This window comes from Gordonia sp. (in: high G+C Gram-positive bacteria), assembly GCF_049647785.1.
Classification (GTDB): Bacteria; Actinomycetota; Actinomycetes; order Mycobacteriales; family Mycobacteriaceae; genus Gordonia.
The window spans coordinates 1-43,251 of record NZ_JBARYI010000001.1 but is presented as its reverse complement, the minus strand read 5'-3'; the positions used below and the strand labels follow the sequence as shown (position 1 = coordinate 43,251).

Below are 43,251 nucleotides of genomic sequence, written 5' to 3'. Positions count from 1 at the left end.
ACGTCTGACGTAGTGCGGGAATCGACGCATCATGCGAGAACGGGAGGAGGAACGACGACCGGGGGAAAGCAGAACGCCCGCCCCGCGGAAGCGGGGCGGGCGTTCTAGAAAAGCCGTCAGGCTAGATCATCAGGCGATGATCTTGGTGACGCGGCCGGCACCGACGGTGCGGCCACCCTCGCGGATAGCGAAGCGCAGGCCTTCGTCCATAGCGACGGGCTGGATGAGCTTGACGGTCATCTCAGTGTTGTCGCCGGGCATGACCATCTCGGTGCCCTCAGGGAGGGTAACGACGCCGGTCACGTCCGTGGTACGGAAGTAGAACTGCGGGCGGTAGTTGTTGAAGAACGGGGTGTGACGGCCACCCTCATCCTTCGACAGGATGTATGCCTGGCCCTCGAAATCGGTGTGCGGGGTGGTGGTACCCGGCTTGACGATAACCTGGCCACGCTCCACGTCCTCACGCTTGAGGCCGCGCAGCAGCAGACCGGCGTTGTCGCCAGCCTGAGCCGAGTCGAGGAGCTTGTGGAACATCTCGATACCGGTGACGGTGGTCTTGGTGCTCTTCTCGCGGATGCCGACGATCTCGACTTCCTCGTTCACGTTGACCTCGCCACGCTCCACGCGACCGGTGACGACGGTGCCACGACCGGTGATCGTGAAAACGTCCTCAACAGGCATGAGGAAGGGCTTGTCGGTCTCGCGGACCGGGTCCGGGATCGAATCGTCCACAGCCTGCATGAGCTTCTGGACCGACTCAACCCACTTGGGGTCACCCTCGAGTGCCTTGAGCGCCGAGATCGGAACGACGGGGGCATCCTCGTCGAATTCCTGAGCGGCCAGCAGTTCGCGGACCTCCATCTCGACGAGCTCCATGATTTCCTCATCATCAACCATGTCGGCCTTGTTCAGGGCGACGAGGATGTAAGGAACGCCAACCTGGCGAGCCAGGAGGACGTGCTCACGGGTCTGCGGCATCGGGCCGTCAGTAGCAGCCACGACCAGGATTGCGCCGTCCATCTGGGCAGCACCGGTGATCATGTTCTTGATGTAGTCGGCGTGACCCGGAGCATCGACGTGAGCGTAGTGACGCTTCTCCGTCTGGTACTCAACGTGGGAGATGTTGATCGTGATACCACGAGCCTTCTCCTCAGGTGCCTTATCGATCTGATCGAAAGCGAAGCTCTCGTTCAGGTCGGGGTACTGGTCGGCCAGAACCTTGGTGATGGCAGCCGTCGTCGTGGTCTTGCCGTGGTCGACGTGACCGATGGTGCCGATGTTCACGTGCGGCTTGGTCCGCTCGAACTTCGCCTTCGCCACTTGATGTCCTCCTGGACTGTCAATTCTGTCGGGAGTTTCCCGACAGTTGGTATGGGTTCTCCGCAATATGCGGAGAGGCTGGTGGAAATGGTCCCCGAACGGCGGCGGAAGCCGCCGACCGGGGTATTCGTTTGTTCACGCCGAGGCGTGGGTTCCGCCAAGGTGGCAGACGATTTTACTCGCCCGTCGCCTTCGCGATGATCTCCTTCGACACGTTCGCCGGAACTTCAGCGTACGAGTCGAACACCATGGAGTAGTTCGCTCGGCCCTGAGTCTTCGACCGAAGGTCTCCGATGTAGCCGAACATCTCCGACAGCGGCACCTGAGCCTTGACGACTCGAGCACCACTGCGCTCCTCCATGGCCTGGATCTGACCACGGCGGGAGTTCAGGTCGCCAATGACATCGCCCATGTAGTCTTCCGGAGTCGTGACCTCAACGGCCATGATCGGTTCCAGAATGACGGGCTTTGCCAACCTCGCGGCCTCCTTGAGGGCCTGCGAGCCAGCGATCTTGAAGGCCATTTCTGACGAGTCGACGTCATGGTACTGACCGTCGAGCAGAGTGACCTTCAGGTTAACCAGCGGGTAGCCGGCCAGGACGCCGTACTGCATCGCATCCTGCGCGCCGTGATCCACCGAGGGGATGTATTCACGCGGGACACGACCACCGGTAACGGCGTTCTTGAACTCGTAGGTGGCGCCGTCTTCGGCGTCGACCAACGGTTCGAGCTTAATAATGACCTTCGCGAACTGGCCCGAGCCACCCGTCTGCTTCTTGTGGGTGAACTCGTGCTTTTCGACCGTGTTGCGAATGGTCTCACGGTACGCAACCTGCGGCTTGCCAACGTTGGCCTCAACCTTGAACTCGCGACGCATACGGTCGACGAGGATGTCGAGGTGGAGTTCGCCCATGCCGCCGATGACGGTCTGGCCGGTCTCCTCGTCGAGCTGAACTGAGAACGTCGGATCCTCTTCGGCGAGCTTCTGGATAGCCGTTCCCAGCTTCTCCTGGTCCGACTTGGTCTTCGGCTCAATCGAGACGTTGATGACCGGTGCCGGGAAGCTCATCGATTCGAGAACGATGGGGGCCTGCGGATCGCAAAGGGTGTCACCGGTGGTGGTGTCCTTCAGTCCGATCATGGCGTAGATGTGGCCGGCCACCGCGTCGTCGACGGGGTTTTCCTTGTTGGCGTGCATCTGGAAGAGCTTGCCGATGCGCTCCTTCTTACCCTTGGTCGCATTGAGGACCTGGGTGCCCGGATCAACCTTGCCCGAGTAAACGCGGACGAAGGTCAGCTTGCCGAAGAAGGGGTGAGCGGCGATCTTGAACGCCAGAGCCGAGAACGGCTCATCCTTGCTCGGGTGGCGCGTGATGATCTCTTCTTCGTTACCGACAACGTGGCCCTCGATCTCGCCAATGTCGAGCGGGTTCGGAAGGTAGTCAACGACAGCGTCGAGAACCGGCTGGATGCCCTTGTTCTTGAATGCGGTACCGCACAGGATCGGGTAGATCTCGGAGTTGATCGTGAGCTTGCGGATCGCGCCCTTGATCTCCTCGATGGTGAGTTCTTCGCCACCGAAGTACTTCTCCATGAGCGCCTCGTCCGACTCTGCGACGGTTTCGAGAAGCTTTTCGCGGTACTCGGCAGCCTTCTCGACGAGGTCCGCAGGGATCTCTTCGATGGTGGCCTCGGTGCCGATTTCAGTGGTTCCACGCCAGGTCAGCGCACGCATCTCGATGAGGTCGACGACGCCGTCGAAGGCATCCTCGGAACCGATCGGAAGCTGCATGACGAGCGGCTTTGCACCAAGACGATCGATGATCGTCTGCACGGTGTAGTAGAAGTCCGCGCCCATCTTGTCCATCTTGTTGACGAAGCAGATGCGGGGGACGTCGTACTTGGTGGCCTGACGCCAAACCTGCTCCGACTGCGGCTCGACACCTTCCTTGCCGTCGAAGACTGCAACGGCGCCGTCGAGCACGCGAAGGGCGCGCTCAACCTCGACGGTGAAGTCGACGTGGCCGGGCGTATCGATGACGTTGATCTGGTTGTCGTGCCAGAAGCAAGTGACGGCGGCCGAGGTAATGGTGATACCTCGCTCCTTCTCCTGCTCCATCCAGTCGGTGGTCGAGGCACCGTCGTGCGTTTCACCGATCTTGTAGTTCACACCGGTGTAGTAAAGGATGCGCTCGGTGGTGGTGGTCTTACCCGCATCGATGTGAGCCATGATGCCGATGTTGCGGACCTTGGTGAGGTCGTTGAGCACTTCCTGTGCCATCTAATCCCTCCGGGATTCGTGTAGTTCGAAAGACTGTGTGGGGGGCGGTGCGCCGAACCGCGAAAAATTCCCGGCCCGGCACGTACCGTCTGGCGCTAAGCCACCCCCTGCGGAAGCAGCCTTGCGCGGCACTCTTACCAGCGGTAGTGAGCGAATGCGCGGTTGGCTTCGGCCATCTTGTGAGTGTCTTCGCGACGCTTCACCGATGCTCCGAGACCGTTCGACGCGTCGAGCAGCTCGTTGGCGAGACGCTCAACCATGGTCTTCTCACGACGCTGACGACTGAAGGTAACCAACCAACGCAGGGCGAGGGTGTTCGCACGACCGGGCTTGACCTCGATCGGCACCTGGTAGGTGGCACCGCCGACGCGGCGGCTCTTGACCTCGAGGGTGGGCTTGACGTTGTCAAGTGCACGCTTGAGGGTGACGACCGGGTCGGTGCCGGTCTTCTCGCGTGCCTGCTCGAGGGCTTCGTACACGATGCGCTCGGCGGTCGACTTCTTGCCGTCAAGGAGAATCTTGTTGACGAGCTGGGTGACCAGCGGCGAACCGTAAACGGGGTCGCTGATCAGCGGGCGCTTGGGAGCGGGTCCTTTACGTGGCATGACTAGCTTCCCTTCTTTGCGCCGTAACGGCTGCGAGCCTGCTTGCGGTCCTTGACACCCTGGGTGTCGAGCGAGCCGCGGATGATGCGGTAGCGAACACCCGGAAGGTCCTTCACACGACCGCCACGGACGAGCACCATCGAGTGCTCCTGAAGGTTGTGACCTTCACCGGGGATGTATGCGGTGACCTCGACGCCACTGGTGAGGCGCACACGGGCGACCTTACGAAGTGCGGAGTTCGGCTTCTTCGGGGTGGTGGTGTACACGCGGGTGCACACGCCACGACGCTGGGGGCTGCCCTTCAGGGCGGCCGTCTTCTTGGCGGACGTCTTGTCCTTGCGGCCCTTGCGGACCAGCTGGTTAATCGTTGGCACTGAGTTCTTTTCTCTTTGAGGACCGGCTCCCGCCGGGCCTTTCATTTTCGGTGTTGCAGTTGGTGCTCCGGGCAAGTCATCACGCCGCACTCTCGTGCGATATGGCAACCTCCGCAACTCGCCCCACCCGCACTAACGTGCAGGTCAGGTTTGAATCGTGCACCCGGCGTCGGGCGTGTCGCACGCCTTCACCTTGATCACGACCCTCCGCCCATCAGAACCGCTAGGGGAACCGGTAGGTGAGCAGCGCCAAGCATGGCAAGGCGCCGACGGAATACTTTACCGCCCAGATTTCCCACGGTCAAAATCTTTGCTATGTGGTGACCAACACCTACGAAACACTCAACTACCGGCGCCGATGCTCACGATTGTCCGACTTGAACAAGTAGGGCCCTGGCCGCTGCACGTGCGGCAGCTTCGTCCCCTTCGATGACGGCCTCCACCAGTCCAGTGTGCAGGTCATCGTACGAGTCCGCCACTCGGTCTTGATGGTCGGCAATCGCTTCACGCAGCGATGGCAGGAGGATGTCGTAAAACTCTAGATAGATGGCGTTGTGACTGGCCGCCACTATCGCCCGATGCAGTTCGGCATCACTGTCCACGGCAGCGGCACTGGTTGCCCCCGCTTCGCGCTGGACCACCCACAGCCGCTTTGTCTCGGCCAGCAACGCACGCAATCGGGCGATGTCGTCGTCGGTGCGTCTGCGTGCGGCCAAACCCGCCGCGGTCACCTCGAGGCCTTCGCGCAACTCGAGCAGGTCTTGGCGACGTGCCGCAGCAAAGAAGTCACCGATTGCGACAGCGGTCTCATCGGTCGCGATCACATAGGTACCCGACCCTTGGCGTCGTTCCAGGAGGCCGGCGTGCACGAGTGATTGAACCGCTTCGCGGACCGTATTGCGCGAAGTCCCGGTGAGTTCCTGGAGTTCCGGCTCAGTGGGTACACGCTCGCCAACCGCCCAACGTCCTGCGGAAATTTCGGCGCGCAATTGGGCTGTCACCTGCGCGATGAGGCTCTCCCGCTTTACCGTTTGCACCCACTCAGGATAAATCACATTGCCTCGATACAACCATTCATCCTACGATTTGCGAATGACAACGACGCCCGGGACCAGCGCATTTACCCGCCTGACAGCAACGGGACGCTGGCGCGGCCGGGCGATCGTTTTGCTGGCCATCGTCCTGTTCTCACTCAGCCTGCGCACGGCCGTCACCTCAATTACGCCGCTGCTCGCTCGGATCTCCGACGACATCGGCTTCGGCAACACGACCAGCGGCATCATCGGCATGCTGCCCACCCTGATGTTTGGCCTCGCCGGCATTAGCGCTCCCGCCCTCGGTCGCCGATTCGGCATCGAGCAAGTCACTCTCGCGGCCGTCGTGCTGACAGGCATCGGCATCGCCAGTCGGTCCCTGGCGAACGACGTCCCCACCCTGCTGATCTTGTCTTGTGCCGCCCTGTTCGGCATGGGCGTCGGCAATATCTTGATCCCGCCACTGGTGAAGCGCTACTTCAGCGACCGCATCGCACTCATCAGCACGGTTTACATCACGTTTGTCCAACTGGGCACGGCCATTCCGGCAGCACTCGCGATTCCCCTCGCGGACGCTGGCGGTTGGCGGTTGTCTCTTGGCGTGTGGGCCCTGGTGCCGCTGGCGGCCCTCCTCCCCTGGGTGTGGGTGGTGCGCGAACGTCGCGCCACGGTCCGCGCCGAGCGTGACCTACCCGCAGAAGCCCGACCGAGATCTGACGATTCAGCCAGCCTGTCCGATTCCGCCCGAACGTCGCTATGGGGGTCGACGATGGCGTGGGGCCTGACGTTGATGTTCGGGATGACGTCGCTGATGACCTATTCGCTGTTCACGTGGCTGCCGTCCATCTACCGCGACGCTGGCGGCAGCGAAGCCCTCGGCGGCGGCATGGTCGCAGTGTTTTCCGGCGTCGGTTTCGCTGGCACTCTCGTTGCACCGGTCCTGTGCGCCAGGTTCGCCAACCCTTTCCCCTTTGCACTGGCCTTCGCAGCCTGCTGGCTCGTTGGCTTCGGCGGACTCCTGTGGGCACCACTGACCGTGCCATGGCTGTGGGCCATCATGCTTGGCATCGGTCCCACTACGTTCCCGATGGCCCTCACCCTGATCAACCTGCGCACCCGGACAAGTGCGGCGTCGGCGTCGCTTTCTGGCTTCAGTCAGGGCGTTGGCTATCTGTTGGCGTGCGCCGGGCCAATTCTGTTCGGAGTCCTGCACGACGCGACCGGTTCGTGGGCCGCGCCGTTCGGCTTCCTCATCGCGGTGGTCGTGGTGATGCTTTCCGGTGCCTGGGTGATCTGCAAGCCGCGCTACCTTGAGGATCAATTAGCTTGACCTCTCGAGCGGTCACCCCAGGCGCAGTTCGGCGACAGGTGGGGCGATCATCTTTTCCGGAGTCGCCGCATCGCCGACGGTGAAGGCGACCGCCGTCGCACCCGTCATATCGGTGATGACCGCGGTGGTCGACGGCGCAACGTCGGCCGGCGACATGGTCCCGGCGAGCCTGGCACCGTCCGGACCCACCAGCCACATCTGGTAGATCGTGCCCGGGGACGGGCTCGGCACATCGTTCATCACCAGAATTCCTTCGCCTTTCGTCGGCGAATACGTGACGGACGCTTTGCCCCCGGCGACGGTTCCGGTGGTGGTTCGCACGTCGGATGCGGCGAAGATCTGTTCGGCCTGCGAGGGCTGCTGAGGTTCGGAACGATTCGCGACCGTGTACCCGATCACGCCGCCGCCAATACCCAGCACCACTGCTGCCGCTGCAGCGACCGCAGCAAAGCGCGCCCAGCGGGGCTTGCCATCGATCTGTGCGGTCGGCTCATCGACCGTCCGCTCAACGGGCTTTGCTGGCTCACTTCGCCCGACCTCGTCGAGGATTCGGCCACGCAGTTCCTCGGCTGGGGCGACCGCGGTCGCTTCGCTGATGGAAGCGAGGGTGGCACGGACGGCTTTGAGTTCGGCGTTAAAGACGCTGCGTTCAGCCTCGTCCGCACTCTCCACAACCCGCATGATCCGCGCGCGTTCCAGGTCATCGACGGCATCGAGGGCCACGACCGTCGCCAGTTCACGAAGTTCGTCGTCGTTGTAGTTGTATTCAGCCATCGCCCAAACACCCCCGCAGCCGCTTGAGGCCATCTCGTATGCGGCTCTTCACCGTTGGCAAAGCCACGGCGAGGCGGTCGGCGACCTCGCGGTAGGTGAACCCTTCGTAGTACGCCAGGCTCACTGCCTGCGCTTGGAGCGCGGTCAGCGTGGCGAGGCATTCCCTGGCTCGCCGGCCTGCATCACGGGTGAGTGCTTCTTCCTCGACCCCCGCGGTGATCTCGACGAGTTCGCGCATACCGTAGCGGGATTCCCGGTCGGATGCCGACGACTCCGACCGCACGCGGTCAACGGCCCGCCGATGGGCGATCGTCAGCACCCACGACAGCGGGCTACCCTGGTCGGCCCGAAAGCGGTCGGCGTCTCGCCACACCTGCAGGTAGACCTCTTGGGTCACTTCTTCGCTGTACCCGCGATCCTGGAGTACGCGCAGCACCATTCCGTACACGCGGTGGCTGGTCTGGTCGTAGAACTCGCCAAAGGCCGTCCGGTCTCCCTCTGCGACGAGGTCGAGGAGATCAGCCAACGGTTGCGTGCCCGCCGTCATCGACAACTCGGCTGCGGATATGAATTCGTCATCGCCCGCAAGCCTAGTCGGAGCTGGTGCAGTGTTCATGAGATCACCCGTGACTAATGCGGCTTGTCGTACCGAAGCTGGAACACGTCGAGGTAACGCGCGCGGAATCCAGCTTCGGAGTAGGCGAGGTAGAAGGTCCACATCCGCTGGAAGACCTCGTCGAAACCGAGACCGCGGACCGCCTCCGAGTTGGCAACAAACCGTTCCCGCCACAGTTGCAAGGTCTGGGCATAGTGCGCACCGAGCGGGAGCTCGTCGACGAGCCGGAGCCGACTGTGCTCGGCGGGAACCTCACGTAAGGCCTGCAACGACGGAAGTTGACCGCCCGGGAAAATGTATTTGTGCACCCAGGTGTACGTGCCTTCCGACGCCACCATGCGAGGGTGCGGCATCGTGATGACTTGCAGGGCCGCACGACCGCCGGGCACCAGGACGCGGTCGAGGGTCGCGAAGTACTCGGGCCAATACTCGCGGCCCACCGCCTCCAACATTTCGACCGAGACCACTGCGTCGTACTCCCCGTCGACCAGTCGGTAGTCGAGGAGATCCACGCTCGCCCGATCCGACAGTCCCGCCTCGGCGATCCGTTGCAACGCCAGTTCGCGTTGCTCGGTCGATAGCGTGACCGACCGCACCACCGCACCCCGTTCCGCGGCGCGCAAGCACAACTCACCCCAGCCTGTTCCGATCTCCAGAAGTCGCGTACCTTCGCGCACGCCCGCTGCGTCGAGCAGCCGATCAATCTTGGCCTTCTGCGCTGCCTCCAGGTCGGACCACGTGGCGCGAGACGCGGCCTCGTCGGACCCAAAATCGGCGCTTGAGTAACTAAGTGTCGGGTCGAGAAAAGCCGCAAATAGCTGATTCGAAAGGTCGTAGTGTCGCGAAATGTTCGACTGCGTATTGGCTACGGTGTTGGCTTCGTCGACCGGATGACGCGGCAGCACCAGCGATCGCAGTCGCTGAAGTGGCGCAGGCACCAGATCGGCGATGCGTTCGGCAAACGGGGTGAGGACGCCAACGAGGTCGTCGGCGGTCCACTCCCCGGCCATGTACGCCTCGCCGAAGCCGATGAGACCGGAAGATCCGATACGCCGAAAGAACGCTTCGGGATGGGTGATCTGCATGTGCGGCACCCCGTTCCCGGCTGGCGCACCAAGGCGACGACCATCCGGGAACTCAACGCTCACGGGCAGTCTCCGTACCGCATGTACAAAGATCCGTTCGGCGGCAAACGCCCGCACCGGTGACGAAGGAGGTTGCGCAAGGTCCGGCCAACCGTCGAAGGTGTTCGGCGCCTGGGTGACGGGGCGCGGTTGGATGCGCAGCCCGCGCGCCCACAGCCAAACACCGTGGATGCGGATACGCGACGCCACAAGCCACGGGGCCATTGGCGTGCGCAGTTGTGCGCGTACCAGGGCGGAGGTGCTTGCCGGCTGGGCCCGCCCGCTCAGGGTTGCGGTGAATGGTGCCTGACCGGGCCTTTCCAGCACCACCGCCAGGCGGACCCGGCCATCTCCGGTGGGTTCGGGCAACACGAGCCGATATTCGCCGCTGACATCGTTGAACGGTGAAACGTAGAACTCCTTGTCGACCTTGGCGCGGCCATCGGCATCAGTGTGCACCAGATAGCAGTGCCGCTGCCCGTAGGTGTTGTGGACTTCAGCAATGACGTATTGGAGTGCTCCGGTCCGGTCATGGCACCAGAACACGCTCAGCGGATTGAAAACGTATCCCGCCACCCGCGGGGACAGTAGCGCCGTGACGGTCCCGGTTGGTGCCTCCACGCCGGCCGCTGCGGCGAAGGCTTCGATCCGTTCGCGCAGCGTCCGTGCGGGCAGGTCGGTTTCAGCGAAGTGGTCGTCGGCGCGGAATCGTGCCGCCCACCGCAAGCCGCGCGGCAGGCGCGGTAGATGGTCGATGTCAATCAGCCAACTGAGGCTGCGATGGGTAAACGCATGATTGACCGGTTCCCGTCGCGTGTGGGCGATTCGGGTGTGGACGATTGCTGGTGTCGAAATCATTTGCGCACCCGCCTGTCGCTGCCAACGGGAAGCCCCGAAGTGAAGGGAACAACATCGTCGTCATCGACGACTACTGCTTCGGGCCAGGTGGATCCGAAGTGCGCCGCAGCCCTGGCACCCGACGCGGCACCATCTTCGTGGAATCCCCAGCCGTGGTAGGCCCCGGCGAAAGCAATTGCACGCGAATTGAGTTCGGGTAGCCGCTGTTGTGCCGCCACCGACGCGGTGTGGTAGATCGGATGTTCGTAGGTCATCGTCGCCAGGATGCTCGACGGTTCGACGAGGTCCGTTCGGCCCATCGTGACCAGGTAGCGCGGCTGCCCCGCGGCGCGCGGTAAGCGCATCAGCCGGGTGAGGTCGTACGTGACCGCGATATCGGAGTTGTCCGCGCTGATCTGGTAATTCCAGGCGGCACGCGCACGCGGCGCAGTCGGCAACAGTTGCTGGTCGGTGTGCAAGACTGCCGGTTTGCTCGCGTAGCCGATGGCACCGAGGACCTCTCGCTGCAGTGCGGTCCCCTCGCCGAGCATCTGTAGCGCTTGGTGAGGGTGCGTCGCAATCACCACTCCGTCGAACTGCTCCTGGAAGCCTGCCGATTCGACGACCGCGCCGTCGCCGTTCTCCACAATCGAGGTAACCGGGGTGTTGCACCTCACGACGCCGCCTCGTGCGGTCACGGCGTCGGCAACGGCCTGTACGTAGGTTGCCGAGCCACCGGTCACGGTGCGCCAGGTCGGTGACCCGAACACCGACAGCATCCCGTGGTGGTCGAGGAAGGTGAAAAGGTAGCGCGCCGGGTAGGCCGCCGCCTGCGTCGCATCACACGACCACACCGCGGCAACCAACGGCAGCAGAAAATTGTCGCGGAAATACTGCGACAGCCCTGACCGGTCAATAAAAGCGTCGAGGGTCTCGTCGTCGCTCGGGTCGTCGAGGACCCGGCGCGCAAGACGATGAAATCGGGTGATCTCGCCGAGCATCACCAGGTAGCGGCCTCGCAACACCGTGCGCCAGGTGGGGAATAGTCCGGAGAAGCCGCGTGCGCCCGCGTACTCCAGGCCGCTGAGTTCTGACCGCACCGACATTGACATTTCGGTGGGCTGGGTTGCGATGCCGAGTTCGTCGAACAGCCTCAACAGTGTCGGATAGGTGCGGTCGTTATGGACAATAAACCCGGAATCGACGGCAACTTCGGTTCCGTCTGGTGCCCGGAGATGGTGCGTGTGCGCGTGGCCACCGAGACGGTTGTCCGCTTCCAGAAGAGTCACCGTGTGCCGGGTAGAAAGTGCGTACGCGGCGGTGAGCCCGGCGACGCCGCTGCCGATCACGGCAATGCGGGCGGGCTGCGCGAGAGAATCAAAATCAGTCACACCGGTTATTCGGCACCGCTCCGCGATTGGATGGGTCGGTCACGCACACTGGAGAGATGTCTGCTCCCGCGATCCTCTGGTTCCGTCGAGACTTACGATTGGCAGATTTGCCTGCCCTGCTTACGGCCGCCGACAGCGCTAAGTCCGCGCTCGCGGTCTTCGTTCTCGACGACGCGCTGATAAGGCCTGCCGGTGCACCGCGGCTGGCATTTCTTGCGGGCTGTTTGCGTGCGCTCAACGACAGCCTCGACGGACGACTGATGGTGACCCGCGGCGATCCAGTCGAGGTAATCAGACGACTGGCAGTGGACATCGGTGCGCAGTCGGTGCACGTCACTGCGGACTTCGGTCCGTATGGGTCGGCGCGCGACGACGCCGTCGACGCCGCCCTCGGATCGGTACCTCTGGTGCGGAGCGGGTCGCCGTATGCCGTCTCACCCGGTCAGATCCACACGAAGAGCGGTGGTTCGTACCAGGTTTTTACCCCGTTCAAGCGCGCCTGGCTCGACCGCGGTTGGCATACCCCGGCCGCAACGAATGCGGACACTATCGACTGGCTCGACCCCGAAGGACTGTCCGGTCGAGTGCAGCTTGAGGCGCTTTTCCCCGACACCTTTTCGCTCGCCGGGCCCGTCGAGTTGCCGGCCGCGGGTGAGGCTGCTGCCCTGCGCCGTTGGGCTGCCTTCCGCGACGGTCCGGTCAGCGAACTGGACCGCTACGCCGATGATCGCGACCGCCCCGACCTTGACGCGACATCCCGGCTGTCGCCGTACCTCAAGTTCGGCTGCGTGCATCCGCGGACCCTCCTGCACGACCTCCGCGGTCGCAGCGACCCCGGAGCCATGGTTCTGCGCAGTGAGCTGGCCTGGCGCGACTTTTACGCTGACGTGCTGTACCGGCGTCCCGACACCGCTCGCGGCAACTACAACCCGACCTTCGATGGAATGGAATACGACGTTGGCCCGGACGCCGATGCAGCGTTCGAGGCCTGGTGCGCCGGCCGTACCGGCTTTCCGATCGTCGACGCGGGGATGAGGCAGCTCCGGGCCGAGGGCTGGATGCACAATCGGGTTCGGATGATCGTCGCCTCGTTTCTGACCAAAGATCTCCATCTACCGTGGTGGCGTGGAGCGCGTCATTTCATGACGCACTTGATCGACGGCGATCTCGCCTCCAACCAGCACGGCTGGCAATGGACGGCGGGCTGCGGCACCGATGCCGCACCGTACTTCCGGGTGTTCAATCCAATCACTCAAGGCCAGAAGTTCGACCCGACCGGAGATTACGTACGTCGATGGGTGCCCGAACTTGCTGGCATCGCAGGCAAGGCGGTACACCACCCGTGGCTACTCGATCCGGAATTGTTCGGCGACATCGGCCCCGACGTCCCGATGTATCCCGATCCGATCGTCGATCACGCTGCCGAGCGAGAAGTCGCCCTGCATCGATATCGACAGTTGTAACCCGCGGTGTACCGCCTTGCGCGGCGACTGTTAGGGCTTGGCCGGAGGCATCAGCACCTGGTCGATCAGGTACACGGTCGCGTTGGCCGTGTGGACGCCGCCGCAGATCACGCTGGCCCCGTTGACCTTCAGGTCGTCGCCGCTGCCGGTTACCTCAACGGTCTGACCTTCGACGGTGGTGTGCTTTCCCGCCACCTGGTCGGGACTCAACTGGCCGGGTACCACGTGGTAGGTCAGCAGCGAAGTCAACGCGGGCGCATCGGTCTTCAACGAGTCGATGGTGGTAGCTGGAACCTTTGCGAATGCGTCATCGACCGGGGCGAACACGGTGAACTGGCCACCGTTGAGGGTGTCGACGAGGTTGACCTGCGGATTGAGCTTGCCCGAAAGCGCTGCGGTGAGCGTGGTGAGCAACGGGTTGTTGGCCGCAGCGACGGCGACCGGTTCGGTGGACATGCCAGTCACCGAACCAGGGCCGGTCGGGACTTTCTCCGCGTAGGCCTTGCATCCGGATCCAACCAGATCCGCTGCCGGGTCCGCCGTCATGGCCGGTGAACTCATCATGGTTGTGGGTACGGCTTCGCTGGATGCCGTGGTGGTCGAGTTGTCGCTTGAGCACGCGGTCATCGTTGCGGCGATAGCGACCGCGAATCCCATCGCGACTACCTTGGCACCCATCGTTTTGCTCGTTCTCATCAGGCTGCTCTCCCTTGTCGTGGACTTCCGGCGGTCGCCGGAGGTCGTCAGCAGTGACATAGGTCATTCGGAATGCTCGCGGCTCCGGATGGGTTCGCTTGCGAGGAAAGTTTCGAGGGCGGCGCGCGCAGAGTCACGCCGACACCCATCCTGGGTTGGCCCGGCGTCGAATACCCGGCATGAATACAGTCATCGCAATCGGCTTTATCGGCGGACTGATTACCGGAATTTCGCCGTGCATCCTCCCCGTACTGCCGGTGTTGTTCCTGTCCGGCGCAGACAGTGCCCGAGATCGGGGGTCCGCCACCGACGATGCTGTTGACCAGCCACCGGGGGCCGATCCGGCACCGAAGTCGTGGCGGGCCCGACTGGCCGAGAGTTCACGCCCCTATCAGGTGATCGGCGGCCTGATTGTCAGCTTCTCCATCGTCACCCTCATCGGCTCGACGCTGCTGTCACTGGTGCACCTTCCGCAAGACAGCATCCGGTGGATCGGTTTGGTGGCACTGACCACGATCGGCCTGGGCTTGATTTTCCCGAAGTTCGAGGAGCTCCTCGAGAAGCCCTTCTCGCGACTTCCTCAACGACCCGTCGGGCAGCGGCGTTCCGGATTCGGCCTCGGATTGGCCCTGGGCGTGCTGTACGTGCCGTGCGCGGGACCGGTCCTCGCGGCCATCGTTGTCGCTGGCGCGACCGGTGACATCGGCCTCTCCACGGTCGCTTTGACGTTGTCGTTCGCCGTCGGAGCGGCCCTGCCACTGTTGATCTTTGCGTTGGCTGGCCGCCGCGTCGCCGAACGGGTCGCCGCCTTCCGGCGCAGGCAACGGCAGATTCGGGTTGTCGGCGGTCTGGTGATGATTGCCCTCGCCGTTGGCCTCGTGTTCGACGTGCCCGGCGCGTTGCAGCGGGCCATTCCCGACTACACCTCGAGCCTGCAGGAGTCGGTGGGCGGCAACGACCTCAACAACCGCCTCGACCTGGGCGGTATCGTGACCGACGAAAATCGTGAGCTCTCGAACTGCACCGACGGTGCCGCACAACTGCAGTCGTGCGGCCAAGCACCACGACTCACCGGCATCGCCGAATGGTTCAACACCCCGAACAATTCACCGCTGGCATTGTCGAACCTGCGCGGCAAGGTGGTGCTCGTCGACTTCTGGGCGTACTCCTGCATCAATTGCCAACGAGCGATCCCCCATGTCGTCGATTGGGATCGCACGTACCGCGCCAGCGGGCTGGAAGTAATCGGTGTCCACACACCGGAGTATGCCTTCGAGAAAGTGCCTGCGAATGTCACGGCGGCGGCCCGCCGACTCGGTATCACGTACCCCATCGCGCTCGATCAGAACTTCTCCACGTGGACCAACTACCGCAACAGTTATTGGCCAGCCCAGTACCTCATCGATGCGTCAGGGACGGTGCGACACATTGAGTTCGGCGAGGGTGGCTATGCCCAGTCCGAACGCTTGATTCGCGAACTCCTGACCGAAGCCCAGCCTGGGGTCGCCCTCCCGAAACCGACGGAAGAAGCCGATACCACGCCGACGGAACCCACCACGGCGGAGACGTATTTCGGGGTCGGCAAGATGGTGAATTACGACGGTGCCACGCCCTACCGCGCAGGTGCGGCCGACTTCGATTTCCCGGCCACCCAGCGACCCGATTCCTTTGCACTGCGCGGGCGTTGGACCCTCGACTACCAGGGTGCGAGCACCGACAGCGGGGGAACGATCGGTCTCAATTACCAGGCCAAGAATGTCTTCATCGTTGCGGGCGGTACCGGAACCCTGACCGTTCAGAACGGCGGTTCCACGTCAACGATCGCGATTGGCGGCCCACCGACTTTGCATCAGATCGTCGAGGCACCGAGCAACCAGCGCGGGCGCATCACAGTGACGCCCTCCCCCGGGGTCCAGGTGTTTTCGTTTACCTACGGCTAGAGCTTGCCGAACGACACCGCGCGGTACGTCCAGCCTTTGCCGTTGACGGCGGCTGCGATGGGGTCCTTCATCTCCGAGGTGCGGAAACGATAGTTGTAGACCTCGCCGTACTGGCCCTGCTCGGTGAAGGCATATGCCGAGCCAAAGGAAACTTCCTTCTTTTGCCCGCGGAAAGCTTCCCCGCTCATCGACAGTGACGGCACCCCGGCCCGCCACTCGAGCGTCCATTCGCGGTCGACGGCGCGCACCTCGGCCTTCTCCGGGTCGAGTCGCATCTGGATCTGAAACACCGACGTCAAACTGGCCTTGGCGAAGATCTCGCACCAGCGAGCGTCGACAATTCGCCATTCGGCTATGAAATCGCCATCCTCGCCGGGGTTGGCTGGCCGCACCTGGAAAGGTGCGGTTGGCCGGTTCACGGCGAGGATGGCGTTCGCGACTTCCGGCGGCGGTGCCGGGGGAATGTCACTGTCGGGTTTCTTGGTTCCGGTGAGCTTGTCGAAGAGTCCCATGATTAGACATTAGGGCGCTTTGACCTTTCGTGGGCGCGTCGTCGACCAATCGACGGACGGGCTTAGACGGGTCGTGTCGTCGACCGCGACAATCTGGCAACGAGCCTCACCACGATGATGATCGACGGGCTCCGTTCGCGGAACCTTTAAGGTTGCTTACTCGCCGGGCGAGTGCGGTTGCTTGATGGACCCCGGCTTCACCTTCGCCGGACGCGACGGCGGCGGCACGACGGGCCCGATGTCGCCGTCGGGCGCCATGTCGAGATCGACGATCACCGGTGCGTGATCACTCGGCTTTGTACCCTTGCGGGCCTGACGATCGACCCACGCGGCCTCCGCACGCGCGGCCACCGGAGCGCCAGCGAGGATGAAGTCGATCCGCATCCCGAGGTCCTTGTGGAACATCCCAGCCCGGTAATCCCAGTAGGTGTAGATCTGTTCGTTGGGCCAGCGGTCCCGAACGACGTCGTTCATCCCGAGAGCCTTCAACCCCTCAAACGCCGCCCGCTCCGGCCCGGTGACGTGCGTGTGGCCGATGAACGCCGTCGGGTCAAACGAATCGGCATCGGTCGGAATGATGTTGTAGTCGCCGCAGATCATCGTCGAATCGGCATCGGGGGCGACGGCTTCGCGCAGCTTTTCCAGCCAGGCGAGCTTGTAGTTGTAGTGGTCGGAGTCCACCTCGCGGCCATTGGGCACATAGACCGAGTAGATCCGCACCCCGTCGCAGACTGCGGAGATCGCACGACCTTCGGGTGCGCCGTCGGCTTCGGGGAACCCCGGTGCACCCGGGAAGGCGATCTGGACGTCGTCGAGTCCGACCTTGCTGAGCAGCGCAACGCCGTTCCACTGTCCCTGCCCCGCGTGGGCGAACTCGTAACCGCGAGCGGCCAACTCGGGGCCGAGGTCATCGGCGAACACTTCGTCGGAGACTTTGGTCTCTTGCAGGCACACCACGTCGGGTTGACGGTCGTCGAGCCAGGGCAGCAGACGTGCCGTCCGCTGCTTCACTGAGTTCACATTCCAGGTCGCCACACGCATACGGACACGGTATCGGTAGCCGAATTAGCCAATCACAAGGGTGTGCGACGTTCAGGCCTCGTGCCCGGGGTGAAGGTCTTGGACTTGACTGGCGGCAATCCAGGCACCCCGTTCCGCGGCGCCGTCACCAGCGCTTCCGCCCTCGAGCGGCTCGAGGACATAGCAGGAGTGATCACCGCCGACATCGAGGCGCTCAAGCACCTCGCCGACGAACCAAATACCCGCGTCGCGCAAGATCGGTTGCCCGAAGGGGCCCTCGCTCCACACACAACGCTCAAACTTGTCGATCTCATCGCCAGTCTCGCCACCGAACAGCTGGACCAGATCCAGGTGCTCTACGCCCACCACGTGTACCGCGAGATACCGAGCGGCCTCGGCAACCCGATAGGTTTCGTTGGTTCGGGAAAGTCCGACCACGAAACGCAGCGGATCGATACTCATCTGAGTGGCGAAGCCAACGAGGCATCCCGCCTTCTCCCCGTTCGCCGTCACCGTCACGAGGTAAACCGGCGACTCGACAGTGGCCATCATCTCGTCGAAGGCCGAGCAGTTCCCGTTCTCACCCATGCTCTTGACGCTACCGCTCCAACCAGCACTTCGAGTCTGGTCGAGCCGTCAAAATCGAGGGGTGAGTTGATTACGGTCGGCGCATGCCTGAGGCCTCCCGGCCGAAACCGTCCCGTGAGGAGCACCCGGCTGCCGCCGACATCCTCGTCGACTAGCCGGTGCTCAGTGCCACGGCCAACTGCTCCACCCATGCCGCCTGAACCCCGGCACGGCGACGAGAATCGTCGGTCAGGGTGTCGGCAAGGCCGAAACCGCGAGCGAGGTCCAACGTGATCTGCGCCAGACGGTAGGCCTGCGGGCGGGTGCCGTCCGGATCCAGACCCGCGACGACCAATTTGTGTGCAGCCCGCCCGAGCTTGGCCTCCAGCGGACGAATCACGTCGCCGAGGGCCTCGTCGGATGCGGCCGCTGACCACACCTGCAAGGCCGCCTTGAACGGTGTGCCCGTATAGATCGAAACCGCCTGATTCACCACCACACCCACGCGATCGGGGCCCTCCGGCAGATCTTCGATCAACTGGGCGGCCTGGGCAATCATCGTCTCGTACATTTCCTCGATGACCGCGGTGAACAGCGCTTCTCTCGTCGGGAAATGATGCTGTGCGGCACCACGTGAGACGCCAGCGTCCTCGGCGACCCTCGCGACCGTCGTCGCCGCCCACCCGCGGGCGGCGAGGAGTTCCACGGCCGCGGCCAGCAACCGCTCCCGGGTAGCTCGGGAGCGGTCTTGCTGCGGTTCACGGCCCGGTGTGCTCACGATCGAGAAGTATCCCACTCTGGCCGACGCTTACCGAGGAAGGCCGTCATTCCCTCGCGGGCCTGGTCGGAGGCGAAGAGCCTCATCGACTCCTCCGCCCGCGCCGTGGCCGCCTCATCGAAGCCGTCAAGCAGCGATGCGGTCGTGAGCTTCTTGCTCACCGATAACCCTTGCGGCGACGCCTTGCGGATCCCTTCGAGCACGCTGTCGAGTTCGGCCGCGAGGCCGTCTGCGGTGTCCGACGCCGCCGTCACCAGACCGACCTGCTGGGCAATGTCCCCACCGAATTTCTCGCCCGTCAGGAAATACCGTCCGGCCGAGCGCGCAGTCATCTTGGCCAGCAACGGAATGGAAATGATCGACGCCGCCAACCCCAGCCGCGACTCAGTCAACGCAAACGTTGCGGCTGGTCCGACGAGCGCGATGTCGGCCGCGCCGACCAGACCCAGACCTCCGGCGCGAACATGGCCGTCGGCCACGACGATCACAGGCTTGTCCAGTTCCAGAATCGTCCGGATGAGCCCGACCATCGCCTTACCGCCTTCGGCCGTCGCCTCTTCGGGACTCAAGCCCCGCGTTAACGCCTCCCCGAGGTCGGCACCGGCACAAAAGGTGCCGCCGGTGTGCGTGAGGACCACTGCGCGCACATCGTCGTCGGTCGCGGCGTCGAATGCGGTCTGCAGTTGCGCGACGAGTGCCGAACTGAGCGCGTTGCGGTTCGCAGGCGAATCCAACGTCACCGTCAGCACCGCAGCATCGACGGACGTACGGACCAGGACATCTGTCACAGGGATCTCCTCTTGGGGTGGGTTACTTGGCGGCCGTTGTTCGTCGGCTCGAATTAGTACGACTTCGGCAGACCGAGGCTGGTCTGTGCGACAAAGTTGAGAATCATTTCGCGGCTGACAGGCGCGATACGGGTCAGTCGCGACAGCGGCAGCATGGCGGCCATGCCGTATTCGACGGTCAGACCGTTGCCGCCGAGCGTCTGGACCGCGGCATCGACGATGCGCGCGGTTGCTTCACCGGCCGCGTACTTCGCCATGTTTGCCGGAACGGCAGCACCCCAGTCATCGCCGTCGTCGTACAGGGTGGCGGCCTTCTGCATCATCAGCTTGGCCATGTCGAGCTCGATCTTTCCCTGCGCGAGGGGGTGCGCGATGGCCTGGTGCGCGCCGATGGGCGTTTTCCAGACGGTGCGGTCGTTGGCGTATTCGACGGCGCGGTCGAGCGCGTAGCGGCCCATGCCGATGGCCGAGGCGGAGGCCATGATGCGCTCCGGGTTGAGGCCGGCAAAGAGCTGGCTGAGTGCCGCATCTTCCGAGCCGACGAGTGCATCTGCTGGCAGGCGCACGTCGTCGAGGAACAGGGTGAACTGCTTTTCTGGGTTCACCATTTCCATCTCAATGACCTGGGCTTCAAAGCCCTTCGCATCGGTCGGCACGATGAACAGTGCAGGCTTAAGGCGTCCGGTCTTCGAGTCTTCGGTGCGCGCGACAATCAGAACCGCCTCGGCTTGATCGACGCCCGAGATGAAGACCTTGCGGCCATTGAGGACCCACTCGTCACCGTCGCGTGCCGCGGTGGTCGTGATCTGATGCGAGTTGGAACCCGCATCGGGTTCGGTGATGCCGAATGCCATGGTGATGGAGCCATCGGCCAGGCCCGGGATCCACCGCTGCTTCTGATCGTCGGTGCCGAAACGGGCGATGATGTTGCCGCAGATGGCGGGCGAGACGACCAACATGAGCAGGCCGGTGCCCGCGGCTGCGAGTTCTTCCATCACGATCGCCAGTTCGTACATGCCTGCGCCGCCACCGCCGTATTCCTCCGGCAGGTTGACGCCGATGAAGCCGAGTTCGCCGGCTTCCTTCCACAGTTCGTCGGTCTTGCGGCCTTGCCGGGCGCAGTCGGTGAAGTACTTGTGGCCGTACTTGTTGACAAGTCCGGCTACCGACTCGCGAAGTGCGACGCGTTCGGGTGATTCAACAAAACTCATGTGCGATTCCCTCTGATTTCCGAAACGGGTGTGTGCGTGCGTGATCTACCGTAAACGAGTTTCCTACGCATGTGAATAATTACTCTGCGGTGGCTTCGTCCTCGTCGGCGATCACGGCCAGGACCTCGCCCACCGAGAGTTGCTGACCGGCTTCGACCCCCAGCACCGACACGATGCCGTCGGCTGGTGCCGAAACGGTGTGCTCCATCTTCATGGCCTCCAGCCACAGCAGTGGCTGGCCAGCCACCACGCGATCACCTTCGGCTACGGCCACGCGAATCACCGAACCCGGCATCGGCGCCAGCAGCGAGCCTGGACGCTGCACAGCCGCCGGGTCAATGAAGCGGGGGGCACGAGTCAGGGACACGGAGGCTCCGGGCCAGTCGACGAATACCTGGTCGCCAGCGATGCTGGCCTCGTAACGGCGGGAGACGCCGTCGCGGGTGAGGACCACGGTGTCACCGGACACCGATTCGACGCTCACGCCTTCCAGATCCGGCAGTTCCACGCTGCCGTCACGCCCAAAGCGGTATCGCGCGACGATCTCGGTGCCGTCGGCCGCGAGGTACGTTTTGCGCTGGTAGTCGGAGGGGATGTTGCGCCACCCCGACGGTGCTCCCGGTACGGCCGTCGCGGCCGCACGGTTACGAACCGATGCCGCGAGGGCTGCGACGGTCGCGGCCAGGAGGTCGGCACCGTCGCCCGCAAGGGGCTTGGAAAGTGCGGCGATGCGCTCTTCGCTGAGGTAGCTGGTGTCGGTGGCACCGGCGAGGAAGTCCTTCTCCCGCAAGGTGTTCACCAGCATGTCGCGGTTGGTGACGACGCCGTGGATCTTTGCGTCGGCCAGGGCGCGCGCCAAGATCGCGGCGGCCTGGGTGCGGTCCGGTGCCCACGAGATCACCTTGGCGAGCATCGGGTCGTAGAACGTCGAGATCTCGCTGCCGTCGGCGATACCGGAGTCGACGCGGATACCCGGACGCTCCAGCAGGCCGAAGCGGACCGTGGCCGGAACGTCGATCCGGACAACGGTTCCCGACTGCGGCTGCCAGTCGTTAGCGGGATCCTCCGCATACAACCGCACCTCGATCGCGTGCCCCGTGCTAATCCCCCGTCGCTGCGCTCGCCCAGGACCACCCGCCTCGGCAGCCACGGGTGCCTCACCCAGCGGCTCACCCATCGCCACGCGCAACTGCCACTCGACGAGGTCGACGCCGGTCGTGAGCTCCGTGACCGGATGCTCCACCTGCAGGCGCGTGTTGGTTTCGAGGAAGAAGAACTTCCCGTTCTCGTCCGCCAGGAATTCCACGGTGCCCGCACCGCGGTAGCCAATCGATTCGACAGCCGTGCGTGCCGCGGCGAACAGTCGGTCGCGCATGTCGCCGCCGACGCGTTCCACCAGCGGGGCGGGTGCTTCTTCAACGACCTTCTGGTGGCGACGCTGAATGGAGCACTCGCGCTCGCCGACGGTCCAGACCTGGCCGTGGTCGTCGGCCATCACCTGCACCTCGATGTGGTGCCCGCGTTCCACGTACGGTTCGCAGAACACAGTCGCATCACCGAAGGCCGACTCGGCTTCACGACGGGCACCGGCGACGGCGTCGGCGAGTTCGCCGAGTTCCCGCACAATGCGCATGCCGCGTCCGCCACCACCGGCCGAGGCCTTGATGAGCAGCGGCAAGTCCGCTTCGGTGACCGATTCGGGGTCGATGTCCTTGAGGACCGGAACCCCGGCGGAATCCATCAGCGCCTTGGCATTGACCTTTGAGCCCATCGCGGTAATCGCGGCGGGCGGCGGGCCAATCCACACCAGGCCGGCGTCGATCACGGCCTGCGCGAACTCGGCGTTCTCCGAGAGGAAGCCGTAGCCGGGGTGAATGGCGTCGGCACCGGCGGCCTTGGCTGCAGCGATGATCTTGTCGCCCCGCAGGTAGGTTTCGGCCGACGTCGAACCCGGCAGTCGGACCGCAGAATCGGCGGCGCGCACATGCGGCGCATCGGCGTCCGGGTCGGAGTAGACGGCGACCGTACTCAAGCCCATCGACACGCAGGTGGCGAACACGCGGCTGGCGATCTCGCCGCGGTTGGCGACGAGCACACTGGTAATTGCAGAAGTCATGTGATGGTTCCTCACATCCGGAAGACGCCGAAGTTACTGGTGCCCTCCACCGGGGCAGTCGCGACCGCCGATAGGGCTTGACCGAGAATCGCCCGCGTATCGCGCGGGTCAATCACGCCGTCGTCGTAGAGCATCCCGGACAAGAACATCGGGACCGACTCGGCTTCAATCTGCGCTTCGATCATGGCGCGCATACCGGCATCGGCTTCCTCGTCGACGGTGCCGCCACGGGCTTCGGTGGCCGCACGGTTAACGATCGAGATGACGCCGGCCAACTGGGCGGCCCCCATGACGGCCGACTTGGCACTCGGCCAGGCGAACAGGAAGCGCGGGTTGTACGCCCGGCCACACATGCCGTAGTGACCAGCGCCGTAGCTGGCACCGATGAGTAGCGAGATGTGCGGGACCGTCGAGTTGGCGACCGCGTTAATCATCATCGAACCGTGCTTGATAATGCCGCCCTGCTCGTACTCCTTACCGACCATGTAGCCGGTGGTGTTGTGCAGGAACAGCAGTGGCGTATTGCTGCGGTTGGCGAGCTGAATGAACTGCGTGGCCTTCTGCGATTCCGCGGAGAACAGAACACCCTGCGCGTTCGCGAGGATGCCGACCGGGCGGCCGTGAATACGCGCCCAACCGGTGCACAGCGAGCTGCCGTACTCGGGCTTGAACTCGTCGAAATCCGAATCGTCGACAACGCGGGCAATCACCTCGCGCGGGTCGAACGGGATCTTCAGATCCGGCGGCACAATGCCGAGAAGTTCCTCCTGGCTGTACCGCGGTTCGATAATCTCCGCGACCGGTCCGGGGCCCTGCTTTTGCCAGTTGAGGCGGGAAACGATACCGCGACCAAGGCGGATTGCGTCCTGCTCATCGGCAGCCAGGTAATCGGCGAGACCGGAGACGCGGGCATGCATCTTGGCACCGCCGAGCTCTTCGTCGTCGCTCTCCTCGCCCGTGGCCATCTTGACCAGCGGCGGACCACCGAGGAACACCTTGGAGCGGTCCTCAATCATCACCACGTGATCGCTCATGCCCGGCACGTACGCGCCGCCGGCGGTCGAGTTGCCGAAGACGAGCGCGATCGTCGGAATGCCTGCCGCCGACAGTTGCGTGAGGTCGCGGAACATCGCTCCGCCCGGCACAAAAACTTCCTTCTGCGTCGGCAGGTCCGCGCCGCCCGACTCCACCAGCGACACCACCGGCAGACGGTTCTGACGGGCAATGTCGTTGCTACGCAAAATCTTCCGCAGAGTCCACGGGTTCGACGTGCCGCCCTTGACGGTCGGATCGTTCGCCACAATCAAGCACTCGGTGCCCTCAATGACGCCGATACCGACAACCACCGAAGCACCAACGGTGAAGTTGGAACCGTAGGCCGCCAGCGGGCACAGTTCCATGAACGGGGAATCCTCGTCAATGAGGAGTTCGATTCGCTCGCGGGCCGTCATCTTTCCGCGCTTGCGGTGCCGCTCGACGTATTTCTCGCCGCCGCCCGCAAGGACCTTGCGGAACTCAAGGTCGAGTTCGGTGAGCTTGCTGTTCATCGCCTCGACATTCGCGATGAAGTCCGCCGAAGATGCATCGACGGTGCTGCGGAGGATGGTCATGCCTGGTACCCCAATCGTTTTGCTGCCAGACCGGTCAAGATTTCGTTGGTGCCGCCGCCGATACCGATGATGCGCATATCGCGGTATTGGCGTTCGACTTCCGATTCGCTCATGTAGCCCATGCCGCCATGGAGTTGGACCGCTTGGTTCGCCACCCACTCGCCGGTTTCGACGGCGGTGTTCTTCGCGAAGCAGATTTCGGCGATCATGTCGTCACCCGACGTGAGACGACGATCCACGACGGCCCGCGTGTACGTGCGGGCAATGTCGATCTTTCGCGCCATCTCGGTGACCGTGTCTTGCACCGACTGGCGGGCAATCAACGGCTTCCCGAAGGTCTCGCGGTTGCGGACCCACTCCAAGGTCAGGTCCAGACAGCGCTGGGCGCTCGCGTACGCCTGCACGGCCAGTCCCGCGCGTTCAGAGACGAAGGCTTGCGCGATCTGCGCAAAGCCCGAGTTCTCCGCACCCACCAGGTTGGCGACCGGCACGCGCACATCGGTGAACGACAGTTCCGCGGTGTCCGAGCTGCGCCAGCCCATCTTGTCGAGCTTGCGCGCCACCTCGAAGCCGGGCGTTCCCTTCTCAATCACCAGCAGCGACACGCCCGCCGCTCCGGGACCGCCGGTGCGCACCGCCGTGACAACGAAATCGGCACGAACGGCCGAGGTGATGAAGGTCTTCGAACCGTTGACGACGTAGTGGTCACCGTCGCGGACGGCACTGGTCCGCAGGTGTCCCACGTCGCTGCCGCCGCTCGGTTCGGTGATCGCCAAGCTGCCGATCTTCTCCCCGGCAAGCGTGGGGCGGACCCACTTGTCGATCTGGTCGGGGTCGCCCGCCGCAATCAGATGCGGGAGCGCGATGCCGTGCGTGAACAGCGAGGCGAACACGCCGCCCGCTGCGCCGGCGTAGTGCAGTTCTTCGGCGAGGATCGACGTGTCGATGAGGTCGCCACCGCTGCCGCCGATCTCTTCCGGAATCCCCAGCCCAAACAGGCCGAGGGCGGCAGCTTCGCGGTGAACGTCGCGCGGGATCAACCCGTCGCGCTCCCAGTCGCCCTGGTAGGGCAGGATGTGCCGGTTGACGAAGCCGCGCACGGTGGCGCGGAGTTCTCGTCGTTCCGGGGAATCCCAAACGTCACTGGCAATCGGCACTGGCTAGCTCTCCTCGGTCTTGCGGAAACGGGTCGGAATGGCGACGGTCCGCGACCGCAGCCACTCACCAAGCCCCTTGGCTTGCGGATCGAATCGCACGTTCTCGGCGACGCCACGACCCAGCACTTCTTCAATGACGAAGTTGACGGCCCACATGTTGGGCAGCGGGTAGCGGTGCACCGTGAGATCGGCGATCTCCGGCAGGAGTTCCTTGAGTCGGTTGACGCTGAGCGTCTGGTCGAGCCAGGCGAACTCCTCCGCACTGCGGACCCACACACCGATGTTGGCGCTGCCACCCTTATCGCCGGAGCGCGCGCCGACAATGGTGCCGAGCGGCGCGGTGAACGTCTCCCCCCAGTCGGTGGCCGCCGGGGCATCCACGCTCTGGTCGACGATCGCGTCGGTGCGCAGCGGCGACGGTTCCACCTTCACGGTGACGCCGTCGGGCAGGTTTACCTGGTGCGGGACCAGTGCGGCATCGACGTAGGCGGGCTCAAACACACCGTACGGCGCGCCGTTGGCGGGGGGCGCGGTCAGCGTGAACCCCGGGTAGCTGGCGAGCGCGAGTTCGACGGCGGTGCTGGAGAATTTGCGGCCAGCCTTGCGCGGGTCCGCGTCGCGGGCGACGCACCGGAGGATCGCGCTGGCGGTCTCTTCGGTGTCGGCGTTGGCGCGGTCGTGGCGGACCAGATCCCACGACAGTTCCGCGGGGCGTTCGGCCAGCGCATCCTCGAACTGCTCCTGGAACAGCGCCGCTTTCGCTTCAATGTCGAGGCCGGTGACAACCACCTCGAATTCGTTACGAATACCGCCGAGATGGTTCAGGGACACCTTGAGATCCTTGGGCGGAGCCTCCCCCTTCACGCCGCTGATGCTGACGCGGTCGGCCCCAACCTGTGCGAGGGTGATGGTGTCCATCCGTGCCGTGGCGTCCGGGTTGTAGTAGCGCGGACCGGCGATTTCGTACAGCAACTGGGCCGTGATGGTCCCGACCAGGACCGCACCGCCGGTGCCTTCATGCTTTGTGATGACCGACGTGCCGTCGGCGGCGACTTCCGCGATCGGGAAGCCGAGGCGACCCATCTTCGGGATCTCGGTGAAGAACGAGTAGTTCCCGCCCGTCGCCTGCGCGCTGCATTCGATGACGTGCCCGGCAACCACGGCGCCAGCCAACTGATCGATGTCGTCGTAGCCCCACCCGAAGGCCGACGCAGCCGATCCGACCACCAGTGAGGCGTCGGTGACGCGTCCGGTCACCACGATGTCCGCACCCGCGTCGAGCGCGGCCTTGATACCGAATGCACCGAGGTAGGCATTGGCGGCGATGGGCGTGCCCAGGCCTAGTTCGTCCGCGCGGGCAACGATGTCGTCGCCAGCCACAAACGCCACACGACGGTCCACGCCGAGCTTCTCAATCACTTCGCGGAGGTCCACAGCCAAGCCATGCGGGTTGAGGCCGCCCGCGTTGACGACCACCTTCACGTCCTTCTCGGCGATCAGCTCAAGGTTCTCTTCCATCTGACGAAGGAAGGTCTTGGCGTAGCCGAGGTTCGGGTCCTTGAGGCGGTCGCGCCCCAAGATGAGCATGGTCAGTTCGGCGAGGTAGTCACCGACGATGAAGTCGAGGTCGCCGCCTTCCAACATCTCGCGCATCGCGCTGAAGCGGTCGCCGTAAAAACCGGAAACGTTGCCGATCCGAATGGGACGCGGAGCGTCAGACATCATGCCTCCTGCAGGTTCATGTGGGTTTGGTGGAAGTTGTTCAGGACTGGCTGGGTTCGCGGCCGCTGCCGGGAGGGCCCGCGAAAACCTGCGCGATGGACGCCCACTGCGTGGCGTTGTCGCCGATGATCTCCAAGTTGAGGTCGGCCAGGTTGCGTCTCTGGGTGATGAGCTCGCAGAAGTCGACGGCCGAGCCGCGCACAATGTCGGTCGCGTCCTCGGATCCCCACGTCCACACTTCGCCCGACGGCGCGGTGATCTCGTACCGGAACTCCGTGGCCGGGGCTTCGATGCCGTTCACCATGTACGAGTAGTTCCGAGTACGAACGCCCAGGTGGACGATGTTCTTGATGCTGTCGTCGGACACGCGCTCGGCACCGAGAGCATCGGCAACGTCCAGTCCGTGCGCCCATGTCTCCATCAGCCGCGCGGTAGCCATCGACGCTGCCGACATCGGCGGACCGAACCACGTCAGCTTGGTCCCCGACGGAACTGCGAGCAGCGCACCGGCCAGCTTGGCCCGCGTTTTGCGCCAGTCGTCGAGGATCTCAGCGGGCGGTCGTGCCGCTTCCACGGCGGCGGCGTCGTCGACGAAGCCGAGCGGGTCTGCCGTCGCCTCGGCGAGCGCCTGGGCGAAGCCTTCGGGGTCCGTTGCCGAGAGCAGTGAAGCGCGGTCAGTCCACAGCAGGTGACCGATCTGGTGGGCGATGGTCCACCCTTCTGCGGGAGTCGGCGCGGCCCAACCTTCCGCGGGCAGCGCCGCGACAAGGTCGTCCAAAGAATCCGATTCGGCCTGCAATGCCTGCACTAGTTCGTCCACAATCGACATGCGACCAGAGTCACACGACTCCTCAAATAAATCAAGCACGCATGATTGTTTATTGAAATTTCGTCGCGTTGGGGCGCAGCCCTGTAGCTATCCGCGTAGTTCGCTGATTCTCGTTCCCGCACAGACGGAGCGAGAATCAGCGAAGTACGCGAACGCGACGAAGAGTCCAGGAACCGGGAGACCTTCGGTTGGCTCGTTGCATCACCGGCCTGGTAGGGGTGTAGCCATGACCTCTACCCCGACGCAGGCATCCGACCCGTTCCAGAAGTTCGCCATTGGCCGCACGGGTGACCTCGACGAGGTGCTGATGCGGCAGAAGCTCGGGACCAGCGTCACCGACCATCGCGGTCTGATCGAGTTGCCCGCGCTGGCCGTACTGTTCGACGACATCGGCGGCATCCCGTTCTATTTGCTCGATCCCACCACGTCGTCCATGCAGGCGCGACTGACGATGGCGATGGTGCATCGCCCCGCCGTCGACGATGTGCTCATCGCCCGCGGCGACCTGCAGATTCACGACGACGCTTTCGGTTCCACCGCGGTCACCATCTCCGGTCGCGATGGCACGCTCTGCGTCGGGACGGCCCGCAATGTGCGCGTTGGTCGTGCCATCCGCGAGGGCGGTGGCCTCGACGGTGAGGATGCGCAGGCTATTTGGGATGTCGATCCGGAGGCCCCGAACCAGGTCCCCGCACCGGCACCATTGGATCCGGCGCTGTCGGGTGCCGAGGTGGTTGCCGGTCTCATCGACGGTTCGTTCCCGATGGGCCCAATTTCCGACCTGCTCGGCGGTGGCGTCAGCGGCAGCCATGAGGACGGCTCTATTACCGCGCACTTCGCGACGAAGGCGTGGATGAGCAACATGATGGGCACCATGCATGGTGGCGTCATCGGCGCGATGCTGGCGCAGGCATGTTCGTTCGGTGCGCAATTCCACGTGCGCCCCGGTGCCAATTACCAGTTGGTCGACTTCGCCTGCGAATTCCACCGCTCCCCCAGCGTCGACGGTCGTAGCGTGCGTGTCGAGGTAAGCCCGGTGAAGCTGGGCCGCCGCCTGAGCTTGTTCGATGCCCGCATGTACGACGGCGACGTCCTCCTCGGCCGTGCCACCGCCGATGCCAGGTTCGATCTGTAGCAACGTTGGGTGAGGCCTACCCGCACGGGCTGGCCACTCCGGGAACTGCGGCAGGGTGTCGGATACACATAGCCCCCGAAAAGCGGGAAGGGAGTGAAGCGCCCCCGACGGCGCTTCACTCCCTTCCGGTTATCTAAAGCACCGTTAGTGGCAGGGCTTTAGATGGTCCACGGTCGTCGAAGGTGAACGACGACCCCGCCGAGAAGCGCACGATGGCGACCTCGCCGGACTCTCGTTGGGCCTCGCCGCGCGCGATCGTGACGACCACGGCGTCGTCGTCGGACTCGCTCGCGCCGACAACCCACGTTTCATCGACGGCCCGAGCGGCCGCCTGCAGCGCACCCAACCGCCCTTCGACGAGCAGTCGCATCCACGCGCCGTCGTCTACTGCAGCCGAACCGCGCGGAATCCGAACCCGCACCTCGCCGCCGACGGCCTCGGCAACAACGCCCGTGTACTGCGTCGGCCCAAACACCGGATGCACATTCAGCACGTTGGCGAGGGTCTCCGCATCGGCACGACCGTCGAACAAGCTGGCCTTCAGTCGTTCGGCGGTAATGCCCGCGATCCCGATGAACTGCTTGTCGAGGATGTTGTCGGCCGTCTCCGGATCGGTGCGCCGGCACACCGACGCTAGGAACCCCAGCGCCAGGAGTTGATGCTGCAGCGCCGTCTCCTCCGCGATCCGCACCAGCGCCGACGTCGAGAACTCACCGAACGCCAAGTCTTCGACGAGCGGTCCGCGGTAGTCACTACGACCGTCAACACCAGCCGGGTCGATGGGACTCAGCGCGATGGTCGCCGCCTGCAGTTCCAGCATCGGTTCGGTGACCTTGGGGAGCGGCAACTCCTCGCGGTCGGGTTCGATCGTCACCGTCCACTCGCAGTGCGGCGTCCGGTCTGCGGGCATACGCGGCGGCCGATGGACCGGACGGATCCGTGCGCGACGGTTGGTGGCAATAGCCGTCGCATCGAACGTCGGATCTTCAATGTCGTGGCACATGGCCGTCACGTACTCATCGCCCATGGGCTCGACGTCAAGGAGCGCTCCACAACTGTCGAGCACAAACGAGCCGTGATACTTGTCGACGATCCGATACCGGAAGTCCATGAACTGCGGCGGCGCGCCGATGTCGAGTTGCAGACATTTGAACATGTCTTCGACGCCATCACCGTCGATCCCGAGGGCTTCGCGCATGCGGCCGGTATAGACCGGGCTGGCCGCCATCCACTCCTCGATCGCGACCTGCGTCATACCCTCGCGACCAAACTCGGCAATCAGGTGAGCCATGCCCGAACGGTCGATGAGCTGCCCCGACAGCAACGACTCCGGAACCAGAGTCGCCAATTGATCGTGGCTCAAGCTCACGGCAAGTCCCACAGGCCGACGGGCGACGTGCCCTTCGGGTACCAACCGGGAAGCGTGCCCGGCGCGGACTTCTCCATGCGCTTGAGCATCCCCGGGCTGCACGCCTTGTCGGTCAGCATTTCGATGAACAGGGCGGTCACGTTGCCGAAATCGAAGAAGTCACGCTGCCAACTGAACTGGTAGTTCCCCGCGTACCGGAACCAACTACCGCCAATCCCGTGCACCGCATAATTTGAGCCATCGGCACGCACGCCCTCGTTTATCTGCCGCCACAGCCCGATCATGTCGCCGGTCTGCTCGTCGATCACCCACGCCTGGTACGGGTACTCCCAGCCCTCGAGGCCCTCCATTTCCTGGCCCAGGGCGATGTCGCGGATCTCGTCGCGTCCGACAGCCATGAAGTCCTTCTCCGGACCGTAATTCCAGCCGTAGGTGGCGTCTTCGGTGTAGAAGTCGGCGAGCGGTTTCCAGTCGCCAGCCTTCTCGGCGACCACGTTCGCCTCCAGCCAGCGGCGCTTCATTTCGTCGAGCTCGGCGCGGTCGAAAGCCATGGGTTAGTCCTCCACAATCTTGAGAGCTTGGGTTGGGCAATAGCGGACGGCGGCCTCAACTGCGGCGCGCCGGGATTCATCGGGGGTTGGGTTGAGGATGGTCACGGTGTCACGGCCAGCTTCAAAGACGTCGGGGGCTTCCATCTCACACATGCCGTGGCCTTGGCACAGGTCGCGGTCCACTTCGACGCGCACTACGCGCCTCGCTTGCGGTAGGCCACGCGGCACGGCTGCTGCAATTGCACGACCATCTTCGAGTGGTCGTTGCGGTAGCTATCCGGGTCTTGGACGAGGCTGAACTCGTAGTTGCGGAGCAACACGGAAAAGATGGCCTTGAGCTGCATCATCGCGAATTGCGCGCCAACGCAGCGGTGCCTTCCCGCGCCGAACGGGATCCACGTCCACCGGTTGACGAGGTCTTCCTGGCGGGGTTCGGCGTAGCGTGCGGGATCAAAATCGTCGGGGTTCGGGAAGTCTTCGGGCAGCCGGTTCGAGACTGCTGGCGAGACGGCGATCGACTGTCCGGCGCGGACAGTGACGCCCTCAATCTCGAAGTCTTCCTGCACCAGGCGCATCAGAATAATCAGCGGCGGATGCAGCCGCAGCGCTTCCTTGATCGCCCCTTCGAGCGCCGGAATCTGCCGCATCGCGGCAAAGCTGTACTCGGTGCCGTCGTCGTAGATCCCGTCGAGTTCGGCGGTCACCTCCGCGAGGTAGTCGGGGTGTTTCAACAGTTCGATCAACGTCCATGCGGCCGTCCCCGAGGTGGTGTGGTGGCCGGCGAACATCATCGAAATGAAGATGCCGGTGACGGTGTCAGCGCTGAACATCTGCGAGCCATCTTCGTTCTTCAACGACACCAGCACGTCGAGGAGATCGCGGTCGTCCTTGTCGGCGGGCGGGTTCGCCATCCGCCCTTCCAGGACGCCGCCGATGAACTCGACGAGCTCTTCGCGCGCCGCATCGCGACGGCGGAAACTCTCGATATCGGCGTGCATATCGACGTAGGCGATGGGGTCAGTCCCCTTCTCCAACTCGTGGTACAGGTGCGCGATATGCCCGGACAGTTCTTCCCTGAACTTGCGTCCGATCAGGCACGACGACGACGTGTACAGCGTGAGCTCGGCGAAGAAGTCGAGCAGATCAATCTCACCCGCGTCGCCCCAGTCGGCGATCATCCGCTCCACCTCGTCGGGGATCGTGACTGCATGCTGCTTCATGTGCGAGCCCTTGAGGGCCTGGTTGTGCAGCATCTCCGACCGCCGCTCGGGGCTGGTATCGAAGACGACGCCCTCCCCGAAGATCGGCGTCATGAACGGATAGGCGGCAGCTTGGTCGAGCACCTCGTCGGGCGCGCGGAAGAATTCCTCGTTCGCGACCGCGCCGCTGACGAGAACCACTTCGCGGTCGGCGAGTTGGAACATGCCGACATCGCCGTGCTCGTCGCGGACCCGCTTGAACAAGCCGATGGGATCACTCGCGAGTTCGTCGAGGTGGCCGTGTTCGGTTTCCCCGCCGGAGACGCGCGGGGCTGTGGTGTGAGTACTGGTCATGAGAGTTTTCCTTCGGCTTCGACGTCGATGGCCTTCATGTGCGCGCCCGGAGCGAGGGCGATCATTGCCGCCACCGCCGACGCGAGGTTTTCCGGTTTCAAGAAGTTGCCATGCCTGGCGAGCCCGAAGGCGATCCAGTCGTTCAGCATGGCTTCGGTCTGCTTTTGTTCAAGGTTCATGCCCATACCGGTTAGCGTCTGGCCGGGCCGGACCAGGCCAGCGCGAACGCCACTGCCCTCGAGTTCCATTTGGATCGTGGTGACCAGACCTTCGACGCCGTACTTGGCGGCGACGTACGCCGACGACCACGGTCGTGGATGGGCAACGACGTCGGAGCTGATGAACACAATGTCACCGCGGCGACGTTGCATCATGGCGGGCGCGACGGCCCGGTACATGCGGTAGGCACCGACGAGGTGAACATCGATCTGGGCGGCCCAGTCGTCGACCGGCATCTCGTGCGCACGACCGATCTGCAGGTCACCGGCACCGGTAACGACCACTTCGAGGGGTCCGAGGAGTCGCTCGGCTTCGGCGACGGCGGCAGCGACCGAGTCGTCGTTGGTTACGTCGAGCGAGACGGCCACCGCCTCGCCGCCGCCCGCGACAATCTGCGTGGCAATCTCGGCGCATTTGTCGACGCGGCGGGCCCCGAGAGCCACCGGGTAGCCCGCTTCCGCGAGCATGCGCGCCGTCGCTTCACCAATGCCCGACGATGCTCCGGCGACGAGGACCGGTCGTCGTTCCGGGTGGGGTTGAAATCTCATCAACGCGCCTTCACCGTCATCGGGAGGGTTTCGAAGCCGCGGACGTTCACCGAGTGCACGCGGGCCGCAGCATCGAGGTCCAGGTCGAACCTGGTTGTGGTCCGGACAATTTCGCCGAGGCCGACGTTGGTTTCCAAACGGGCCAGGTGCGCGCCGAGACAAAAGTGCGTACCCAGACCAAACGAGCGAATGGTGCGGGCCGAGTCACGCCCAATCCGGAACTCGCCAGCATCGGGGCCGAAGGCTTCCTCGTCCCGGTTAGCCGACCCGATCAGCAGGAGAACCCGATCGCCCGCGGGGATCGTGAAACCGCCATACTCCACGTCCTCGAGGACGCGGCGCAGCAGCATTTGCGTCGACGTGTCGTAGCGGAGAGTTTCCTGCACCCAATCTTCAACCGCTTCAACCGGCTCTGCGCCGGCACCGACCGCGTCGAAGACTGGTGCGACCTGCCCGCTGCGATAGCCCCAGTAGACCGAGTTCGCGAGCAGCTTGGTGGTGGTCTCATTGCCCGCAACCACCATCAGCATCATGAAGCCGATGATTTCTTCTTCGGACATCGTGGTGACTTCGCCGTCCTCGCCGACGATCTCGGCGCGGATGAGGTCGGAGATCATGTCGTCACCCAGATTGCCGCGACGCTCCCGCACCAATTCCGCGTAGAACTGGTGAAGTTCCAGGTACGCGGTGATCGCGGCGGGCGGCACATCGGTGACACCCTCTTCCCGATGGATCAGCAGATCCGATTGTTTCCGCAGATAGGCGCGATCTTGCTGGCCAACGTCGAGGAGTTCGGACACCACATCCATCGGTAGCAAGCCGGCAAAGTCGTGGACGAAGTCGAACTCGCCCAACTGCAGGCAGCGGTCCCAATGCTGGTGTGCCAATTCCCCGATGCGCGGGGCCAACTCGGCCACCCGGTTGGGCGTAAAGCCCTTGGAAACGAGTTTCCGCAGCCGTAGGTGCCGCGGATCGTCCATCGCCAGGAAGCTCATCGCATGTTCGGCGTGCTCGTTGTACGCCATCGGATCCATCGAGACACCCCAACTATTGGAGAGTCGGATGTTGTCGCGGAAGGCGTCAGAAACATCCGCGTGTCGGGCCAGCGCCCAGAAGTCGCCATCGGTGTTGCGGTAGACCGGTGCCTCTGCGCGCAGACGCGCATAAGTGGGATACGGATCTTCGTGAAAGTCGTAGTCGTAGGGGTCGAAGGGAATCGATCCCTGCATGCCAGTGGTGATGACGGTCAACGTCTTATCCCATCAGTAGTGCGGCGGCGGCAACTAGCCGCTCGGACGTAGCTTCGTAACTCAGGTGACCCATCCCCGCGGTCACCAAACCTCCCGCGTACAGCATTTGCAGCGCGTCGACGACCTCGTCGCGGTTGGGGAAGTCGTCGCCGACGGCGGCGTTGAGTCGCTCGTGAATAAACCCGCCGATCCGCAGTCGTAGGTGCTGGGAGTCGGGGTCTCCGCCGAGGAGCGCGACGGTGACGGCCCCGCCGAGTTGGCCTTCGCCTGCCACCACCATCGAGACGCCGCGCAGTACCTGCGCCACGCGCTCGGTTGGCGGTAGTGACGGGTCGGATTCGGGGACACCTGCCGCGAGGCGACGCCAAAAGACCTCCGCGACCAGGTGCGACTTAGAACTGAAGTAGGTGTACGCGGTGGCGGGGGCGACGCCTGCACGCTTCGCGACATCGCGAACCGAGAGCGCGTCGAAACCTTCGGCGACCAGAATTTCGACGGCCGCGTCGGCCATTTTGGCGATCTTTTCGGCTTGCTGGGGGTTCAAGCGTCTGCGCGTGGATTCAACTTCGACGGGGGTGGACATGTGAGGGACGTTACTCTAATGTTGAAACGAAGTCTAGACACCTGTCCAGATGGAGTTCCGAAACACTGTTTGGAGTTACCGACCACATGACTCAAGCGGCTACCACCCTGAAGCCCCACATCGCGAGCGATCTGCTGATCGACGGCGGCCTCGTCCCCGGGTCCGGCGGCGTCTTCGACGTCGTCAATCCCGCCACCGAAGAAGTCATCGGGCAGGCTGCCGAGGCCACCGCCGACGACATGGACGCCGCGATCGCCGCGGCCCGCAACGCCTTCGACAACACCTCGTGGTCCCGCGACCACGCCTTCCGTGCCCGGTGCTTGCGTCAATTGCGCGACGCCCTTCTCGCCCACACCCACGAACTGCGCGAACTGACCGTTGCCGAGGTTGGTTGCCCAGTGTTTCTGACGCACGGGCCGCAATTGGTCGGCCCCATCACCGACCTCGGCTACTTCGCCGACCTCGCTGAGAACCACATCTGGCGAGTCGATCTCGGCGAAGCCAGCCCAATGGGCATCAAGAACCGCCGCGAGCTGCGGTCGGAGGCGATTGGCGTCGTCGGGGCCATCACGCCGTGGAACTTCCCCCACCAGATCAACTTCGCAAAGATCGGGCCCGCCCTCGCCGCCGGCTGCACCGTGGTGCTGAAACCCGCACCCGACACCCCGTGGTGTGCGGCGCTGGTCGGGAAGGTTATCGCCGAGGAGACTGACATCCCGGCGGGCGTGATCAACATCGTCACGTCGACCGATCATCGTCTCGGCGAGCAGCTGTGCACGGATCCCCGCGTCGACCTCATTTCTTTCACCGGTTCCACCGCCACCGGTCGTGCCGTCATGACCTCGGCTGCGGCAACGCTAAAGAAGGTGTTCCTGGAGTTGGGCGGCAAGTCGGCCTTCATTGTGCTCGACGACGCCGACCTCTCGGCCGCCTGCTCGATGGCGGCTTTCAACGTCGTCACCCATGCCGGTCAGGGCTGTGCTATCACCACGCGACTCGTCGTTCCGCGCGCCCAGCTCGACGAAGCCATCAGCGCGACCAAGAACGCGATGGCGGGTTTGGGGGCCAACGATCCAACTAAGCCGGGAACCATCTGCGGCCCGCTGATCTCCGAGCGTCAGCGCCAACGCGTGGAGGGCTACTTGGAGTTGGCTCGCGAAGAGGGCGGCGTGATCGAGACGGGTGGCGGTCGTCCCGCCGATCAGCCGCGCGGCTTCTTCGTCGAACCGACGTTGATTTCCGGTGTGGAGAACTCCGCTCGCGTGGCGCAGGAGGAGATCTTCGGGCCCGTCCTGGTGGTGATCCCCCACGACGGCGACCAGAATGCCATCGACATCGCCAACGATTCCCCATACGGACTCTCGGGTGCCGTTTGGGGCACCGACCCGGAACGCATCAACGCCGTCGTCGACGGTGTCCGCACCGGAACCATGGGCGTCAACGGCGGCATCTGGTATTCCGCCGACGTCCCCTTCGGCGGCTACAAAGCATCCGGCATCGGCCGCGAAATGGGCCAGCAGGGCTTCGCCGAATACCTAGAAACCAAAGCCGTCGCCACCCCCGTCTAACCCCGCTTTTTCGGCAGTTCTCCGGCTCCGCCTCCTCCCTTTTCTGTCACGTTTCGACCAGACCGTCACAACACACCGCAATCGGTGACGGTCTGGGCGCGTCGAGATTCCGTTTTGTGACAGAAAAGGGGAAATCCGGGGGGCACGCAAGCGGCACGACGGCACACACCCACGCCCCCACGCACCACGCACCCACGCACCTCTCAACCCCATCGAAACGAGGAATCATGAGTAATCGATTTACCGATAAGACTGCGATCGTCACCGGAGCGGCCGGCGGAATCGGCGAAGCCTATGCCCGCGCCTTGGCCGCCGAGGGCGCTTACGTGGTGATTGCCGACATCAACGACGACGCCGGGCAGGCTGTTGCCGACTCGATCGGCGGTATGTACGTGCACACCGACGTGGCCGACCCCGAGTCGGCAGCAGCCCTCGCCAAGGCCACCGTTGACGAGCGCGGCAAGATCGACGCCCTCATCAACAATGCCGCGATCTACGGCGGCATGAAACTCGACTTCCTCACCACCGTTCCCTGGGACTACTACAAAAAGTTCATGTCCGTGAACATGGACGGCGCACTCAACGTGACGCGCGCCTGCTACCAGCACATGCGTCACGGCGGTGCCATCGTCAACCAGTCGTCGACGGCTGCGTGGATGTACAGCGGCTTCTACGGACTGGCGAAGGTCGGCGTCAACGGCCTCACGCAGCAACTCGCCGTCGAACTCGGTGGGCAGCGGATCCGGATCAACGCCATCGCCCCGGGCCCCATCAACACCGAAGCGACCCTGACCAGCACGCCGCAGGAAATCGTCAACGATATGGTCTCGAAGCTGCCGATGGGCCGGGTCGGCACCCCCGACGACCTTGTCGGCATGTGCCTGTTCCTGCTCTCCGACGAGGCGTCGTGGGTCACCGGTCAGATCTTCAACGTCGACGGCGGACAGGTCATGCGCGCATGACCGAAGCTTCCCGCCCCGAAACCACGCGGCTCGGATACGTGGGCCTGGGCAATATCGGCGGCCCCATGGCGGTCCGACTTGCGGAGTCCTCCCCGCTGACCGTCTTCGACGTCTCACCGGAACCGGTCGCCAAGCTCGTCGAAGCCGGTGCGACCGCCGCCGACAGCCTTGCCGACCTGGCCACCGCCAGCGATCTGGTTAGCCTGTGCGTGCGCGACGACGCTCAGGTCGTCGAGGTCGTGACCGGCCTTCTCGGTCACCTCGCCGCTGGGTCGACGATTGTCGTGCATTCGACGATTTCTCCGGAGACGGCGGCGGCGCAGGCCGCACGATGCGCCGAACGGGACATTGCCCTCTTGGACGCACCGATCTCCGGTGGTGCGGCTGGCGCCCAGCAGGGCAGGCTCGCGATTATGGTCGGCGGCGACCGCGCCGCCTACGAAGCGGTGAAGGCTGCGCTCGCTCCGGCGGGCGACATGATCGTGCATGCCGGACCTGCCGCCGGGGATGGCACCAAGATGAAATTGGCCCGCAACCTACTGCATTTCATCTCGTTTGCCGCGACCACCGAAGCGGCACGATTGGCCGAAGCTGCGGGCATCGACATCGCGAAACTCGGCAGGGTGGTCCGCCACACTGATGCGATCACCGGCGGCGCCGGGGCCATTATGCTGCGCGATTCGACCGCACCGATTGAACCCGATGATTTCTGGTTCAGCGTCTTTACTCACGTCCGCGACCTCGGTGAAAAGGATTTGGGCCTGGCCCTGAATCTCGCCGACCAACTCGGCGTCGACCTCCCGATGGGTCGCGTCGCGCGTACCGACCTGGCCGCCGGACTCGGCGTCCCTCACACCCCGTTGCCCACCCCTGCAGAAGGAGCATCATGACCGACAACCAAACGCCCGCACCCGAAATGACCGAGCAGCGCCGCAAAGGTTTGGCGAAAATGTCGGAAGTCTATGGCTGGGAGATGGCCGACGGTCCCGGCGACGTTTTCGCCCACACGGCAGACCAGTTGTTCGGTGAAGTGTGGAGCCGAGAAGGCCTGACCAATCGTGACCGCCGACTGCTCCTACTGGGCGCGCTCGCAGCCAATGGCCACGTGGATATTGCCGAGATTCAGGCCGGGGCCGCCCTCGGTAACGGCGAGTTGACGCCGGAGGAACTCAACGAGATTGGCTTATTCCTCTGCTACTACGTGGGTTGGCCGATGGGAACCAGCATGGCGATGATGTTCGGTGGGGTCATCAACAAGCACAAGAAAGCGGCCCGGTGACCGGAATCGCATTCGCTAACCAAGCAACTGATTGCTTAGTGTCAACGTATGAAGAGTGTCGGTGCATTGAACTTTCGCCTGGTTGATCTCACCCCCGAGCAGATCGCTGAACGACTCGGCGTCGTCGAGCCGTTGACCGATTCGGTGCGCTCGCTGATCGACGCGGTGATCCGCACCGAGGTCGACGACGATCAGTTGCACGCGGCGCGCGAGAAAATCGATGCGATCGTCGCCGATCTGCGGGCCGAGCAAAAGCCGGGCAGTTTTGGTCTCGAGTTCACCAGCGACTTGCACGGTCTGCCTTGGGGCAACGCAGCGGTCGGGGCGCGCAACGCGATTGCCCCGCCCATGCGGATCGTTCATCACGAGGACAAGACTGCGACGTGCGAGGTCGACCTCGGTGCCGCGTACGAGGGTCCTAGCGGACTCGTCCACGGCGGCGTCTCGGCGTTGCTACTTGATCAACTCCTCGGCGAGGTGGTCAGTGTGAACGACAAAATGCCGTCGTTTACCGGGACGCTCAACGTGAAGTACGTGGCACCGACACCGCTCGGCCCCGTGCGCCTGCACGCGGAGATCGTCAATCGCGAAGGCCGCAAAACCTTTGTCCGCGGGCATATCGCGACGACCGACGGTACCGTCACCGTGACCGCCGAGGGAATCATGGTGGCACCAGCCAACCTGCCGAATCTCGGCTAGGTCCGCTCGCTCGACCCAGCTGACTCGATCGTCTCGAGCGGCGCAGCCTTTAACTCGGGGGCATTGGCCACCAGGAGCCATGCGGCGAGGGTCGCGAAGAGCAGCGGGATCATCAGATCGAATTGCGGCACCATCGCCAATGCAAGAAACAGGCTGATCCAGCCGTTGCGGGTCGCGGCGACAGAGATCCCCACCACGGCCGCAGTCACCGCAATAACGAGCGGTATCGACGGAATCAGGACGTGGGTGCCGAACCCGAGTGCCGCACCGATGAACACCGCCGGGAAGATTCGACCGCCGCGGAACCCGGCCGCGCTCGCCAGCAGCATCGCGCACAGTTTGACGCCGGCGAACACGAAGAAGCCGACCGCGGTCGTCGTCGAGAGTTGCGCAGGGAGCTCTTTCATCTGCTCGAGCCCTTTGAACAGGGTGATCGACCCGCCGAGCACCCCCAGTGCACCCAGTGCCGCGCCTGCGGCAGTCAGCAGAAGGACCGGATTGCGCATCGATCGATGCAGCAGTCGGTGCAGGGGGTCGAACACCATCGCACCCACGATGCCGACGGCGGCAGCTGCCACGCCTACGCCCACCGCTCGGAGCAGGTCGCCCAGACCGCCGACCGTCTCCTCGGGTAGCCCCATCGACATGGTCAAGTCGGTGAAATGCAGGATCACAAATGACCCGGTCGCCGCCGCAACCAACGGCAGGTAAAGCCTGTTCCAGAGGGGAATCCGGGTGTCTCCGCTGTTGAGCTCCGACAGCATCAGCGCTGCGGCGACCGGCGTCCCAAACAGTGCGCCAATGGTGGCGGCGCTCGCGAGTCCGGCCCAGTCCTTGTGCGGAACTTTCGGAATGAGTCGCGCACCGAGAACGACGATAACCGCCGCGTTGATGGCCATGATGGGGTTCTCCGGGCCGAGGCTCACGCCGCCGGCCAGGGTAACGATGGTGGCGATGATCAGCCCCGGTAGCACTTTCAATGGCAGCGGCTCGCTGAGCAGTTCGATGGTGGCGGGATCGTCACCGGCATGCCCGGGCATCCAACGGATCACGAGACCTGTGATCAGTCCCGCCATGGTGAGGACCACCATGATCCACCACCAGTCGTCCGTGGATGCGCCGACCGCCGAACTCAGGTCGTCCCACACCAGTTTCTGGACGAAGTCAGCGACCGCCGAAAGACCCGCCAGACCGAGTGCACACAGCACCCCCGCCGCGATGGCCACCGGTGTTAACGCGATCATCCGTCCGACCGGAGAGCGAAATTCTTCGGCCCCGGGCGATGCGGGATTGCCTTCGGCCACTGCGGAACTCCCTCCGTCACCGGGGGTGAGCCCCGGCTAGCTGTGGTCAGGAGTTTAGACCCGTCCACCCATGTACGACTGCCGCTCGGAAAACCTCAACCGCCGCCCCGAGTAAGCACTCGCTTGGCCCTTTCGCGGACGGGGGTTGAGGCGTTGGGTAGCGTCGAGGCCATGTGTGACGAGCAACGTGCCGCGCCGTTCTCCGCCGCGGAGACTGACGCCGTGCAAAAAATCTGGCGCGACCTGGGGCTCCCCGGCATCATCGATGTCCATACCCATTTCATGCCGCAGAACGTGATGAACAAGGTGTGGGGCTACTTTGACGAGTTCGGCGCAAAGGCTGGCGTCGAGTGGCCCATCACCTACCGCACTGACGAAGACAAGCGCGTCGAGACGCTCCGCGGCTTCGGTGTTCGGGCCTACTCGTCGATGATCTATCCCCACAAGCCCGACATGGCGCAATGGCTCAACGGGTGGGGTATCGAATTCGCCACCGCCCACCCCGATTGCTTGCAGACGGCCACGTTTTACCCGGAGTCGGGGGTCGGAGGGTACGTGGCCAGCGCGATCGAGGCCGGTGCCGAAGTCTTCAAGTCGCACATTCAGGTCGGCGAGTACGCTCCCAACGATCCCCTACTCGACGATGTGTGGGGATTGCTGTCCGAAACGCAGGTCCCCGTCGTTATTCACTGCGGTTCGGGCCCGGCACCTGGCACCTACACCGGGCCGGAACCCATCGCCGAGTTGCTGGGCCGCTTCCCGAATCTGCCGCTGATCATCGCGCACATGGGCATGCCCGAGTATGAGCAGTTCATGACGCTCGCCGAGAAGTACCCGGAGGTGCGTCTCGATACGACGATGGCCTTCACCGATTTCGTGGAGAATCTGTCGCCCTTGCAGGAATCGTTGAAGCCCCGTCTCCGGAACCTCGGCGGAAAGGTGCTGTTCGGCAGCGATTTCCCGAATATCCCGTACGGCTATCCCGAAGCGCTAACTGCCTGCGCTCGCCTTGACCTTGGTGATGACTGGCTCCGCGGCGTCTTCTACAACAACGCCGCCGCCCTCTTCGGCCGGAAGTGACGATGCTCGTCGACACGACGATCGTCACCCATCTGAGCAACATGGCCGACGCGGCAGTTGCCGCCGAGGAAGCCGGCTACGACGGGGTCTGGACCTTTGAGTCGTCGCACGATCCGTTCTTGCCGCTGATGTTGGCCGCCGAGCACACCACGAAGGTGGAGATCGGCACCTCGATCGCGGTGGCGTTCGCCCGCAACCCGCTACTGCTGGCGAGCATCGGGTGGGACTTGCAGTCGTACTCGCGGGGCCGCTTTATTCTGGGGCTCGGCACTCAGATCAAGCCGCACATCGAGCGACGCTACTCGATGCCGTGGAGTCGCCCAGCCGCCCGCATGCACGACATGATTTCGGCGATCCGCGAGATCTGGCAGTCGTGGGAGACGGGCGGGCGCCTCGATCACCGGGGCGAGTTCTATACGCACACGCTGATGCCGCCACTTTTTCGGCCCAACCCCGATGAGGTGCAGGATTTCGGCACACCGCCGATCTGGCTGGCTGGCGTCGGTCCACGGATGACGGAAGTCGCCGGCGAGGTGGCGGACGGCTTTTTGTCGCATCCGCTGTGTCCGCCGGAGTTTCTGCGGGAGACCACGGTGCCGTCGTTGATGGCCGGTGCGGCCAAGGCTGGTCGGCCGGTCCCGGCGATTCATCATTCGGCGATGGTGATCGTCGGACACGATGACGCCGAGTTGAAGGTGGCACGAGAGGGCGTTCGGAAGCAGATCGCGTTCTACGGTTCGACGCCCGCCTACCGCCCGGTTCTCGACTCTGTCGGTTACGGCGATCTCGGGCCGCGCCTGCACGAATTGTCCCGGACGGGCGGATGGTCGGAGATGACGAAACTGGTTGGCGATCAGTTAGTTGACGCGATCGCCGTTAACGCCGCCGACCCCGTCGCCGGTGCCGCCGAACTGCTGCGCCGCTACGGTCCCCTCGTCGATCGCCTCGGCTTCAACACCCCGTACCAGGCGGACCCCGCCCTCCTCGTCAACCTCTCCCGTGCCGTTCGCGCATGATGCGTCGATTCCCGCACTATGTCTGACATAGTGCGGGAAT

Annotated in this window: 40 protein-coding genes and 1 pseudogene; 11 read left to right on the top strand and 30 right to left on the bottom strand. The window is 64.1% G+C overall.

Annotated elements, in window-relative coordinates; genetic code table 11:
• Positions 1–129 precede the first annotated feature (129 nt).
• The 5 genes from tuf to WBA38_RS00185 all read right to left on the bottom strand — a co-directional run bounded on the left by tuf (position 130) and on the right by WBA38_RS00185 (position 5,617).
• Positions 130–1,320 (bottom strand): elongation factor Tu, encoded by a 1,191-nt coding sequence (gene tuf, locus WBA38_RS00205; RefSeq protein WP_424321779.1) that lies wholly within the window; start codon positions 1,318–1,320, stop codon positions 130–132.
• Positions 1,321–1,495: 175 nt separating this feature from the next.
• Positions 1,496–3,601 (bottom strand): elongation factor G, encoded by a 2,106-nt coding sequence (gene fusA, locus WBA38_RS00200; RefSeq protein WP_424295096.1) that lies wholly within the window; start codon positions 3,599–3,601, stop codon positions 1,496–1,498.
• A gap of 134 nt (positions 3,602–3,735) precedes the next feature.
• Positions 3,736–4,206: a 30S ribosomal protein S7 gene (gene rpsG / locus WBA38_RS00195; protein WP_062393823.1), complete on the bottom strand. Its 471-nt coding sequence runs from the start codon at positions 4,204–4,206 to the stop codon at positions 3,736–3,738.
• Positions 4,207–4,208: 2 nt separating this feature from the next.
• On the bottom strand, positions 4,209–4,580 hold the full coding sequence (rpsL, locus tag WBA38_RS00190) for a 30S ribosomal protein S12 (RefSeq protein WP_424295094.1): 372 nt from the start codon (positions 4,578–4,580) through the stop codon (positions 4,209–4,211).
• A 362-nt stretch (positions 4,581–4,942) separates the two neighbouring features.
• Positions 4,943–5,617, bottom strand: coding sequence for a FadR/GntR family transcriptional regulator (locus WBA38_RS00185; RefSeq protein ID WP_424321778.1), 675 nt, complete (start codon positions 5,615–5,617; stop codon positions 4,943–4,945).
• Between the two features lie 55 nt (positions 5,618–5,672).
• On the opposite strand from WBA38_RS00185, the gene WBA38_RS00180 reads away from it, so the two are divergent.
• Entirely contained in the window at positions 5,673–6,944 is a 1,272-nt protein-coding gene (locus tag WBA38_RS00180; protein ID WP_424295090.1) for a CynX/NimT family MFS transporter, read from the top strand.
• Between the two features lie 12 nt (positions 6,945–6,956).
• Here the strand turns inward: WBA38_RS00180 and WBA38_RS00175 are convergent, their stop codons facing one another.
• The 5 genes and pseudogenes from WBA38_RS00175 to WBA38_RS00155 form a co-directional block, all read right to left on the bottom strand.
• The gene (locus tag WBA38_RS00175; protein WP_424321777.1) at positions 6,957–7,718 is read right to left on the bottom strand and encodes an anti-sigma factor; all 762 of its coding nucleotides are present in this window, start codon (positions 7,716–7,718) and stop codon (positions 6,957–6,959) included.
• Positions 7,711–8,334 carry an ECF RNA polymerase sigma factor SigK gene (gene sigK, locus WBA38_RS00170; protein WP_424295086.1) on the bottom strand — a complete coding sequence of 208 codons (624 nt, stop codon included), beginning with the start codon at positions 8,332–8,334 and terminating at the stop codon, positions 7,711–7,713. Before sigK ends, WBA38_RS00175 begins: the two co-directional genes overlap by 8 nt.
• Positions 8,335–8,348: 14 nt before the next feature.
• Positions 8,349–9,620, bottom strand: coding sequence for a class I SAM-dependent methyltransferase (locus tag WBA38_RS00165; RefSeq protein WP_424321780.1), 1,272 nt, complete (start codon positions 9,618–9,620; stop codon positions 8,349–8,351).
• Positions 9,612–10,316, bottom strand: a pseudogene (locus WBA38_RS00160) (DUF1365 domain-containing protein); the annotation flags it as partial. The gene WBA38_RS00165 and the pseudogene WBA38_RS00160, both read right to left, overlap by 9 nt.
• Positions 10,313–11,686, bottom strand: coding sequence for an NAD(P)/FAD-dependent oxidoreductase (locus tag WBA38_RS00155; protein ID WP_424295084.1), 1,374 nt, complete (start codon positions 11,684–11,686; stop codon positions 10,313–10,315). The gene WBA38_RS00155 and the pseudogene WBA38_RS00160, both read right to left, overlap by 4 nt.
• A 56-nt stretch (positions 11,687–11,742) precedes the next feature.
• Between WBA38_RS00155 and WBA38_RS00150 the strand changes: the two genes are divergently transcribed.
• Positions 11,743–13,149 (top strand): cryptochrome/photolyase family protein, encoded by a 1,407-nt coding sequence (locus WBA38_RS00150; RefSeq protein ID WP_424321776.1) that lies wholly within the window; start codon positions 11,743–11,745, stop codon positions 13,147–13,149.
• 30 nt (positions 13,150–13,179) lie between these two features.
• Here WBA38_RS00150 and WBA38_RS00145 read toward each other — a convergent pair whose 3' ends face one another.
• A complete protein-coding gene (locus WBA38_RS00145) occupies positions 13,180–13,845 on the bottom strand; it encodes a fasciclin domain-containing protein (RefSeq protein ID WP_424321775.1) in 666 nt (221 codons plus the stop codon).
• A 179-nt stretch (positions 13,846–14,024) separates the two neighbouring features.
• Between WBA38_RS00145 and WBA38_RS00140 the strand changes: the two genes are divergently transcribed.
• Positions 14,025–15,785 (top strand): cytochrome c biogenesis protein DipZ, encoded by a 1,761-nt coding sequence (locus WBA38_RS00140; protein ID WP_424295079.1) that lies wholly within the window; start codon positions 14,025–14,027, stop codon positions 15,783–15,785.
• On the opposite strand, the gene WBA38_RS00135 is transcribed toward WBA38_RS00140, so the two are convergent.
• The 11 genes from WBA38_RS00135 to WBA38_RS00085 all read right to left on the bottom strand — a co-directional run bounded on the left by WBA38_RS00135 (position 15,782) and on the right by WBA38_RS00085 (position 28,095).
• The gene (locus WBA38_RS00135; protein WP_424295077.1) at positions 15,782–16,297 is read right to left on the bottom strand and encodes a hypothetical protein; all 516 of its coding nucleotides are present in this window, start codon (positions 16,295–16,297) and stop codon (positions 15,782–15,784) included. The genes WBA38_RS00140 and WBA38_RS00135 overlap by 4 nt on opposite strands.
• Before the next feature lie 156 nt (positions 16,298–16,453).
• The gene (locus WBA38_RS00130) at positions 16,454–17,338 is read right to left on the bottom strand and encodes an exodeoxyribonuclease III (RefSeq protein WP_424321774.1); all 885 of its coding nucleotides are present in this window, start codon (positions 17,336–17,338) and stop codon (positions 16,454–16,456) included.
• A 51-nt stretch (positions 17,339–17,389) separates the two neighbouring features.
• Positions 17,390–17,905, bottom strand: coding sequence for a flavin reductase family protein (locus WBA38_RS00125; protein ID WP_424295073.1), 516 nt, complete (start codon positions 17,903–17,905; stop codon positions 17,390–17,392).
• 151 nt (positions 17,906–18,056) lie between these two features.
• Entirely contained in the window at positions 18,057–18,662 is a 606-nt protein-coding gene (locus WBA38_RS00120) for a TetR/AcrR family transcriptional regulator (RefSeq protein WP_424293319.1), read from the bottom strand.
• Positions 18,659–19,450, bottom strand: coding sequence for an enoyl-CoA hydratase family protein (locus WBA38_RS00115; RefSeq protein WP_424293318.1), 792 nt, complete (start codon positions 19,448–19,450; stop codon positions 18,659–18,661). Before WBA38_RS00115 ends, WBA38_RS00120 begins: the two co-directional genes overlap by 4 nt.
• A 53-nt stretch (positions 19,451–19,503) precedes the next feature.
• Positions 19,504–20,661 carry an acyl-CoA dehydrogenase family protein gene (locus WBA38_RS00110; RefSeq protein WP_424321773.1) on the bottom strand — a complete coding sequence of 386 codons (1,158 nt, stop codon included), beginning with the start codon at positions 20,659–20,661 and terminating at the stop codon, positions 19,504–19,506.
• 79 nt (positions 20,662–20,740) lie between these two features.
• Positions 20,741–22,777: an acetyl/propionyl/methylcrotonyl-CoA carboxylase subunit alpha gene (locus WBA38_RS00105; protein WP_424321772.1), complete on the bottom strand. Its 2,037-nt coding sequence runs from the start codon at positions 22,775–22,777 to the stop codon at positions 20,741–20,743.
• Positions 22,778–22,788: 11 nt separating this feature from the next.
• On the bottom strand, positions 22,789–24,387 hold the full coding sequence (locus WBA38_RS00100; RefSeq protein WP_424321771.1) for an acyl-CoA carboxylase subunit beta: 1,599 nt from the start codon (positions 24,385–24,387) through the stop codon (positions 22,789–22,791).
• The gene (locus tag WBA38_RS00095; RefSeq protein WP_424295311.1) at positions 24,384–25,544 is read right to left on the bottom strand and encodes an acyl-CoA dehydrogenase family protein; all 1,161 of its coding nucleotides are present in this window, start codon (positions 25,542–25,544) and stop codon (positions 24,384–24,386) included. The genes WBA38_RS00100 and WBA38_RS00095 overlap by 4 nt, the downstream gene beginning before the upstream one ends.
• Before the next feature lie 3 nt (positions 25,545–25,547).
• Positions 25,548–27,266, bottom strand: coding sequence for an acyclic terpene utilization AtuA family protein (locus WBA38_RS00090; protein WP_424321770.1), 1,719 nt, complete (start codon positions 27,264–27,266; stop codon positions 25,548–25,550).
• 40 nt (positions 27,267–27,306) lie between these two features.
• Positions 27,307–28,095, bottom strand: coding sequence for a TIGR03084 family metal-binding protein (locus WBA38_RS00085; RefSeq protein WP_424321769.1), 789 nt, complete (start codon positions 28,093–28,095; stop codon positions 27,307–27,309).
• Positions 28,096–28,321: 226 nt separating this feature from the next.
• Between WBA38_RS00085 and WBA38_RS00080 the strand changes: the two genes are divergently transcribed.
• The gene (locus WBA38_RS00080; RefSeq protein WP_424321768.1) at positions 28,322–29,230 is read left to right on the top strand and encodes a PaaI family thioesterase; all 909 of its coding nucleotides are present in this window, start codon (positions 28,322–28,324) and stop codon (positions 29,228–29,230) included.
• A 133-nt stretch (positions 29,231–29,363) separates the two neighbouring features.
• Here the strand turns inward: WBA38_RS00080 and WBA38_RS00075 are convergent, their stop codons facing one another.
• Genes WBA38_RS00075 through WBA38_RS00045 form a run of 7 tightly spaced genes read right to left on the bottom strand, consistent with a single transcriptional unit; the run spans position 29,364 to position 35,303 of the window.
• Positions 29,364–30,599, bottom strand: coding sequence for a hypothetical protein (locus WBA38_RS00075; protein ID WP_424321767.1), 1,236 nt, complete (start codon positions 30,597–30,599; stop codon positions 29,364–29,366).
• Positions 30,596–31,150 (bottom strand): nuclear transport factor 2 family protein, encoded by a 555-nt coding sequence (locus WBA38_RS00070; RefSeq protein ID WP_424293632.1) that lies wholly within the window; start codon positions 31,148–31,150, stop codon positions 30,596–30,598. Before WBA38_RS00070 ends, WBA38_RS00075 begins: the two co-directional genes overlap by 4 nt.
• A 3-nt stretch (positions 31,151–31,153) precedes the next feature.
• On the bottom strand, positions 31,154–31,345 hold the full coding sequence (locus WBA38_RS00065) for a ferredoxin (protein ID WP_424293631.1): 192 nt from the start codon (positions 31,343–31,345) through the stop codon (positions 31,154–31,156).
• Entirely contained in the window at positions 31,345–32,703 is a 1,359-nt protein-coding gene (locus WBA38_RS00060) for a cytochrome P450 (RefSeq protein WP_424293630.1), read from the bottom strand. The genes WBA38_RS00065 and WBA38_RS00060 overlap by 1 nt, the downstream gene beginning before the upstream one ends.
• Positions 32,700–33,470, bottom strand: a complete 771-nt coding sequence (locus tag WBA38_RS00055) for an SDR family oxidoreductase (RefSeq protein ID WP_424293629.1) — start codon at positions 33,468–33,470, stop codon at positions 32,700–32,702. Before WBA38_RS00055 ends, WBA38_RS00060 begins: the two co-directional genes overlap by 4 nt.
• A complete protein-coding gene (locus WBA38_RS00050; protein ID WP_424293635.1) occupies positions 33,470–34,699 on the bottom strand; it encodes a cytochrome P450 in 1,230 nt (409 codons plus the stop codon). Before WBA38_RS00050 ends, WBA38_RS00055 begins: the two co-directional genes overlap by 1 nt.
• Positions 34,700–34,724: 25 nt before the next feature.
• Positions 34,725–35,303 carry a TetR/AcrR family transcriptional regulator gene (locus WBA38_RS00045; protein WP_424293628.1) on the bottom strand — a complete coding sequence of 193 codons (579 nt, stop codon included), beginning with the start codon at positions 35,301–35,303 and terminating at the stop codon, positions 34,725–34,727.
• A gap of 86 nt (positions 35,304–35,389) precedes the next feature.
• On the opposite strand from WBA38_RS00045, the gene WBA38_RS00040 reads away from it, so the two are divergent.
• The 5 genes from WBA38_RS00040 (at position 35,390) to WBA38_RS00020 (ending at position 39,811) form a co-directional block, all read left to right on the top strand.
• Positions 35,390–36,871 (top strand): aldehyde dehydrogenase, encoded by a 1,482-nt coding sequence (locus WBA38_RS00040; protein WP_424321766.1) that lies wholly within the window; start codon positions 35,390–35,392, stop codon positions 36,869–36,871.
• Between the two features lie 224 nt (positions 36,872–37,095).
• Positions 37,096–37,833, top strand: a complete 738-nt coding sequence (locus WBA38_RS00035; RefSeq protein ID WP_424293634.1) for an SDR family oxidoreductase — start codon at positions 37,096–37,098, stop codon at positions 37,831–37,833.
• Positions 37,830–38,723: an NAD(P)-dependent oxidoreductase gene (locus WBA38_RS00030; protein ID WP_424321765.1), complete on the top strand. Its 894-nt coding sequence runs from the start codon at positions 37,830–37,832 to the stop codon at positions 38,721–38,723. The genes WBA38_RS00035 and WBA38_RS00030 overlap by 4 nt, the downstream gene beginning before the upstream one ends.
• On the top strand, positions 38,720–39,112 hold the full coding sequence (locus WBA38_RS00025; protein ID WP_424293625.1) for a carboxymuconolactone decarboxylase family protein: 393 nt from the start codon (positions 38,720–38,722) through the stop codon (positions 39,110–39,112). Before WBA38_RS00030 ends, WBA38_RS00025 begins: the two co-directional genes overlap by 4 nt.
• Positions 39,113–39,160: 48 nt before the next feature.
• Positions 39,161–39,811, top strand: a complete 651-nt coding sequence (locus WBA38_RS00020) for a PaaI family thioesterase (protein WP_424321764.1) — start codon at positions 39,161–39,163, stop codon at positions 39,809–39,811.
• On the opposite strand, the gene WBA38_RS00015 is transcribed toward WBA38_RS00020, so the two are convergent.
• Positions 39,808–41,115 (bottom strand): ion channel protein, encoded by a 1,308-nt coding sequence (locus tag WBA38_RS00015; protein WP_424294940.1) that lies wholly within the window; start codon positions 41,113–41,115, stop codon positions 39,808–39,810. The genes WBA38_RS00020 and WBA38_RS00015 overlap by 4 nt on opposite strands.
• A 171-nt stretch (positions 41,116–41,286) precedes the next feature.
• Here WBA38_RS00015 and WBA38_RS00010 point away from each other — a divergent pair, with 171 nt between their 5' ends.
• Together WBA38_RS00010 and WBA38_RS00005 are read left to right on the top strand one after the other, a co-directional pair.
• On the top strand, positions 41,287–42,195 hold the full coding sequence (locus WBA38_RS00010) for an amidohydrolase family protein (RefSeq protein ID WP_424321763.1): 909 nt from the start codon (positions 41,287–41,289) through the stop codon (positions 42,193–42,195).
• 2 nt (positions 42,196–42,197) lie between these two features.
• Positions 42,198–43,211: a TIGR03617 family F420-dependent LLM class oxidoreductase gene (locus tag WBA38_RS00005; protein ID WP_424321762.1), complete on the top strand. Its 1,014-nt coding sequence runs from the start codon at positions 42,198–42,200 to the stop codon at positions 43,209–43,211.
• Positions 43,212–43,251: the final 40 nt, after the last annotated feature.

Bases quoted from the DNA above. Each gene is read 5' to 3' on its own strand.
- fusA (WP_424295096.1), bottom strand. From the start codon at position 3,601: ATGGCACAGGAAGTGCTCAACGACCTCACCAAGGTCCGCAACATCGGC.
- rpsG (WP_062393823.1), bottom strand. From the start codon at position 4,206: ATGCCACGTAAAGGACCCGCTCCCAAGCGCCCGCTGATCAGCGACCCC.
- WBA38_RS00180 (WP_424295090.1), top strand. From the start codon at position 5,673: ATGACAACGACGCCCGGGACCAGCGCATTTACCCGCCTGACAGCAACG.
- WBA38_RS00175 (WP_424321777.1), bottom strand. From the start codon at position 7,718: ATGGCTGAATACAACTACAACGACGACGAACTTCGTGAACTGGCGACG.
- sigK (WP_424295086.1), bottom strand. From the start codon at position 8,334: ATGAACACTGCACCAGCTCCGACTAGGCTTGCGGGCGATGACGAATTC.
- WBA38_RS00150 (WP_424321776.1), top strand. From the start codon at position 11,743: ATGTCTGCTCCCGCGATCCTCTGGTTCCGTCGAGACTTACGATTGGCA.
- WBA38_RS00145 (WP_424321775.1), bottom strand. From the start codon at position 13,845: ATGAGAACGAGCAAAACGATGGGTGCCAAGGTAGTCGCGATGGGATTC.
- WBA38_RS00140 (WP_424295079.1), top strand. From the start codon at position 14,025: ATGAATACAGTCATCGCAATCGGCTTTATCGGCGGACTGATTACCGGA.
- WBA38_RS00135 (WP_424295077.1), bottom strand. From the start codon at position 16,297: ATGGGACTCTTCGACAAGCTCACCGGAACCAAGAAACCCGACAGTGAC.
- WBA38_RS00130 (WP_424321774.1), bottom strand. From the start codon at position 17,338: ATGCGTGTGGCGACCTGGAATGTGAACTCAGTGAAGCAGCGGACGGCA.
- WBA38_RS00125 (WP_424295073.1), bottom strand. From the start codon at position 17,905: ATGGGTGAGAACGGGAACTGCTCGGCCTTCGACGAGATGATGGCCACT.
- WBA38_RS00110 (WP_424321773.1), bottom strand. From the start codon at position 20,661: ATGAGTTTTGTTGAATCACCCGAACGCGTCGCACTTCGCGAGTCGGTA.
- WBA38_RS00105 (WP_424321772.1), bottom strand. From the start codon at position 22,777: ATGACTTCTGCAATTACCAGTGTGCTCGTCGCCAACCGCGGCGAGATC.
- WBA38_RS00100 (WP_424321771.1), bottom strand. From the start codon at position 24,387: ATGACCATCCTCCGCAGCACCGTCGATGCATCTTCGGCGGACTTCATC.
- WBA38_RS00090 (WP_424321770.1), bottom strand. From the start codon at position 27,266: ATGTCTGACGCTCCGCGTCCCATTCGGATCGGCAACGTTTCCGGTTTT.
- WBA38_RS00085 (WP_424321769.1), bottom strand. From the start codon at position 28,095: ATGTCGATTGTGGACGAACTAGTGCAGGCATTGCAGGCCGAATCGGAT.
- WBA38_RS00080 (WP_424321768.1), top strand. From the start codon at position 28,322: ATGACCTCTACCCCGACGCAGGCATCCGACCCGTTCCAGAAGTTCGCC.
- WBA38_RS00070 (WP_424293632.1), bottom strand. From the start codon at position 31,150: ATGGCTTTCGACCGCGCCGAGCTCGACGAAATGAAGCGCCGCTGGCTG.
- WBA38_RS00060 (WP_424293630.1), bottom strand. From the start codon at position 32,703: ATGACCAGTACTCACACCACAGCCCCGCGCGTCTCCGGCGGGGAAACC.
- WBA38_RS00055 (WP_424293629.1), bottom strand. From the start codon at position 33,470: ATGAGATTTCAACCCCACCCGGAACGACGACCGGTCCTCGTCGCCGGA.
- WBA38_RS00050 (WP_424293635.1), bottom strand. From the start codon at position 34,699: ATGCAGGGATCGATTCCCTTCGACCCCTACGACTACGACTTTCACGAA.
- WBA38_RS00045 (WP_424293628.1), bottom strand. From the start codon at position 35,303: ATGTCCACCCCCGTCGAAGTTGAATCCACGCGCAGACGCTTGAACCCC.
- WBA38_RS00040 (WP_424321766.1), top strand. From the start codon at position 35,390: ATGACTCAAGCGGCTACCACCCTGAAGCCCCACATCGCGAGCGATCTG.
- WBA38_RS00030 (WP_424321765.1), top strand. From the start codon at position 37,830: ATGACCGAAGCTTCCCGCCCCGAAACCACGCGGCTCGGATACGTGGGC.
- WBA38_RS00025 (WP_424293625.1), top strand. From the start codon at position 38,720: ATGACCGACAACCAAACGCCCGCACCCGAAATGACCGAGCAGCGCCGC.
- WBA38_RS00020 (WP_424321764.1), top strand. From the start codon at position 39,161: ATGAAGAGTGTCGGTGCATTGAACTTTCGCCTGGTTGATCTCACCCCC.
- WBA38_RS00010 (WP_424321763.1), top strand. From the start codon at position 41,287: ATGTGTGACGAGCAACGTGCCGCGCCGTTCTCCGCCGCGGAGACTGAC.
- WBA38_RS00005 (WP_424321762.1), top strand. From the start codon at position 42,198: ATGCTCGTCGACACGACGATCGTCACCCATCTGAGCAACATGGCCGAC.